Genomic DNA, 48,131 nt, shown 5'->3' with positions numbered 1-48,131 from the left:
TTCTGCAGCGAGTTGGGTCTATGTTTGAGAGGCGGAAAGGGGCCCCGGTCCGTCCAGGGGGGAGGTGTTGAGGGGGGGCGGATAAGCCTAGAGGGGGTGTTGAGGGGGCTGATAACGCCCCCAACACCTCAACCATGCGAGAGAAGGCGAATCAAGAATGGACTGCGTCCGAATAATCCTCTGGCTGGGTGGCATCCGAGGGTGATCGCATGCCGAGCACCTTGACGAGCGCCGTCACCAGCACAGCAACAACCAGATTGATGATGAGCGAATAAAGTGCGGCGTAGCCGGGCATCGTCAGCGAGCCGATGTGCAGGGCGAAGACTGACGATTTGAAGCCTGTGGAGGCGGCCATCCAGGTACCGACGGCGATACCGGCGAGCCAGCCGATCATCAGGCCTCGATGATCGAGCCAACGCGTGTAGAGTCCGAGCACGATCGCGGGAAGTGTCTGAATGATCCAGATACCGCCGAGCAGTTGCAGCTGAATCGCGTATTGGAGTGGCAGAAACAGCACAAAGAACAGCGCGCCGAGCTTCACCACCAGGGAAACACGTTTTGCGATCAGCGTTTCCTGGGCGGCGGACACCGACCTATTCAGGAACTCCTTATGCACATTACGCGTATAGAGATTCGCAGCGGCGATCGACATGATGGCAGCGGGCACCAAAGCGCCGATGGCGATAGCGGCGAACGCCACACCGACAAACCACGAAGGGAACGCGTAGAGGAACAGCGCTGGCACCGCGAAATTCGTCCCATATTGCGCGAAATAAGGAGCGAACTGAGGCATCGACTTCACCCCGGAGGCCAATGCCATATATCCCAGCAAGGCGATCAACCCGAGCAGTAGCGTATAGGCGGGCAACAGCGCCATATTGCGTCGAATCGTATTACCGCTCTTTGCGCTGAGCAGCGCCGTAATCGAGTGTGGGTAAAGGAACAGCGCGAACGCTGAGCCCAATGCCAACGTCGCATAAGCGCTGTAGCCTGCGAGCGACCCGCCTGAAGGCGGCTTCAACAGCAGGTTTGCCGCGGGGACTGCTGCGAACACATGCGACATTCCGCCCAGGCGAATCGGAATCACGATCAACGCCGCGATAATCGTCAGATAAATCAGCGTGTCCTTCACGATCGCGATCAACGCCGGTGCACGCAATCCACTGGTGTACGTGTAAGCGGCGAGAATCACAAACGCGATAATCAGCGGCAAATCGCCGAGCCATCCTGTCGCGTGAAAGCCCAGTGCGCCGATCACCACCTCGATCCCCACCAGTTGCAGGGCAATGTACGGCATCGTTGCCACGATCCCCGTGAGCGCGATGGCCAGCCCCAGCCAGCCGCTGCCGTAGCGAGCGCTCACAAAATCCGCAGCCGTCACATAGCCGTGCTTTCGCGACACCTGCCAGAGCTTCGGAAACACCACAAACGCAAACGGAAACACCAGAATCGTATACGGCAGCGCGAAAAACCCTATCGCCCCGGCGCCAAACACCAACGCCGGCACAGCAATAAACGTATAAGCCGTATACAAATCGCCGCCGAGCAGAAACCAACTGACAATCGTGCCGAAGCGCCGCCCTGCCAGCCCCCACTCATCCAGTTGCGCGAGATCCCCGCGTCGCCAGTGCGCCGCCACAAACCCCACAATCGTGACAAACACAAAAAGCGCGACAAACACCGCCGTGGCCGTCCAGTTCATGATCGACCTCCCGTCACCGACTCAGCCGGCGCCGTGCGCCGATGCACCCACGCCGTGAGCAGCGCGGTGACCAGCACCCACGCAAACTGATACCAGTAGAAAAACGGGAAACCGAAGAGAGTCGGCTCGAGCCGGTTGTAGAACGGCACCCACAGAACGCCGGCAAAAGGCAACAACAACAGCCACAGCCAAACCCTGCCGCGCGATAGCGACGCATTTTCATTCATGATTGCGTACCTCCCGGCGGGATCACCACCGATTGCTCACGCAACGTGTGCCTATAACGACTATATGTCGCGAAAAACAAAACGGCCTACGGACAAACCCCAATCTCGCCGGATTCGCCATAAGCCGCATTTCAAGAAGAAAAACCAGCATTGTCACCCCATGCCAGCCATCCTCAAGCCACCGATCGCATGCCCAACCTCACCACGGCTCACGCCGCCGGCACGACCGCCGTCACCTCGATCTCCACCTTCGCTTCGTCCTCCACCAGATCGGCCACTTCCACCGCCGTCATCGCCGGGAAGTGACGACCGATCACCGCGCGGTAATGCTCCCCAATCGCACGATAACTCTCCACGTACTCGCGCTTGTTCTTCACATACCAAGTCATGCGAACAATATGCTCCGGCTTCGCATTGCCCTGCGCCAGAATCGCCACGATATTCTCCAGCGTCTGACGCACCTGCAGCGCGAAATCATCCGTCTCGAAACGTTGCTGCCCATTCCAGCCGATCTGACCGCCGACAAACACGATGCGGCTGCCGGCCGTCATCTCAAAAGCCATGCCATTCGCATAGCCGCGCGGTTTCGCCCACTCAGGGGGTTGCAGAACTTGCAGCATCAGGACACTCCTTCAATAACAGAATCAGGTGCGGCATAGCGCACAATCGCCGCGCGCTGGGCGTCGGGTACCGCGATCGGGGCGGGCCTGCCGCCCTCGCCCTTCGCGACCCAGACCAATACCAGCGTGGCTTGCAAACGCGTCTCGTCGTTCGCCCCGGAAAACCGGATGCGCAACGTCATCGACGAACGGCCCAGACGCGAGACCTCCAGCGAACGCTGAAGCGTCTCGCCCAAAAAACTCGGTGCACTGAAGCGACACTCAATGTTCGCCGTCGGCACACCCATCGCGTTGCGCAAATGCATCTCGCCGAACGACAGACCGAGCCCTTCGGCGCACCAGTCCTCGACCAGATCATTCATCATCTCGAAATAGCGCGGATAAAACACAATCCCCGCCGGATCGCAATGCTTGAAACGTACCAACAACGGTTTCACGAACGCGTGCGCCGCCACCTCAGCCTCCGACATATCCTCTCCCCCGCATGCCTCATCGTCACACCGCATCGACGTGAGTGGGCGCCCACTGGAGCGCCCCACCCTCGCCCTAATGTGCCTCAATGCGCCATTTGCCGAAGCTTGAAGCGCTGCAACTTGCCCGTCTCCGTGCGCGGCAGCGCATCGACAAATTCAATCGCCCGCGGATACTTGTACGGCGCGATGTTAGCCTTCACATACTCCTGAAGCGCCTTCACCATCGCGTCGTCACGCGGCTCGCCGGCCTTGAGCACCACATACGCCTTCACAATCTGACCGCGCGCCTCGTCGCTCGCGCCCACCACCCCGCACTCCGCCACCGCCGGATGCTGCAGCAATGTCGACTCCACCTCCGGGCCCGCGATGTTGTACCCCGCCGAGACAATCATGTCGTCCGAGCGCGCCTGATAGTAATAATTGCCGGCGTCATCGCAACTGAACGTATCGCCCGGCAAATTCCAGCCGTTCTTCACATAATTCGTCTGACGCGAGTCCGCGAGATATCGACACCCCGTCGGTCCCTTCACCGCCAGCTTGCCCACCTTGCCCGGCGGCAACGGCTGCATGTTCTCGTCCACGATCATCGCGATATACCCCGGCACCGGCTTGCCGATCGCGCCCGGCACCACATCGCCATTGGCCGCCGAGATGAAAATATGAATCATCTCCGTGCCGCCAATCCCGTCGATCATCTCGATACCCGACGCCTGCTTCCAGAGCTGACGCGTCGCGTCCGGCAACGCCTCACCCGCCGACACCGTCTTCTTCAGACTCGACAGATCGTACTTGCCCACCAGCGCCGCCATCTGACGATAAAACGTCGGCGCCGTGAAACAGATCGTCGCGCGATACTGCGCGATCGCCTGCAACAGACTGTCCGGCGTGAGCTTCTCCAGCAGCACCGTCGCCGCCCCGACACGCAACGGGAACGTCAACAGACCGCCCGTACCGAAAGTGAACGCTAACGGGGGCGTGCCGCAAAAAATGTCCTCCGGCCCCGGCTTGAGCACGTGACGAGGAAACAGATCGCACATGGCCAGCACATCACGATGGAAATGCATCGTGCCCTTCGGCTGACCCGTCGTGCCGCTCGTGAAGGCGATCAGACAGACGTCGTCCGCCGCCGTGTCGCAAGCCTCGAAGCTCGCCGGCTGGCGAGCCATGCGCGCCTCCAGTGAGTCCTCACCCTCGTCGTGGAAATACACCACCTGCTTCATCGCGGGACAGAAATACTCATGGTCCGCCCGACGGTTGAACTCCAGCTCATCCTTCAGACGTCCATCGCACAGCGCCGCCCCGATTTCCGCCTTGTCGACGATCTGCTTGAGTTCCTTCGCACGCAACAACGGCATCGTCGGCACGGCGACCAGACCCGCCTTGATCACCGCCAGCCAAGCGGCCGCCATGAACAGATTATTGGGCCCGCGCAACAGCACGCGATTGCCCGGCACCAACGCCATGTCGCTGCGCAGCACGTGCGCGATGCGGTCCACCATCTCGCGCAACCCCAGATACGTCGTGACCGTCGGCTGACCGTTCTCCACCGAATAAATTGCCGGCGCCTCACCGCGACCTTGCGCAATCGCGCGATCCAGCAATTCGGCAGCGCAATTGATACGCGCCGGGTACGCCACGTCCGGGTTGTCCAGCAGAAACTCGGGCCACTGATCGACGGGCGGCAGATTGTCGCGCGCGAAAGTGTCAAGATGTCCAGATCGTTCCATGTACTTCTCCTTGCCCCCGGTAATCAAGCACGACGCCTGCGCGCCGCCACAGACCGCGCTCAGCCGTCCTTGAGCAGTTCGCGCGCGATGATCAGTTTTTGTACTTCCGTTGCCCCTTCATAGATTCGCAGCGAACGAATCTCGCGATACAGACGCTCCACGATCGCGCCCGACACCACGCCCGCGCCACCGAACATCTGCAGCGCGCGGTCAATCACCTGCTGCGCCGACTCCGTCGCGAACATCTTCGCCATCGCCGCTTCGCGTGTCGTGCGCTGCCCCTGCACATCACGCTGCCAAGCCGCGCGATACGTCAGCAACGCCGCGGCATCCACCGACGTCGCCATCTCGCCCAGAGCGGCCTGCGTGATCTGGAAATCGGCCAGCGTCTGCCCGAACATCTCACGCGACTTCGCGCGTGCCAGCCCCTCGTCGAGCGCGCGACGGGCAAAGCCCAACGCCGCCGCCGCCACCGACGCGCGGAAAATATCCAGCGTCATCATCGCCACCTTGAAGCCCTGCCCCGCCTCGCCCAGACGCGCAGACGCCGGCACACGACAGTTCTCGAACTTCAGACGCGCGAGCGGATGCGGCGCACTCACGTCGATCCGCTCCGCAATCGTCAACCCCGGCGTGTCGGCATCCACCACGAAGGCGCTGATGCCGCGTGCGCCCGGCGCCTCGCCCGTGCGCACGAAGACACAATAGAAGTCCGCGATGCCGCCATTCGAAATCCACGTCTTCTCGCCATTCAGCACATAATCGTCGCCATCGCGCGTGGCCGAACAAGCCATCGCGGCCACGTCGGATCCGGCGTTCGGCTCCGAGAGCGCAAACGCCGCAATCGCCTCGCCCGAGGCCACACGCGGCAGATAGCGCTGCTTGAGCACCTCGCTGCCCGCCAGCGTGATCGCGCCGCTGCCCAGTCCCTGCATCGCGAAGGCGAAGTCGGCCAGCCCGTCGTGACGCGCGAGCGTCTCGCGCAGCACGCACAACGCCCGCGAATCCAATTGATCCAGCGCGCCGCCATGACTCGCGCTCACGCAATACTTCAGCCAGCCCGCGCGGCCCAGTTGGCGCACCAGCGACACGCATGTCGCGTCGGTATCCGCGTGGTGATCGACCTTCAGCTCGCGCGTGCACCAGGCATCGAGTTCCGCACCCAGGCGGCGATGCGCCTCGTCGAAGAAAGGCCACGCCAGAAAGTCGCCGTTGCGCGCGTTGTGGGGAGTGATATCGCTCATCGTCTCGCTCGCGTCAGTCGCCCTTGAACACCGGTTTCTGCTTGGCGACGAAAGCGTCGTAAGCACGGCGGAAGTCCTTCGTCTGCATACAGATCGCCTGCGCTTCGGCTTCGGCCTCGATGGCCTCGTCCACGCCCATGTTCCACTCCTGATGCAGCAGTTTCTTGGTCACGCCGTGCGCAAACGTCGGGCCGCAGGCAATCTGATCGGCCAGCGCCTGTGCCGCCGAGAGCACCGCGCCACCGTCATGCAACGCGTTGAAGAAACCCCATTGCAGCCCTTCCTCGGCCGTCATCACGCGACCGGTGTACAGCAACTCCGACGCGCGGCCTTGTCCGATCATGCGCGGCAGCAGCGTGCACGCGCCCATGTCGGCACCCGCCAGCCCCACGCGCACGAACAGGAACGCCGTCTTCGCCTGCGGCGTACCCAGACGCATGTCGGAGGCCAGCGCCATCATCGCCCCGGCGCCGGCACAAATCCCGTCGATGGCGCTGACGATCGGCTGCGGACAGGCACGCATCGCCTTGACCAGATCGCCCGTCATGCGTGTGAAATCGAGCAGCTCCGGCATGCTCATCTGCGTGAGCGGGCCGATGATTTCGTGGACGTCGCCGCCCGAGCAGAAATTGCCGCCCGCACCGGTCACGACGACTGTCTTGATATCCGTCGCGTAGACCAGAGCGCGAAACAGATCGCGCAGCTCGGCATACGAGTCGAACGTCAGCGGATTCTTCTTGTCCGGACGATTCAGCGTGATCGTGCCCACGCTCGGACGCCCTTGTGCGTCGTTCGACACCGACCACAGAAAGTGCCTGGCTTCATAGTTCGCGAACGGGCGCTTGTGATGCGCCATCGTCAGTTTCACGTCACTCATTGGCCGATCTCCTCAAATAGGTTGTGCATTCGCGCTTAGCCGACGGTCACTTCGCCGCCCGCCACCGCGACCGACTGTCCGGTCACCGCACCCGCGCCCGGCTGGCAGAGCCACAGCACGGCGTCGGCCACCTCTTGCGGTTGCACGAGGCGCCCCTGCGGATTGCGCTTTGCCAGCTCGGCGCGCGCGTCGTCTTCGCTGCGTCCCGTCTTGGCGACGATGTTCGCCACGGCGTCGCGCACGATATCCGTTTCCGTGTAGCCCGGGCAGACGGCATTGACCGTCACCCCTTTCTTCGCCACTTCGAGCGCCAGCGCGCGCGTGAGTCCGACCACGCCGTGCTTGGCCGCGCAATACGCGGTGACATACGGATAACCGATCAGCCCGGCGGTGCTCGCCACGTTCACGATGCGGCCCCACCCGGCCGACAGCATCGCGGGCAGCGCGGCGGAAATACAGTGAAACGTCCCCGTCAGGTTGACGTCGATCATTTGCTGCCAGAGCGCACTGTCCGTCTTGCCGAACGGCGCGCTGATCGCCTGCCCCGCGTTGTTGACGAGCACCTGCACCGGGCCAAAGCGCTCGGCGGCGCGCGCAAAGGCCGCAGCGACGGCGGCGGCGTCAGAGATATCCGCGCTGACCCAGGCCACCTCGCCATGCACGGCCAACGCCTGAGCGCCGCTCGCGAGCGCGGCTTCGTTGCGTCCGAGCAGCGTCACGCGCGCGCCCTGCGCCAGCAGCGAGCGGGCCACGGCCTCGCCGATGCCGCGCGCGCCGCCCGTCACCAGCGCATGCACCCCTTCGAGCGAGGCGGGCGAGGCGCTGGCCGAGTTTGTCGTTGACGTCATGAACTGTCCTTATTTACCGATCTGTTGAGCGTAGGCGGCCGCACGCTCCAGATTGGTCTCGTACTGCCGCTTGCCCGCATAGTACTGCGACGGCCACGGCAGATCCTTGTAGCCGATCTTCGCGGCTTCGTGCAGCGTCCAGAACGGATCGGCGAGGTGCGGTCGCGCCAGCGCGCACAGATCGGCACGGCCCGACGCGATGATGCTGTTCACGTGATCCGCCTCGAAAATCGCGCCGACGGCCATCGTCGGAATGCCGGCCTCGTTGCGCACACGGTCGGCAAACGGCGTCTGGAACATGCGGCCGTACACCGGCTTCTCGTCCTTGCTGACCTGGCCCGACGAGCAGTCGATCAGATCCGCCCCGGCGTCCTTGAAGGCGCGCGCGATCGTCACGGCGTCGTCCGGCGTAATGCCGCCTTCGACCCAGTCGTGCGCCGAAATCCGCACCGACATCGGCTTGGCCGCCGGCCAGACATCGCGCACCGCGTGGAAGACTTCCAGCGGATAACGCAACCGGTTCTCCAGCGAGCCGCCATACTCGTCCTGACGCTGGTTCGTGAGCGGGGAGATGAAGCTCGAGAGCAGATAGCCGTGAGCGCAGTGCAATTCGAGCCAGTCGAACCCCGCCTCGGCAGCGCGGCGGGCGGCGTGCACGAAGTCGTCCTTGACGCGGTCCATATCGGCGCGGGTCATCTCGCGCGGCGTCTGCGACACGCCTTCGATGTAAGGCAGCGGCGAGGCCGAGATCAGCGGCCAGTTGCCGTCGTCGAGCGGCTGGTCGATACCGTCCCAGGCCAGGCGCGTCGAGCCTTTGCGACCGGCGTGGCCGATCTGCATGGCGATCTTCGCGTCGCTGCCCGAATGCACGAAGTCGACGATGCGCTTCCACGCATCGCGTTGGGTATCGTTCCACAAGCCGGGGCATCCCGGCGTGATGCGTGCGTCGGGCGACACGCAGGTCATCTCCGCGACGATCATGCCCGCGCCGCCAAGCGCACGGCTGCCCAGGTGCACCATGTGGAAGTCGCCCGGTACGCCGTCGACCGACGAGTACATGGCCATCGGCGACATCACGATACGGTTCTTGAGCGTGAGTTCGCGCGCTCTGTACGGCGTGAACATCGGCGGAATCGCCTGCTGGCCGTCGGCGCGCTTCACACCGGCGCGCGTGGCGAGCCAGTCTTCGAAGCCCTCGACGTAGGCGGCGTCTCGCACGCGCAGGTTCTCGTGAGAGATCCGTTGCGAGCGCGTCAGCAGCGAGTAGGCGAATTGTTCCGGGGCGAAGCGGGCATAGCGATCGACGGTTTCGAACCACTCCGTCGAATTCCGGGCGGCGTTCTGAATCTTGAGCACTTCGACGCCACGCGTGGCTTCGTAGTCGGCCAGCACGCGCGGCAGGGCATCGATGCCCTGGGTGCGCAGACCGTCGGCAAGGGCGATGGCGTCTTCCAGCGCGAGCTTGGTGCCCGAGCCGATCGAGAAGTGCGCGGTGTGGGCGGCGTCGCCCATGAGGACGATGGGCACGCGCTTGCCGTCGATATCGCGCCAGTGCACCCAGTGTTCGCAGATCACGCGCGGAAAGCGGATCCAGATGGCCGAGCCGCGAAGGTGCTTGGCGTTGCTCATGAGTTCATGGCCGCCGAGGTACTTCGCGAAGAGGTTTTCGCAGAACTTCACCCCGTCTTCCTGGCTCATCTGATCGATGCCGTGCGCCTGCCAGACCTCCTCGGGTGTCTCGACGATGAACGTCGACGTGTCGGCATCGAACTGGTAGGCGTGCGCCTGGAACCAGCCGTGCTCGGTCTTCTCGAAGGCGAACGTGAAGGCGTCGAAACGTTGATGTGTTCCGAGCCAGACGAAACGGTTCTGACGCGTGTCGATGTCCGGGCGGTAGGTGTCGGCGTAACGCGTGCGGATGCGGCTGTTCAGGCCGTCGGACGCGATCACCAGATCGGCCTGATAGCGGCGGGCGATCGCTTCATCGTCGGCCACGTCGGTCTCGAAGACCAGTTCGACGCCGAGCGCTTCGCAGCGCGCCTGAAGAATGTTGAGCAGCTTCTTGCGGCCAATGCCGATGAAGCCGTGACCGCCCGAGGTGATCGTGCGACCTTCGAAGTGGATGTCGATGTCATCCCACCGGTTGAAGGCGGCGTTGATCTGCGCGGCGCTCTCGGGATCGGCTTCCTGAAGATTGTCCATGGTGGCGTCGGAAAATACGACGCCCCAGCCGAACGTGTCGTACGGCCGATTTCGCTCAACCACCACCACACGATGCGAAGGGTCGCGCAGCTTCATCAACAAGCCGAAATACAGGCCCGCGGGACCGCCACCGATACAGACGATATTCATCTCCAGCCTCCGGATTCACAGATCGCGTCGCGTTTGCCGATCTTTGTTAAATCATAAATAGTTTATGCCTAAAATACTAGCGAAAAAAATTACGGCAGACAAGGCCGCCAGACCCTGACGAGCGACGGGATCGGGAAAGCCCTTAGAAGAGGAAGAGGAGTTGTCCGAGGCTGCCATCGGACGATTCCGAAAATTCGCCGATGTGTCCAAAACCGAAATACGTGGCGCGGCGCGTCTGCCAGACTTTTCGCCGTCGTGTCACTCACGGTTCTCTCCAACCTCTGGCCTGACGCCAGGGTGTAAGCCCCCCCGGCTGCTGCATGTTCACCGTGCTCACTGTTGCGCCCTTTTTGCGCATTCGCGTCTTCGCGCGCGCCGATCCCCGCCATGGCGGTGTCCGGCGCGCGCGTGATGTCGCGATGCACCGTTTCGACTCAAAAAAAGGGCAACGTCATCCGTGGCACATCGCGACCGTCCGGGCTTCATCGCATTTCTCCAGCGCCGCCTTGGCGCCGTAGTTCCCTACCTCTGCGCTGTAGTCCCTTACCGCGCTTACGTCTCTTACGTCCCTTGCGTCCCGCGCGTCCCGTACACGCAGGCCGTCCTGCGCACCAGCCTGCTGGCGTGCGGACTCGCGCTCCAGTGCCCGGCCGGCATCGCTCAAGGCCACCCGTCCGCGATGCGCGACGCAGCACGCCAAGGGGTGCAGGACGAACAGTTGGAGCGCCAACGCCGGGAGGCCGACGAGCGCGATCAACGCGCCGGCGCGCCCGACATTCGCCTGCCGGCGCCAGCCGACGGCGCACGCATCGCGCGAGACATCCTACAGCTTCCCGTCGAATCGCCCTGCGTGGTGCTGCGCAGCGTCACGCTCTCGGGACTGGACGGCGCCCCGCTGCCAGCGCCCTTCGCGTCGGTCGAAGCGGTGCTCGCCCCGTTCGTCGGCCAGTGCGCCGGCACGAACGGGGTGGCCCGGGTTGCCGCCGTGGCCACCGAAGCGATCCTGGCCGAGGGCTGGATCACCACACGCCTGATCGTTCCCGAGCAAGACATGGCCGACGGGCATCTGACGCTCCAGGTCATCCCCGGCCGCGTCTCGGCGATCCGCTTCGCCGATCCGGACGTGTGGGGTACCTGGCGCTCCGCAGTCCCCTTGCGGGACGGCGACCTCCTCTCGCTGAGCGCGCTCGAGCAAGGACTCGAACAACTCAAACGCCCGCCGAGCCAGGATGCCGACATCCGCATCGAGCCCGGCGCCTCGCCCGGCGCGAGCGAAGTGTTGATCGACATACAACGGCAACGGCCATGGCGTCTGCTGGCCTCCATCGATAACGGCGGTACGCGCGACACCGGGCGCCTGCAAGGCCAACTGGCGATCGGTCTCGACAATCCGCTCGGCTTGAACGACCTGCTGGACGTCGCCGTCCAGCACGACCTCTCGACCGGCGACGACCGGTTCGGCACGCGGGGGGCGAGCGTCAGCTACTCGGTGCCCTGGGGCTACCACACCGTCTCGATTTTCGGCAGCACGCGCGCGTACTTCCAGCGCATTGCGGGCGCCAACGAATCGTTCGTGTCGAGCGGGCGCAACCAGACGGTTGAACTGCGCCTGGAGCGCGTCGTCCATCGCGACAGCAGCGGCAAGACAGCGCTCGACGCTCGCCTGGGACGCCGTTTCGGCAAGAGCTTCATCGAAGACTTCGAGATTTCCCAGCAGTACCGGAACAACACCTATCTGCAGATCGGGGCAACGCACCGGCAATACCTCGGCACGGCGCAGGCGGACCTTGCCCTGAACTACCGGCAGGGCGTGCCGTGGTTTGGCGCGCAGGAAGACCTGCGCGACCCCGTCACCCGCCAGCCGACAAAGCAAACGTATCGATATCGCATGCTCACCCTGGATGTGCAGTGGTCCGTGCCGCTCCCTGTAGGGCGTTTGCCCATTCAGTATGTCGGCACGCTCCACGGACAAACCACGGCCGACGCCTTGTGGGCCGTCGACCAGATAGCCATCGGCGGGCGCTACAGCGTACGCGGCTTCACCGGCGACCAGACCCTGAGCGCCGAGCGCGGCTTTTTCCTTCGCAACGAGTTGCACGTGCCAATCGCGGCGAGCGCGCATGCCGTTTATGCGGGCGTCGATTACGGCCGTGTGTTCGGCCCGAGCGCCCGCTACCTCCCCGGCACCCGGCTGGCCGGCGCAGTCATCGGCCTGCGCGGACAAGTCGGTACGTACGGCGGCCCGTGGGGCAACGCCAGCTACGACGTCTTCCTCGCCAAACCCCTCCTCCATCCCGCCAGGTTTCCCGTCAATGCCGCCGTTGCCGGCGTGTCGATTGCCCTTCGCTACTGAGTCCCGACCATGAACACACGTTGCTTTCATCTGATCTTCAGTCATGTCCAACGCCAGTGGGTGGCCGTCGGGGAAAACGTCCGTCGCGGCCAAACGCCGGGAGGCAGTCGCAGCGCGCGTCGTCGCCAACCGGGCAGCACGAACGCCGTGGCGCGGCGAGCGCGCGTTCTGCGCCCGCTTGGGGCAGCGCTTGGGTCAGCCGTCCTGCCGGCGCTGCTCGCCTTCGGCTTCCCGACGACTGCGGCGTCGCAGATCGTCGCCGCCCCAGGCCCGCACGCCCCCGGCGTCGGTACGACACCGAACGGCTTGCCGCTCGTCAACATCACGGCGCCCAGCGCGGCGGGCGTGTCGCAGAACCAGTACCAACAGTTCGACGTTCCCACGCAGGGGGCGATTCTCAACAATTCGCGCGCCATCGTGCAGACGCAAATCGGCGGGCTGGTGCCGGGCAACCCCAACCTCGCGGGCGCGCCGGCACGCATCATCGTCAATCAGGTGACCGGGACGCTGCCCTCGCACCTGGCCGGCTATCTCGAAGTGGCCGGGCAGCGGGCCGAAGTCATCGTCAGCAACCCCAACGGGCTGACCTGCGACGGCTGTGGCTTCATCAACACCCCTCGCGGGGTGCTCACGACCGGCCTGCCCGTGTTTGGCGGCAGCGGTTCGCTCGACGCCTTTCGCGTGACCGGCGGACGCCTGCAAATCACGGGTCACGGTCTGAACGCCAGCAACCTGACGCACGCCGCCCTCCTTGCGCGCGCCGTCGAGGTGAACGCTGCCGTTCACGCGCAACAACTGGACGTCATCGCGGGCCTGAACGAGATCGACGCCGCCACCTTCGGCATCCACCGCAGCGCTACCGCCGCGAGCGGCGCGCCGCCCTTCGCGCTCGACGTCTCCCGTCTGGGCGGGATGTATGCCGGGAAAATCCGGCTCATCGGCACCGAAGCCGGCGTGGGCGTGAACGTGGACGGGCACATCACCGCCAACCAGGGTTCGCTGGTGTTGAACAGCGCCGGGCAGCTTCAGATTGGCGGACGGCTGCACGCGCGCGAGGACGTGCGTGCCACCGCCGCCGGTGACTTGTCGATTCGAGGCGAGACGCTGGCCGACGGCGCGCTGGTGCTGCGAAGCGCGCACGACCTCGTCAGTTCAGGCACCCTGCGCGGCGCGCGTGACGTGACGCTCGAAGCCGGCGGCATTTGGCGCCATAGCGGCACGGTGTCCGCAGGACGGCATCTGGTCGCCGATGCGGCGGCGGTGGCGTCCTCCGGCGCGATGGCCGCCGGCGCCAAGGCCGACGGCACGCGCGGGGAGACAGGGAATCTGTCGCTCTCCACCGCGGGGCTGATGCAAGCCAGTGGCACCCAGTCGGCCACCGGCGACATCGCCTACATCGGCGATGCCCTCGATTTCACCGGCGCAACGTCGACCACCTTGCGCGCACTGCGGATGCAAGCGCGCAGCGGCGCCGTCACGATGACGCGCGCAACGACGCAAGTGGGGGGCGCGACGCAGATTACGGGAAAGCACGACGTGATCCACGACGGGGCAACGCTCAGGACGTCCAGCCTCGTCGTCGAGGCCGCCGGACTGAGCAATCGCGGCGGACGCCTCTCACAATGGGGCGTATCGCCGTTCCGACTCTCGCTGTCCGGCCTGCTGAACAATCGCGAGGGGCAGATACATGCCAACGGCAGCAACTTCTCGCTGACCTCCGGGCACATCGACAACACGTCGGGCAAGATCGAGCACGCCGGCACGGGCGACTTCCGCCTTGTCGGCGGGCGTGTCGACAACACGTGGGGGACGTTCGCCACCAACGGCGCCCTGTCCATCGACGCGAGCACCTGGCGCAACGAGGACGGCACCGTCTCCGCGAAACGTTCCCTGACGGCCGGCATTCGCGGCCTGACGACGAACACCGGCGGGCTGATGCAATCCGGCGGCGTGTTTTCATTGCGGGCGGACGCCATCGAGAACCGCGGTGGACGATTGCTGGCACTGGGCAACGCCGAGCTTCGTCTGCATGCCGAGACGCACATCGACAACGCACGGCTGGGCGATACCCAAGGGGAAATTGCCGGGCGCGGCGACGTCACGCTCTCGGCGGCGTCGCTGTCCAATCGCGGGACATGGACCGCGCAAGGGTCGCTCGTCGCCAATGCCGCAGGCCCCTTGCTGAACGCGGGTGGGCGTATCGTCGCGCAGCATCACGTCAACCTTGCCGTGCAGGGCCTGTTCGACAACGCCAACGCCATCTTGAGCGCGGGCGAAACGTTGATCCTGCGGGCCGACACGATCCGCAACACACGCGGGGTGATGCAGTCGAGCGCGCTTGCCGTGCACGCCAAGCGTCTGGACAACGGCTTTGGGGCAATTCGCCAGACGGGCACGGGCGTCGATCACTCCGCGTTATTCAGCATCGGCGGGCGTCTGCAGAATCGCGCGGGCGAGATCCATTTCGCCGCCCGTGACGCCACTCTCGACGCCACCGAACTCGACAACGCGGGCGGTACCGTGGCGCATGCCGGGCGCGGCGCGTTGTCCATCAAGGGGCAGTCGCTCGACAATCGCGAGGGAAGTGTTGGCACGAACGGCGACTTGCTGTTGCGCGTGAAGTGGCTGACGAATGCACTCGGTCGCATGACGGCATTGCGACACTTGCGCGCGAACGTCGACGCGAGTCTGAACAACGCGTCGGGAAGACTGGCGGGAAAGTCCGTCACGTTGGAGGTGGGCGAGACGCTCAATAACCGCGCGGGTTCGGTCGAAGCCAGCGACGCGCTGCTGGTGAAGGCTCGGAATGTCGACAACGCGGCAGGAGCGCTGCTCAACAGCGGCCAAACGCCAACGACCGTTGCCGTTCAGGACACGCTGACCAACACCGAAGGCGGCCGCATCGCGGCCAATGCGGACGTCACCGTCACGGCAGCCAACTTCGACAACACTGGGGGCCGACTGCATGCCGGCAAATCCCTTGCGCTGACGGTTGCCTCGGACCTGCGCAACACGGCCGGCTACCTCACGGCGGGCGAGCGCCTCGACATCGTCACCGGTGGCAGCATCGTCAACCGCGCCGGCCACGTAAGCGCCCGCGACGCCCTGCGCATCGCGGCCGCCGGCAACCTCGACAACGGGTTGGGGTCGTTCGACGTCAGCGCGCCCTATGGCTACCTGCGCTTGTCCGGGCGACAACTGGACAACGCCGGTGGCCGCGTCGCGAACGCCGGCACCGGTGCCATCGACATCCTCCTGCGCGAACGGCTACGCAATCGCGCCGCGCCCGGGAACGCGGCGAAGTCCGTGGGCAGCATTGCCGGCAATGGCGCCGTCAACCTGTCGGCGAACGGCATCGACAACCTCGACGGCGCATGGATCGCCGCCGGCGGATCGCTCAAGCTCACCTCGACGCGCGACATCGACAATCGCTTCGGGCGGCTACAAGCGCGAGGCCCGTTGACCGCCGCAGCAAACCAGCACATCACGAATGTGGACGGCGTGATGCATGCCGGCCAGGCGCTGTACGTCGCGGCGGGTGGCAAGCTCGACAACACGCGCGGCAGCATGGAAACCGCGGGCAATCCGTCGACCGGCGGCCACGAAGCCGTCACCCTGTCGTCCGGAACGCTCGACAACACCGACGGCCGGATCGTCAACGGCACGCGCGGCGACCTGAGCATCACGGCGAACGCGATCACGAATGCGCTGACGCGCCCTTCGGCATCGAATCGTCCGGTCGGACTGATGGGCGGCAACGGTCGCGTATCCATCACGACATTTGCGTTGATGAATGGCCCGAACGCGCTGATCAGCGCCGGTGCGGATTTGTCGCTGGCGGTACGAGACGCCCTCGGCAATGCCGGGACCCTATTCTCGGGCACCGACCTCGGCGTGACGTGGCGGGATGCGCAACGAACACGGGCGTTCGAGAACACCGGGACCGTTCAGGCGCGTCGCGATGCGTCCCTTGCCGTGGCCGAACTGGATCACCGCGCGGGCGAAATCGCCGTCAATCAGAATCTGACCCTGCGCACCGAACGCCTGCTCGGCACCGCGCGATTACGGGCGGGCAACGCGCTGCACGTCTCGTTGCCGGGTGACTTTACCTATGGCGCCGACCACGCGTGGCAAGCCAACGGCAGTCTCAAGCTTGACGTCGGTGGCTTGTTGCGCGTTCACGGCGCGCTTGGGGCGATCAAGCAACTGACGGTGAACGCCGCTCGCGTTGTCAACACGGGGCAAGGTCGCCTGCGAGCCCACTCGGTTCTCGTGAACGCGTTGGACGACATCACCAACGACACGCGCATCGATGGCGACGACGTCAGACTGATCGGCACCCGCTTCACGAACACCGGCGCTGTCATCGGCGGCCGCCTCCGATTCGATGGCGCGAGCTTCGTCAACACGGGCGAGCGCGCCGTGCTGGCGGCGACGCAGCAATTGGATCTCTTCGTCTCGGGCAATGTCCTCAACGAGAACGGCGCGACGCTCTACAGCCTGGGTACCCTGCGCGTGGCCGCGGGCGAGACGCGCGATGCGCAGGGCTATCTGACGCAGCAAATGGGGAGCTTCATCAACCGCTCCGCCGTGCTCGAAGCCGGTGGCGACGTCGACATCGCGACGCGCGAATTCGTGAACGACCGCAGCTACATCAACATTGTGCGAGGCGGCGACACGAGCGAGACCCAGACGGTGCGCGACGTCTGGATCGCTGGCTACGTGGCGCTGCCGAACGAATCGGGCAGCCGGGCACGCTGCGCTGCCAGCACGGCATCCGCCTGCGAAGAATTGCCGACCGAGCATACGAGCCACAGCCTGAGCGTGAACGGCGAACCGGCGATGATCGAAGAGACGTACGAAGAGACCAACCAGTTCGGCAAAGTCGTGCGACAAACACGTCTGATCCCGAATCCGCGCAACCAAGCCTTTGCGCAGTGGCGTTGGGGACGTGAAGCGCGCGCGGCACTCTCTGCAGAGAAGCTCCACGTGGTGAACAGCCCCATCAGCGTCACGATCGCCAAGCGCGGGGTGACGGCGCTCGACACCGACAAGAAGACGTTCTCGCTGGAGCACCCCATCATCGAGTTGTACAAGCGGAATTTCTTCTCGAAAGATTTCAGCACCCGCAACATCACCCAACGGGCCGTTCAGCATTTCGAGTCGATCACGGACGATGGCCAGGGAAATTGGGTCATCCAGTTCTGGCCCGACTACGAGCCCGATGCGCACCTCCGGCCAACGTTCGTCGATCAGTCCCGCCACACCATTACCGGGGATGCCGACGAAGGCGTGCGGATCTTCCGCCGTGGACACGGCATCGAGGACGGCCGCGACACCAACGAATACCGTCGCCGCATTACCGTTCGCAGCGCGACCGACGTGCTGGGCGACGTCGCGGCGCCGGGCGTCATCACGTCGCAAGGCACGATCCGCCTGAACGTCGATAACGGCACCGCGTTGAATCATGCGTCGACGATCAGCGCCGGCGGCGACCTGCAGGTTCGCGGCAACGACGGTCACATCACGAGTCGTAGCGTGGCGCTCGAGCGCGTGGATCGCATCGCGCAATCGTCCGATCTCTATTGGCACGAGAAGCGCGGCAACAGCGATAGCTGGTTCACGACGGTCGATCTCGACGTGACGGAACGGCGCGCCATCGTCGAGGGGCTACCCAGCCTGATCACGTCGAACCAGACGACAAGCCTTCGCGGTCGCGACATCACCATCGAGACCAGCACCGTCGACGGCACGATCATCGGCAGCCGGCAAACGGACAGTGCGGTCGGCACATCGGCACGCGTTGCCGTCGACACGGACGCGACGACGGTCGCGACCGGTACGCCGGCCGGCGTCGATCCCTTGACCGCGACGCCGGCGACGTCCGAGATCTCGGGGGCGATTCAGACCCTGGATAGCGTCTCCGGCGGCATCCCCGATCTCAAGCTTCCACGCAGCGCCCTGTTCAAGGTCGTGACCGCCCCCGACCAACCGTATCTCGTCGAGACGGATTCGCGATTCACCGATTACGGCACGTTCGTCTCCAGCAACTACCTGCTCGAGTTGCTCGGCGTCGACCCGGCCGGCATCGAGCGTCGTATCGGGGATGGCTTCTATGAGGCGAAGCTGGTGCGCGAACAGGTGCTGACCCTGACGGGACGCGCGTCGCTGGGTATCCAGGACGGTGGCGCCACGGCAGCAGCCGACGCCGAGTTCCGCACGCTGCTGGCGCAAGGCGCCCGCGCGGGCCGGGATCTCGAACTGCGTGTGGGCATTCGACTCTCGCCCGAGCAAATGCGGGCCCTCACCGACGACATCGTCTGGCTGGTCCGCCAAACGGTGACCTTGCCGGACGGCAGCACGACGACCGTGCTGGTGCCCACGGTGTACCTGGCGCATGGCAAACGCGTCGCAATGCAACCGGGCGGCGCATTGGTCACTGGCCGCGACGTCATTGTCGAGGCAACGAACGACCTCATCAACAGCGGCCAGATCGTCGGCGACGCGAGTACTCGGGTCCATGCAAGCGACATCGACAATCGCGGTGTGATCGGCGGCACGAGCGGCTTGGGCAGTGTTGGCGCGGTGGAAGTCGTTGCCGAGCGCGATGTGCGCAACATCGGCGGCGAAATCGCGGGCAAGCAGGTCAATGTCACCGCTGGACGAGACGTCGTCGTCGCCAGTCAGACCCATACCACCGAGTGGGTGAGCGGATCGGAATCGGGCTCGGCAACCACCGTCGAATCCCAAGGTCGTATCGGTGCGCAGGATTCGCTGGCGATCACTGCCGGGCGCGACCTTACGGTCAACGGGGCGGAAATTGATGCTGGCGGCGACGCCGACCTCGCTGCGGGGCGCGACGTCACGCTGGGCACGGTGGCGTTGAACCGCGAATTCGGCGGCGGATCGAGTGATAACCACAATTACACGCAGGTCACGGACCAACTGACGGCCACCGTCAACACGGGCGGCAACGTTTCCGTCCTGGCGGGACGCGACGCGTCCACTGCGGGCACCGGTATCGACGCGGGCAAGACGGTCGTCATTGCGGCGGCCCGCGACGTGGAGATTGGCGCGGCTCTCGGCAGCATCACGGACTCGGGTCGCGTGGACACCGACACCTACGCCGCGTCGGTGGACTCGTATGAAGAAACCGTGCGAGGTAGTCAGGTCCAGGCTGGCGGCGGGATCACCGTCGCCGCCGGGCAAGCCGCGGCTGTCGAGCGGCTGCTCAACGAGCGAGGCGTCACCGCGTATGTGACGTCGGGGGACGCGACGACCGGTGACGTGAAGATACTGGGCTCGTATCTGAGCGGTGGTTCCGGCGATGGCAATCGATCTGGGGCGGCATCGACATCAGCTTCGACATCGACATCGGCTTCGGCTTCGGCTTCGGTGTCAGCATCGGTGTCAGCATCGGCGTCGACATCGCCATCGGCAAAGGCGGGCAAGTCCGACGTCACCGTCATCGCGACGGGGGATGTGACCATCGGCGGCGTTTCGGCCCGTTACGACGACACCCGTTGGTCACGAACCACTCAGCAGGGCTTGCTCTCCTCGACGACAGAAGAAAATCTCCGCGAATCGCACGGCACGCGCACGACGGGCAGCACGCTGTCGGGCGATGGCGTCACGGTTGCGTCGGGGCGGGACGTCACGATTACCGGGTCGCAGGTCGTGGCCGATGACGACATGACGATCGGCGCAAGACGGGATGTGACGATCACGTCCGCGGAAGACCGCAGTAACTCACTGAGCGTTACGGAGAAGCAGACTAGTGGCGTCTTCGGCAGTGGTATGGGCTTCACCATCGGCAGCCGCTCGGAGAAGGAAAAACAACGGCGCGAGCAGGTTACGCAAACCGGGAGTGTGGTCGGTTCGGTGACCGGAGACGTCAGCGTTCAGGCAGGCAACGACTACCGGCAGGAAGGCAGCACGGTCGTTGCCCGCGATGGTGACGTGACGATTGCCGGCAAACGCGTCGCCATTGTCGAGAGTGAAGACAGCGAACAGAGCGTTCATGAACGGGAAGTCAAGCAGGCGGGATTGACCGTTGCCGTCTCCAGCCCACTGCTGAATGCCGCAGAGACCGTCGGTCAGATGGGCAAGGCGGTCGGCAAGGTCAAGGACCCGCGCATGAAGGCGCTCGGTGTCGCCGCCGGTGGACTCGCGGTGAAAAATGCCGCCGACACCGTCAAGAATCTCAAGGATGCGGCCAACGTCAATATCTCGGTCACGGTCGGCGGATCTAAGCAGGAAAGCCGCGAGACCAACGAAAGCACAACGGCCAATGGCTCTAGCGTACGTGCTGGTGGCAACGTCACCGTTGCGGCCACCGGCGATGGCGATCAGTCGTCGCTGCTCATTCGCGGCAGCGAGATCGACGCCGGGCAGGACGCCAAGGTCACGTCCGACGGCACGCTCGACATCCTCGCGGCAGCGGACACCTCGGAGCACCACCGCCGATCCACCGGCGTGTCGGGCGGTATCGGGTTGGGCATTTCCATGGGCGCCAATGGCACGTCGATGGGGGTGACGGCCAACGCCAGCGCGTCGCGCGGCAAGGCGGACGGCAAGGACGTGACGAACCGGTCCAGCCATATCACGGCGGGCGGCGTGGCCGAGATCGTCTCTGGCGGCGACACGAACATTCGGGGCGGCACGGTGGTCGGCGAGCGAGTCGTGGCCAATGTCGGCGGCGATTTGAACATCGAAAGCCTGCAGGACACGAGTGCCTATGCATCGAAGGATCAGTCGATCAGCGGCAGTGTCACCGTTGGGTTTGGTGGTGCGTCCGGCAGCATCAACGTCAGCCATCAGCAGATCAATAGCGATTTCGCAAGCGTGACGGAGCAGTCGGGGATCAAGGCGGGCGATGGCGGCTTCGATGTCACCGTCAAAGGCAACACCGATCTGACGGGTGCCGTTATCGCCTCGACCGATAAGGCGGCCGACAAGGATAGGAACCGTCTGAAAACCGGTTCGTTGACGACGCGCGACATAGAAAACCACGCAGAGTATGACGCCTTCGGCATCAGCCTGGGTGGCGGTATCAGCACGGGCGGCGGGGAGAACGCCAAGGTCGGCACGGACCAGAAGGGGGATGCGCAAACCGGTGCGAACGCCACACCCGGCAGCGAGCTGCCGAAGACGGGAGCGGTGAGCGTGGCGCCGCCGGTGGTGGTGGCGGCAGGCGATAGCGCGTCGAGCACGACGCGCAGCGGTATCAGCGCGGGGGTGATCGAGATCACCGACGAGGCCAGCCAACTGGAACGAACCGGCAAGACAGCCGAGGAAACCGTAGCCGCTGTCAATCGCGACGTGTCATCGGACAAGGACGGCAGCAGCGCACTCGCCAACAAATTCGACAAGGAGCAAATCGAAACCAGCTTCGAGATCATGCAGACGTTGCAGCGCGAGGTGGGGACGTTTGTGGGGAATCGGGCTAAGGAAGCTGACGCTATTGAAGCCCAGTTGAAGAAAACCACCGATCCCGAACAACGCGCGGTGCTAAATCAGCAACTGGCCGACGCAAAGAAGTGGGGACCCGGTGGCGACTACCGTCTGATCGTCAGCGCCATCACAGCGGGCATCAGCGGCAATGTCACAGGCGCGGCCGGAGAGATGGCAACGCGTGCCACGGTGAACTACCTGCAAGGTCTTGCAGCGAAGGAGATCAAGGCGCTCGGCGAAAACCTCGATCCCGCATCGAAAGCCGCGTTGCATGCAGTGACGGGTTGCGCGGGTGGTGCGGCCTCCAGTGGGAACTGCGATGCGGGTGCGATGGGCGCTGCCGCCGGATCGCTGTTGGGCAGCCTGCTCGCGGCGGGCGACAAATCCGGGCAGGACCTCTCCCAATCCGAGCGTGAGGCAAGGGTCAATCTCATCACGTCCATCGTGGCTGGGGTGACGGCTGGCGTCGGAGGGGACGTTGCCACTGCGTCGATCAGTGCAAAGACAGAGGCAGAGAACAACACCTTGGGGGTCAGGGTCGTCCCTCCTCCGCCTCGCCACACGGGCGGCGCGCCTGGCCCCCAAGGCAGTAAGCGCGGCGGGCGTGACGGCGATGACATCGATCCGACGTCTGCGGGCCGCGCCACCACAGCCTCCGCAAGCGGAAACGTCGCTGAACGGTTGAAGGACGCGCTGACCAAGGCCGCGTGCGCGATCTCAGGACTGGCTTGCTCGAATCAGTTGATCGTTGACGGTGTCGTCGCACGAGTCATCGGCGACGGCGCAAACGACGATAACGTGATGGGAACGCCCAACGAAGGCCCGCGCGGCGTCAATGTCACGGGGACGCCGGACACTGGGGAGAAAGGGCCAACGATCATTGGTACGCCGGATCTGGGGGAGCGCGGCGCTACAATCATTTCAACTCCGGACCAAGACGTGAAGGGCCCGATCATTACAGCGACGCCGAATGAAGGGCCGCTGGTATTTGATCCATTGCTGATGGCCGACCGGGACGATGTGGCCCCGTTGCCCGGCAAGACCACCGTCTACATCTCGACTTCGGAGGACGGCACTACTCAATATGTCGGAATTACCGATAACTTCAAATCGCGATACGCCGCTCATTTGCGACAAAAAGAAATTGAAATCACCCCGATAACAGGATTACGCAACATCGCCCGCGAAGACGCACGCGCAATCGAACAGGTTTTAATTGAATTCAACGGACTTGGAAAAGACAAGGGAACCTTACTTAACAAGATAAACAGCATCGCAAGAAAAAACCCAGAATATGCGACCTCCCTTGCAAGGGGAGCATCAATTCTCAAAACAATCGGTTACGAAGGATTTGAATAATGGCCAAATTAGGTGATGTATTTAGAATAAAAACCAAATTCGGATTCGCGTACTTCCAATTCACAAAGAGAGACAAACTTATGGGGTCACTCATAAGAGTATTTCCAAACAGATTCAATCTCCAAGAAGATGAAATCAAAGATCTCATAAATTCCCAAACAAATTTTTGGATATTCTTTCCCGTTTCCGCCGCAGAGAAGCAGGGAATTATCGAAAAAATTCTGCACGCACCCATTCCGGATCACTCATCGACCTTCCCCCTATTTAGGAATGGCATTGCAAATAGCGCCACTGGCAAGGTCACTAATTGGTGGTTCTGGGACGGAGAAAAAGAATGGAAGGTTGGCGTTATCAGCAATGAGCAACGAAAATTACCGATCCTCGCAGCATGGAATGACACGCTGCTGATAAAGCGCATCGAAGATGGGTGGCTACCCGAGAAAGACCCTCGCTAACGCAAGCGCATTTCGATTGCGGAGAGAAATGCATAAGAAATGAGTAGGAAGGCAAGCAGGCGGGGTTGACCGCTGTCGTCGCTAGCCCGCCGTTGACAGCCGCCGATACCGTCAAGAACCTCAAGGATGCGGCCAACGTCAGTGTCTCGGTCACAGTCGGCGGGTCGAAGCAGGAAAGCCGCGAGACCAACGACAGCACAACGGCCAATGGCTCCAGCGTGCGTGCCGGTGGCAACGTCACCGTTGCGGCCACCGGCGATGGCGATCAGTCGTCGCTGCTCATTCGCAGCAGCGAGATCAACGCCGGGCAGGACGCCAAGGTCACGTCCGACGGCACGCTCGACATCCTCGCGGCAGCGGACACCTCGGAGCATCACCGCCGATCCACCGGCGTGTCGGGCGGTATCGGGTTGGGCATTTCCATGGGCGCCAATGGCACGTCGATGGGGGTGACGGCCAACGCCAGCGCGTCGCGCGGCAAGGCGGACGGCAAGGACGTGACGAACCGGTCCAGCCATATCACGGCGGGCGGCGTGGCCGAGATCGTCTCTGGCGGCGACACGAACATTCGGGGCGGCACGGTGGTCGGCGAGCGAGTCGTGGCCAATGTCGGCGGCGATTTGAACATCGAAAGCCTGCAGGACACGAGTGCCTATGCATCGAAGGATCAGTCGATCAACGGCAGTGTCACCGTTGGGTTTGGTGGTGCGTCCGGCAGCATTAACGTCAGCCATCAGCAGATCAACAGCGATTTCGCCAGCGTCACGGAGCAGTCGGGGATCAAGGCAGGCGATGGCGGCTTCGATGTCACCGTCAAAGGCAACACCGATCTGACGGGTGCCGTTATCGCCTCGACCGATAAGGCGGCCGACAAGGATAGGAACCGTCTGAAAACCGGTTCGTTGACGACGCACGACATAGAAAACCACGCAGAGTACGAGGCCTTCGGCATCAGCCTGGGTGGCGGTATCAGCACGGGCGGCGGGGAGAACGCCAAAGTCGGCACGGACCAGAAGGGCAACGCGCAAACCGGCGCGAACGCGACACCGGGCAGCGAGTTGCCGAAGACGGGAGCGGTGAGCGTGGCGCCGCCGGTGGTGGTGGCGGCCGGTGATAGCGCATCGAGCACGACGCGCAGCGGTATCAGCGCGGGCGTGATCGAGATCACCGACGAAGCCAGCCAACTGGAACGAACCGGCAAGACGGCCGAGGAAACCGTAGCCGCTGTCAATCGCGACGTGTCATCGGACAAGGATGGCAGCGGCGCACTCGCCAATAAATTCGACAAGGAGCAGATCGAAACCAGCTTCGAAATCATGCGGACGCTCCAGCGCGAGGTGGGGACGTTTGTGGGGAATCGGGCTAAGGAGGCTGATGAGCTGAAAAGGGCGCGCGATAAGGAGACAGATCCGACCAAGCGGGCCGAGCTGGACTCACAACTGGCCGACGCCCAAAAATGGGGCCCGGGTGGCGATTACCGGCGTATCGCGACGGCCATTGTTGCCGCTGCTGCGGGGAACGTAACGGCCGGCATGGGCGACATGATCACGCGCGGCGCGGCGAATTACTTGCAGAGCTTGGGCGCAGAGAAGGTCAAGGCGATTGCCGATGAGCTGAATAGCGAGACGGCGCGCGCGGCCTTGCAGGGCATCGTGGGTTGTGCGGGAGCGGCGGCCTCCGGCGGCAACTGTGGCGCAGGGGCGATGGGTGCGTCGGCGAGCGTCGTGCTTAACAACCTGCTGGACAACGCGGGCGGGAAGTCAGGTAAAGACCTGAGTTCGGAGGCGAAGGAAGCGCACGCGAATCTGGTGACAAGCGTGGTGGCGGGGATTGCTGGTGCGACCGGCGCAAACGTCGCCACGGCAAGCACGAGCGCAAAAATAGAAACGGAAAACAATGCGCTAAATGTCAACGAATTCAAGGCGCTGCTTGACGAGGCGAAGAACTGCGGAGCAGCGAATAGCTGTGATGCCGTAACAAAGAAATACCGCAAGCTAAGTCTGGAGAATCAGGAGAAAGTTGCTGCTGTCTGTTCCACCGATCCAGCAGTGTGCAAAGGTGCTTTCGGCGACTATGTTTATGCCCAAGATGATTTCCGTAAGGCTCTCGACGAGGCGAGCGGCCTGGATCTTCCCGCAGGTATAAAGAACGACTTGGGGGCACACTTGGCAAACTATAGCGACGCTGTAGTTGCACTGGGTAGTGCTGAATTTGCGAACCAACTTCGCCAAAGCTATGGCATTAGTGAAGAAGCGGCAGCGACAATCACTTTGCTAGTTCAGGCTAGTTTGGGGAGCAGTGGAAAGTCGTCTTCGAGTCGCCAGTCAACCAATGCTGGCGCAGGGAAAGCAGAAAGAGTTGGATCAGCACGTATCGACAATGATTCGCGTGGAATCAGCGACAACTCGACCGTGCCGAGTATTGCACCTCGACTTGCCGTCGGGACCAGAATTGACGCGAAAGTAAAGTTGGTTGAGCAAGAAAAATTGCGATCAAGCACGGCAGAAACGTTCAAGAACGGAAAGTACTTTACCGTAGAAACAACGGAAGCCGTCACTCTATATAGAAAATTTGGGGGCAGAGGCAATCAGGCAAAATTGGACGGGGGATTCGCCGCCACGAAAGAAAACGCAAGCAGGCAAGATACAGCGATATATCCAAAATGGAGTTCCACCCGATTTGAAGCTGTCATCGAGGTGCCTCAAGGGCAGAAGTTGAATGTCGGAAAAGTAGGCAAACAACCAACGGGAAGCGATAGCCCCAAGTATAGAGGAGGAGAGGATCAGGTCCTGCTGCCACGAGGCTATCCTGTGGACTGGGTAAGATCAGTGCGCGATGGTAAAACCGGGAAGATTTACACGCTCGATGAATTTAGAGATGCATTTCCAGATCAATTTAGCAGGAGGTAAAACACAATGTCTTCAAACCCAACGTTAATAGAGGTGAGGGATTTGTTGATTCTTGTTGACAGACTCATTGCAGAACTCGAAAGGGCCGGAGAGGATGCATCCAATTACAAGGAAATAAACAGATCAAAAAACATTCTAATTAATAATGACATGCGAGCAATGAAAAATGTGAGACGACATATATTTTTTGACTTCCGCACCATTGAGGATAAGATGATTTGCGACAATTTTGTAAACAAAGCCATGGACGATATTTGTGATTTTTTTGATAATCACGAGGCATTCTCGACATAAAATCACTAAAAATAACGTTTTTCGTTGGCTAACAATCATTCTTGTTGGCGATGATTTAGGTCGCGGACGTGGCGATAAATCCCTCAATCGGAATGTAATGTGCAATCGCGGCCGCCGGAGATGGCGATCAGTCGTCGTTGCTCATTCGCGGCAGCGAGATCGACGCCGGGAAGGACGCCAAGCTCACGTCCGACGGCACGCTCGACATTCTCGCGGCGGCGGACACCTCGGAGCACCACCGTACATCAAGCGGCGTCTCGGGCGGTATCGGGGTGGCTGTCTCCTTGGGAGCCAACACCCCACCGATAGGGGTGACGGCAAGCGCTAGTGCGTCTCGCGGCAAGGCGGACGGCAAGGACGTGACGAACCGGTCCAGCCATATCGTGGCGGGCGGCGACACGAACATTCGGAGCGGCACGGTGGTCGGCGAGCGAGTCGTGGCCAATGTCGGCGGCGATTTGAACATCGAAAGCCTGCAGGACACGAGTGTCTATGCATCGAAGGATCAGTCGATCAACGGCAGTGTCACCGTTGGGTTTGGTGGTGCGTCCGGCAGCATCAACGTCAGTCATCAGCAAATCAACAGCGATTTCGCCAGCGTCACGGAGCAGTCGGGGATCAAGGCGGGCGATGGCGGCTTCGATGTCACCGTCAAAGGCAACACCGATCTGACGGGTGCCGTTATCGCGTCGACCGACAAGGCGGCTGACGAGAATAGGAACCGTCTGAAAACCGGTTCGTTGACGACGCGCGATGTGGAAAACCACGCAGAGTACGACGCCTTCGGCGTCAGCCTGGGTGGCGGCATTAGCGCGGGCTTCGGGCAGAACGCCAAAGTCGGGACGGATCAAAAGGGGGATGCGCAGACTGGCGCAACCGCGACACCGGGCAGCGAGTTGCCGAAGACGGGAGCGGTGAGCGTGGCGCCGCCGGTCGTGGTGGCGGCCGGTGATAGCGCATCGAGCTCGACGCGCAGCGGTATCAGCGCGGGCGTGATCGAGATCACCGATGAAGCCGGCCAACTGGAACGAACCGGCAAGACAGCCGAAGAAACCGTAGCCGCCGTCAACCGCGACGTGTCATCGGACAAGGATGGCAGCGGCGCACTCGCCAATAAATTCGACAAGGAGCAGATCGAAACCAGCTTCGAAATCATGCAGACGCTGCAGCGCGAGGTGGGGACGTTTGTGGGGAATCGGGCTAAGGAGGCTGATGAGCTGAAAAAGGCGCGCGATAAGGAGACAGATCCGAACAAGCGGGCCGAGCTGGACTCACAACTGGCCGACGCAACGAAATGGGGACCCGGTGGCGACTACCGTCTGATCGTCAGCGCCATCACAGCGGGCATCAGCGGCAATGTCACAGGCGCGGCCGGAGAGATGGCAACTCGTGCCACGGTGAACTACCTGCAAGGTCTCGCGGCGAAGGAGATCAAGACGCTCGGCGAAAACCTCGATCCCGCATCGAAAGCCGCGTTGCATGCAGTGACCGGTTGCGCGGGTGGCGCGGCCTCCAGTGGGAACTGCGATGCGGGTGCGATGGGTGCCGCCGCCGGATCGCTGTTAGGTAGCCTGCTCGCAACGGGTGACAAATCCAGGCAAGACCTCTCCCAATCCGAGCGTGAGGCGCGGGTCAATCTCATCACGTCCATCGTGGCTGGAGTGACGGCTGGCGTCGGAGGGGACGTTGCCACTGCGTCGATCAGTGCAAAGACAGAGGCAGAGAACAATACCTTGGGGGTCAGGGTCGTCCCGCCGCCACCTCGTCATACCGGCGGGCCACTAGGCCCAGAGGGAGGCACGCGCGGCGGGCGCGATAGCGACGACATCGATCCAACGTCTGCGGGCCGCGCCACCACACCCTCCGCAAGCGGAAACGTCGCTGAACGGCTGAAGGACGCGCTGACCAAAGCCGCGTGCGCGATCTCAGGACTGGCTTGCTCGAATCAATTGATCGTTGACGGTGTTGTCGCACGAGTCATCGGCGACGGCGCAAACGACGATAACGTCATGGGAACGCCCAACGAAGGCCCGCGCGGCGTCACCGTCACAGGGACGCCAGACACGGGAGCGAAAGGGCCAACGATCATTGGTACGCCGGATCAAGGCGAGCGCGGGGCTACGATTACCGGGACGCCGGATCAGGGGGAGAAAGAACTAACCGTCATTGCCACTCCAATTAGCGGCCCTATCATTTTCGACCCAATGTTGAGTGATGATGGTTCGCCCCCACCACAATCGTTAAGCGATGAAGACACACGCCGCTGGTACCACGCACAATTGGAAGAAATTCCGAGTAAATTAGATCCGAATGCGTCACTACGTGAACGCGCGCTGGAGGCATTTCGACTAAGAAACGAAGCAAAGATGAGAGCTCGTACATTAATGATCGATCAAGAAAAAGCGAACTCATTAGATGCACCCAAAACCTTATCTGAAGTAATTCATCGAGCTCGCGAACTCGGCTTCACTGGCGATGACATTTGGTCATACATTCTCGGAAGTTCCGGGCGATCAAATGCTTCTGTAGATCAATTACTTGGAATAAAAAGGAAAAATCAATGAAAAAACAACCCGCAATTCTTTATCGAGAATTCGACGAAAAACTGGAAATCGACGTAATAGCCGCCCCAAACTGGGATCATTTCGACTCACTACGATTATTTCTTGAACAATACTTTCAAGCAGAAATAATTAATCAGTTTGACGGACCAGGCTCTCGTGTTTGCAGTCTACGTATCGATGGCCAAGCGTTCAAGCTGGCACATGATGACGGTTATGGGAATTACATATCAACAACAAAAAGTGGTGAGCACATCGCACAGAAAATTGCGCAGGAGTTGCAGATTCGACTCGATCCCCCGTCCTTAAACAATCCAACATAACCAATGATGATTTAGTCCATCACGGTGATTGCGACGTCGTCTGCAGGAAACTGATATGTCAATAGTCGGCCATCTGGAACAGTATCGCGGGAGTATCCAATATGGATGGGGGGGGAGCGCTCCGAGAGTCAGGCAAATGTCAGCCGTGCACGTATTCAAGTGGCAAGGTCTGGTAACTCGCCTTGGGACGGGGTAGTCACGTACGCCACAATTGGTTTGAGTGACTGCGCAAAGTCAATGGATGACGGTCGTGAGGTCCGTCAGGAGTTGTTGTTCGCGGCTCATATGAAGGGCGGTCTCAAGAGTCAAGTGCAACGTTGAGCTAATCCAGCCTTTTCCAATTCCTTGGCCATTGCTTCCTCGGGCGTGTTCCAGTCGAGTGTCTGGCGCGGCCGTCCATTGAGCAATTTGGCAATGTCGTTGAGTTGTGTCTGGCTGACGCTCGAGAGATCTATGCCCTTTGGCAAGAACTGGCGCAGCAAGCCGTTGCTGTTCTCGTTGCTGCCACGCTGCCAGGGCGCGTGCGGATCGGCAAACCAGATATCGAGATTCAATCGCTTGGACAGTTCGACATGACAAGTCATTTCCGTGCCCCGATCGTACGTGAGACTCTCGCGCAGAAACGCCGGCAGCTTCTTCATCTGGCGCGTGAAACCCTCCAATGCGTCCAGGGCCGTACAGCCGTCCATACGGCACAGCACCACGAAGCGCGTCTTGCGCTCCACCAGCGTGCCCACGCAAGAACGATTGAAAGCGCCTTTGATGAGATCGCCCTCCCAATGCCCAGGCCACTGCCGCAGTTCGATCTGTTCGGGCCGATGCACGATACGCAGTTCCTCTGGCACAAAACTACGTTGAGCATTGCTCGTGCGTCGGCGCCCGCGCGCAGGCTTTTCCTGACGCAGGGCCTCGATCATTGCCTGCTTGAGCCCGCCACGTGGATGAGCATAGATCGCGGCGTAAATCGTTTCATGGCTGATACGTTGGTCGAGGTCATCGGGGTACATCCGACGAAGTCTGGCAGCAATCTGCTGCGGCGACCAGCGCCAGTACACAAGCCGGTTATGCACGTGTTGATACAGCGCATGCCCCGCCACCAGTTTGCGCCGACGCACGCTGCCTTGGCGACGGACGCGGTACGCCGTTGCAGGGCGCGTCGCGTCGTAGCACGGCGTGCTCGCGTCAATGTTGCGCGCCAGTTCACGCGAAACGCTCGACGCGTTGCGTCCAAGCAATCGGGCAATAGCTCTTGTGCTGCTGCCTTTGCCATGCTCGATCATGATGATCGCCCGTTCTTCCGCGCTCAGATGCTTGTACTTCTTCATCACAACACCCTACCTCATTCGTGGTGTTGCACTTGAAACTGGAGACTAGGCTACCTCATTCGGGGTGTTGCACTTGAAACTGGAGACTAGGGTGTCATAGGTGCGTCCATTGGCGCCGCCGTTGGGGTACGGGCCGGCACGGCTTTCGGCGGATCGGTACGAAGTACGAAGCGTGGCGACACCCGCCGTATCAGACGCCTTCGGAGCAATAGCTGGATCGCTCATTTCTGAGGTAACAACTACCACTATCCAGAAAAAAATGGATGACAGCCGAGGAAAGAAATGAAGAAAAGTAACGCAAGTCAAATAACGATTTTCATTGCAGGATCCTGCTCAATTCTAGCAGCAATGGTACTAGCCATTCGATTCATTATTTCAATATACGTATTCATAAAAAATGGAGAATTTACTTTTGGAATTGAAGACTTCACTTACTCAGCAAAGGCTGGCTTAGCCGCGGGAATACCACTCGGAATTGGATCCTGGATTTTAACAAAAATAGAAGAACACAGTAGAAACAAATAATTCAATCAATAGGAAAGATGATTCAACAGATACATCGTCACTAGTTCGCATGCGGTGGGATATTCATAAAACCAAGGAAATTAGCGAAGAAGTCGTGCCCCCTTTTCAATGAACTAGTTGACTGAGCAAGAAAAATTGACATCAACTATCTTGCCCCCTCCAAGACAGACTTTTCGGCACGCTCGACATTCTCGCGGCGGCGGACACCTCGGAGCATCACCGTACATCAAGCGGCGTCTCGGGCGGTATCGGGTTGGGCATTTCCATGGGCGCCAATGGCACGTCGATGGGGGTGACGGCCAACGCCAGCGCGTCGCGCGGCAAGGCGGACGGCAAGGACGTGACGAACCGGTCCAGCCATATCACGGCGGGCGGCGTGGCCGAGATCGTCTCTGGCGGCGACACGAACATTCGGGGCGGCACGGTGGTCGGCGAGCGAGTCGTGGCCAATGTCGGCGGCGATTTGAACATCGAAAGCCTGCAGGACACGAGTGCCTATGCATCGAAGGATCAGTCGATCAACGGCAGTGTCACCGTTGGGTTTGGTGGTGCGTCCGGCAGCATTAACGTCAGCCATCAGCAGATCAACAGCGATTTCGCCAGCGTCACGGAGCAGTCGGGGATCAAGGCGGGCGATGGCGGCTTCGATGTCACCGTCAAAGGCAACACCGATCTGACGGGTGCCGTTATCACGTCGACCGACAAGGCTGCTGACGAGAATAGGAACCGTCTGAAAACCGGCTCGTTGACGACGCGCGACATAGAAAACCACGCAGAGTATGACGCCTTCGGCATCAGCCTGGGCGGCGGTATCAGCACGGGCGGCGGGGAGAACGCCAAAGTCGGCACGGACCAGAAGGGGGATGCGCAGACTGGCGCGAACGCCACACCCGGCAGCGAGTTGCCGAAGACGGGAGCGGTGAGCGTGGCGCCGCCGGTGGTGGTGGCAGCCGGTGATAGCGCATCGAGCACGACGCGCAGCGGTATCAGCGCGGGCGTGATCGAAATTACCAACGAGGCCAGCCAACTGGAACGAACCGGCAAGACGGCCGAGGAAACCGTAGCCGCTGTCAATCGCGACGTGTCATCGGACAAGGACGGAAGCGGCGCACTCGCCAACAAATTCGACAAGGAGCAAATCGAAACCAGCTTCGAAATCATGCGGACGCTGCAGCGCGAGGTGGGGACGTTTGTGGGGAATCGGGCTAAGGAATACGAGGCGCTAAAAGCGGCCCGCAAGAACGAGACCGATCCGACAAGGATTGCGGAGTTGGACCGGCAACTTGACGACGCAGCGAGGTGGGCGCCGGGCGGACGATATCGCCAGATCGTCACCGTGATCGCAGCGGCTGCCGGAGGAAACGTCACCGCTGGCACAGGCGAATTCCTGCAGCGCGCCGCCGTGAGCTATCTGCAGACGCTCGCGGTGGAAAAGGTCAAGGAGATCGCCGACGACCTCAAGAGCGAAACGGCACGCACTGCCTTGCATGGAATCGTTGGCTGTGCCGGTGCGGCAGCCGTCGGGAGCAACTGTGGCGCAGGGGCAATGGGCGGGGCGGCGAGTGTGGTTCTCGGCAATTTGCTTAACGCCGTCGCAGATACGAGCAATGACGGGCTCTCGCAGCCCGAAAAGGAAGCCCGAATGAACCTGATTGAATCGCTCGTCGCCGGCATCACAGCCGGAACGGGTGGAAATGCCACCGCAGCGAGCATCGCGTCACGGCTGGAGCTGGAGAACAATCAGTTCGAGCTTCCGCAGGGGATCGTGAGAGCCGGAGCCGCCTCAACGTCGCTGGGCGAATTCATGGCGAAGAATGGCGCATCCGCTGAAGAAATTCAGCAAGCTCAGACAGACCTGCTCCGCGGATTGGGAACGGATGCGGCTCAGCCTGCTACGGCGTTGCTGAAAAATTGGGCAATTCTTATGGGTTCTGCCCCGTCAATAGCCGGTGGCACTACAGCGACATTGGCAAGCATCGCGGTTGGCGGCTCCATTGGCGGAACGTCAAACGCCCTAGTTCAACTAGCACTCAACGGCGAAAAAGATATGAATACGGTCGATGTACTGGTGGCAATCGCTACGGGAGCGGCTACTCAAGGCAAAGGCATCGTGGCAACCGTCTCAACAAGTGCCAGTGGCGCGGCGATAGGGGCAATCATAAAGCAGGAGGAAATCGCGGCCCCCGTCATCGGCGCAACGATTGGCGCAGGAGTTGGTAATCGCGCAGGTGCTGTCATTACCGAATCTATAAAGCGGGGAGCAGTGTCAGATGCCGTTGGAGCGGCAGGTGGTTCGTTCGTGGCCGAAGGAGTTACGACGACAATTCAAGAAATTATAAATAAAAAATAAAATGATAAAAAACACAATTAATTTAACAATACTAATAATATATTTTATGGTTGTTTTTTTCACAATCATGCTAACAACAAAGACCCTAGTTTACGCCTATTTTTTTATAAAAACTGGAACATTCTACCTTTCTTTCGACGACGTCACTTCTTCGGCGAAAGCAGGAATAGCAGCAGGCATTCCAATTGGAATTGGAACATGGTTTTTGAAGAAAATTAAGACTTCAGAAGATGATACCGAGTAGCAACCAGATCGTCAGAGTGATCGCAGCGGCTGCGGGAGGAAACGTCACCGCTGGCACAGGCGAATTCCTGCAGCGCGCCGCCGTGAGCTATCTGCAGACGCTTGCGGTGGAAAAGGTCAAGGAGATCGCCGGCGACCTCAAGAGCGAGACGGCACGCACTGCGTTGCATGGGATCGTTGGCTGTGCCGGTGCAGCAGCCGTCGGGAGCAACTGTGGCGCAGGGGCAATGGGCGGGGCGGCGAGTGTGGTTCTCGGCAATTTGCTTAACGCCGTCGCGGATACCAGCAATGACGGGCTCCCACAGCCCGAGAAGGAAGCTCGAATGAACCTGATCGAATCGCTCGTCGCCGGCATTACAGCCGGAACGGGTGGAAATGCCACCGCAGCGAGCATCGCGTCAAGGCTAGAGCTGGAGAACAATCAGTTCGAGCTTCCGCAGGGGATCGTAAGGGCCGGAGCTGCCTCGACGTCGCTGGGCGAATTCATGGCGAAGAACGGTGCATCCGCTGAAGACATTCAGCAAGCTCAGACAGACTTGCTCCGCGGATTGGGGACGGTTGCGGCTCAGCCTGCGACAGCGTTGTTGAAAAATTAGGCAACGCTCATGGCCGCAGCACCGTCCATCGCTGGTGGAGCCACAGCGACCTTGGCCGGCGTGGCGGCGGGTGCGGCTATTGGTGGAACAACTAACGTCATAGTCCAGCGAACACTCGATGGAAAGCAAGAAATGAGCACCGTCGATGTCCTTGTTGCAATTGCAACCGGAGCGGCAACTCAAGGTCGGGGCATTGTCGCGACCACGGCCACGACTGCGAGTGGTGCGGCCCTTGGCGCGACCATTAAGGGGACAAATCCAATCGAAGCGGCAACTTCCGCTGGTGCGGGAAGCGTTGTTGGCACTGGAGTCGCAAATATGATCTCCAAAAGTACTGCACCATTAATAAACAACGTTCTCACATCCGAAATCGCCGGATCAATCGGCGCTGCACTTACCACGGAAGTTGTAACCAATCGAATCGACAAGAACCTTGCAACGGAAAAAGATGAAACCACAACTAGCAACAATTAAAATGCTTTTCATTCTAGCACTTCTTTATACAACACTATTTACCTGCATGACAGCCGCCATCAGCCTGCTAATCGCAGCAACATTCATCAACAAAATTGGTTACCTTAACATAGATATGGAGGATGTCTTTTTCTCATTGAAAGCTGGAATCGCCGCCGGCATCCCAACAGGAGCTGGAATTTGGATTTCAGCAAAAATAAATGAATCATCAAAAAACAATAAACGCCCAGAATGACAAAAAACTCAAGAAAAATTTAAAAATTATCTCAAACGAATTGACGAGACGTCGAAAAAAAGCTGCAGCCGCCGCGACCGTTGCTTATCTTCCGTCGCACTCACAACGGAGTTTATCTTCAACACAGATGACATAATCTACTCATTGAAATCCGCCTGCTGCATAAGTCTATTCGGAAGCATGAGCACATGGATTTCATGGAAACTAGCGGAATTCAAGCCAAGAAAATTGGCATCTCTCCCCGCACCACGAAACCAAAAAGGCGCCACGACCGCCTCGCATGCATCCCTCACACGCGACGCCGCCGGGCGCCTCTTCATTCCACAGTCAATCGTCCCGCCTCAGCGCACTCCCATCCGCGTTTTGGCGATCAGCAGCGTCGTCAGACTCACCACCGCCCCCACCATCAGATACATCCCCGGCGCGAGCTTGTTGTCCGTCGACGCAATCAACCACGCCACCGCCAGCGGGGTAAAGCCGCCAAAGATCGTCGTACCCAGGTTGTACCCGACCGCCATGCCCGTCGCCCGCGTTCGTGTCGGGAACAACGACGAAATCAACGCCGGAATCGGTGCGAAGTACACCGCCTTCAACGTGCCCACCCACAGCATCACCACCATCATCGTCAGCAGCGACGCATGTGCATTCATGTACGCAAACGCCGGATACACCGTGAAGAAGAACAGTGTCCCCGCCGCCAGCATAATGCGAATACGCCCCACCTTGTCCGACCAATGACCGACGAACGGCGTCAGCGTCATGATGACGAAGCCCGTCACCAGCGTCGCAATGTAGCCCTGCGCCGGCGGCAATCCCAACTGTTTCGTCGCGTATGTCGGCATGTACAAGATCATGTAGTTGGCCGTCGTCGTCAGCACCAGCGCCCCAATCGACACCAACAGGCGCGACTTCTGCGTGCGCAACACCTCCCGCACCGGCGATGTGCCCGCATCGTCGCCCACCGCCTGCGCCTGGCGCTTGCGCGCCACGTCATGCTCAAACGCCGGCGTCTCGTCCACGTATTTCCGGATGTAAAGCCCGATCGGCCCGACCAGCATCCCGAACAGGAACGGAATCCGCCATCCCCACGATTCCAGTTGCGGCTGGGTCAACGCCCCGGTCAGCACCGCCCCGAACGCCGACGCCAGCAACGTGCTCGCCCCCTGACTCGCAAACTGCCAGCTCGACATGAAGCCCGGCCGGTTCGGTACGTGCTCGACGAGAAATGCCGTCGAGCTACCAAACTCGCCACCCGCCGAGAACCCCTGCAGCAAGCGCGACAAGAAAATACCCATCGGCGCCCAAACCCCAATCGCCGCGTACGTCGGCATGAAGGCGATCAGCCCCGTGCCCAAGGTCATCATCGCAATCGACAACATCAACGACGCACGACGCCCACAGCGGTCCGCATACGCGCCGAGCACAAATGCCCCCAGCGGACGCGCAAGATACGACAACGCGAACGTCCCCAGCGCCATGAGCAGCGACACCGTCGCATCGTGCGCCGGAAAGAACAACTTGGAAATCGTCACGGCAAAGTAACCGTAGACGATCAGGTCATACCACTCGAGCGCATTGCCGATCGACGTCGCGACAATCAGCTTGTACACGGGCACGTCCGCACGCGCCCCCTCGTTGCCGGCACTCAACGCACCGTTCGTTTGATCCGCCCCAGCGGCGGTCACCGAGCTGTTCATCGCGGCTTCCCCTCTTTCAGATCGACTTCCCCCAGATCCCAGAACAGACCCGCCATGATCTGCAACGCCTCGCGCGCCACCGATCCCAGCAGATGCTCGTCCGGCGCATGCTGCGAACAGGCCGGGTACGAGTGCGGTACCCACAGCGTCGGCAACCCCAGGACGTCCGCGAACACGTCGTTCGGCAGCGTGCCCCCCAGATTCGGCAGCAGCACCGGCGGCTTGCCGGTCGTCTCGCGCATCGACGCCAACGCCCACAGCACCCACGGATCTTCCGGATCGAGACGCGTCGCCATTACGCCGCGCTCGACCTCCACCTCGACCATCGGGAACCCGTGCGCGTCGAGATGCGCACGCAAGATCTCGCCCAGCCGCTCCCAGTCAGTGCCGACGACGAAGCGAATCTGCATGTGCGCATAGGCATACGGCGGAATCGCGTTGACGGGCTTTTCCGGATTGCCGGTCTTGAACGCCAGCACTTCAATGTTGTTCCAGCCGATCACGCGCTCCGTCGGCGTCAATCCCGGCTCGCCATAATCGACGTCGACCTCGGGATCGTTCGGCCCGCCCCCCACTTCCAGCCCAGCAAGCGCGCGACGCACCGACGCCGGCACCGCCGGCGGACGCAAGCCGTCGACAAGAATCTTGCCGTTGCCGTCGACAATTGACGCAATCGCGTTCGCGAGCACGACGCCAGGATTGCGCAACAGCCCACCCCAGTTCCCCGAGTGATGCCCACCGTCGCGCAAATTCAGACTGAGCTTGAAGTTGACCAGGCCGCGCGAGCCGAGAAACACCGTCGGATGTTCGGCGGCCAGTCGCGGCCCGTCGGAGGCGATCAGCACATCGGCCCGCAGTTCGTCACGCAGTTGCTCGCAAATCGCATGCAGCCCCGGCGAGCCCATCTCCTCGCCCATCTCCACGATCATCTTCACGTTGTAGCCAAGCTTGCCGCCACGTAACGCCAGCACCTCGGCCAACGCCGAGAGGTTGATCGTGTGCTGCCCCTTGTTGTCGGCGGTGCCACGCCCGTACCAGCGATCGCCCTCAACGACGATCTCCCACGGCTTCAGTCCGTCGCGCCACTGCGCGTCGTAGCCTCGCACCACGTCGCCGTGACCGTAAGTGAGGACCGTGGGCGCATCGTCGCTCTCGTGACGTTGCGCAATCAGAAACGGGCCGCCGCCCGGCACCGGGTTGGGCACGATACGCGACGTAAAGCCGAGCGCCGCCAGCGCGGGCGTCATCTCGTCGGCGAGATAAGCGTTAAGGACGTCGCCGCTGTTCGCCTCCTGACTCTCGGTCTTGTAGGCGACGCGGCGGTTGAGCGTATCGAGGAACGCGCCCGAATCGTATTGGGCGGTGGCTTGGGAAATTGCTGCGCTACGTGTCACTGCTTGTCTCCAGATGGCTTTTGAGGGCACGGCTGCCTGTCTCGCACACACTGCGACGCGTGTCGGTAGCACGCTGCAGTACAACCGGTGAGGCCATTCTAGGAGGGGGTAATTTTGACAACAATGATAATATTTCGAAGGTTTCTTTGCCATTTCGGCAAAGCAGAAAGCAGCGCCAATTCCCACGCAACAGGCGGCACCGCCCGCCCATCCGCCCATGCAAACACACGCGCTACGCTACTTTCTCGAAGTCGCTCGTACCGGCTCGCTCAGCCGCGCCTCCGAGCGCCTGCATGTGGCCGTCTCCGCCTTGAGCCGTCAGATCGCGAAGCTCGAGGAAGATCTCGGTACGCCGTTGTTCGAACGTCGTCCACGCGGCATGGTGTTGAGTGAGGCGGGCGAGTTGCTTGCCGATCATGCGCGTCGCATGCTGCTCGATGCGGAGCGCGTCACGTCGGAAATCCGGGGATTGTCGGAAGCGGGGCGCGCGACGATTCGCATCGCCAGTGCGGAAGGTGTCGCGCGGGACTTCCTGCCACAGGTCTTCGCACGCTTTCGCGAAACATACCCTGGCGCGCACTTTCTGCTCGATGTTGTCTCGCCGTTCGTCGCCACGGAGCGCGTGCGCGACGGCGAAGCGGATATCGCCGTGTGCTTCAGCGTCGCCCCGGAAAAAGGGGTGCAGGTCGTTCACACGCAGCCGGCACCGATCTATGCCTTGATGGCCAGGCAGCACCCGCTGGCCAAACGACGCGACATCGCACTGGCCGACTTGCTGCCCTACCCGATGGCGCTATCGAATGCCGGCGTGACCATCCGCCAGATGTTCGACCTGTGCTGCATTCTCGAAGGCCTGCTGTTCGAACCGGTGTTCGTGAGCAACTATCACGCCTCGCTGCACAGCTTCGTGCGCTCGGGCAACGCCGTCACACTGACCGGCCTGCTCACCGTGCGCAGCCGGCTCGCCCCGGAAGGACTCGTCGCGATCCCGATTCGAAATCCGGCGCTGCACCAACGCTCTCTGCAAGTGCAGACGATGGCCGGACGCACCCTGCCCGCCCCTGTCGAAGCGTTTCTCGGCCTGCTGATCGACGCCATTCGCGCGCCCGAAATTCTCGACAAACCCTTCGGCTAACGCAGCTGAATCGGGTTAATTGGCCGAATTGGGTGCAGCGGGTGCAGCCGCCGCATCGGGTGGATTGGGTAAGTCGGGTAGGTCGTCCTAATAGGCTGATGTCATGCCGGGGGGCGAGACACCGCCATGGGCACGCGCGTGCGCCGTGCCCATGGCGGTGCGAACTACACGCCCTTCACCGCATCGCGCACCTGATCAAGCGCGGCCGGATCTTCCAGCGTGATCAGATCGCCCGTTTCGCGGCCTTCGCAGATGGCCTGGATGGCACGACGCAACAGCTTGCCGGAACGCGTCTTCGGCAGCATCGCGACGAAGAACACGCGCGCCGGGCGCGCCACCGCCCCCAACTGCTTGTCCACCGTCTTCATGACATCGCCCTCCAGTGCCAGACGCGCCTCCGGCGTAGCCACCAACTCGGGTTGACGCAACACCGCGAACGCCATCGCCACCTGTCCCTTCAACGCATCCTGCGCGCCGATGACCGCCACTTCCGCCACGGCCGCGTGACTCGCGATGCTCTCCTCGATCTCACGCGAACCGAGCCGGTGACCAGCCACGTTGATCACATCGTCGGTGCGTCCAAGAATGAAGTAATAGCCGTCCGCATCGCGCACGCCCCAGTCGAAGCTCGAATACAGCGTGCGGCCCGGCACCGTCTGCCAGTAGGTCTTGACGAAGCGAGCATCGTCTCCCCAGACGGTGCTCATGCATCCCGGCGGCAGCGGCCCTTCGATGGCCAGCACGCCCTTCTGGTTCGGTCCGCAGTCCTCACCGGTCACCTCGTCGACGAGCTTCACGTCGTAGCCATACACCGGCTTGCCCGGCGACCCGAGCTTGCCCGGCAAGACCTCCACGCCGCGCGCCATGCCGAGAATCGGCCAGCCGGTCTCCGTTTGCCAGTAGTTGTCGACGACGGGCTTGCCCACGCCGTCGGTGAGCCACCGCGCCGTGGGCTCGTCGAGTGGTTCGCCCGCGAGAAAGATCAGCCGGAGCGACGAGAGGTCGTATTTGGTCAGATAGGCCGGGTCTTGCTTCTTGAGCACGCGAATGGCCGTCGGTGCGGTGAATAGCTGCGTGACCTTGTATTTCTCGACGATGCGCCACCAGATCCCGCCATCGGGTCGGATGGGCGTGCCCTCATACATCACGGTCGCAATGCCGGCGAGCAACGGCGCATACACGATATAGCTGTGCCCCACCACCCAGCCGATGTCCGACGCGCAGAACATCGTGTCGCCCGGTTTCGCGCAGAAGATGTGCTGCATCGACGCCGCCAGCGCGACCGCATACCCCCCGGTGTCGCGCTGCACGCCCTTCGGCTTGCCCGTCGTGCCCGAGGTATAGAGCACGTAGGACGGCTCGCTCGACTCGAGCCATTCGCAGGGAATGGCGGCGTCGAGATACTGCTCGCGCAACGGCGCGTAGTCGACATCGCGGCCGGCCACGCGCGTCATCGGCGCCAGCCCCCGGTCGATCAGCAACACCTTCGACGGCTTGTGCTGCGCGAGCGCGATGCCTTCATCGAGCAGCGGCTTGTAGGGCACGACCTTGCCGTTGCGCGAGCCGGCATCGGCCGAAACGATGACGGTCGGTTGCGCGTCATCGATGCGCGCCGCCAGATTGACCGAGGCGAAGCCGCCGAACACCACCGAGTGAATCGCACCGAGCCGCGTGCACGCGAGCATGGCGAACAGGGCCTCGGGCACCATCGGCATGTAGATCAGCACCCGCTTGCCGCGCGCAGCGCCCAGCGACTGCAGCGACGCCGCCATGCGATTGACTTCTGCCGCCAATTCGTCGTACGTGTAGACGCGCTCCTGCTCGGTCTCCGTCGACACCCAGATCAGCGCATTCTGCGAGCCACGCGACGGCAAATGGCGATCGACGGCGTTATGGCACAGATTGGTTCGGCCGCCGACGAACCATCGCGCGAACGGAGGTTTGTCGTAGTCGAGCACCTGGGTGAAAGGTGTCTCCCAGTCGATCAGACGGGCCTGCTCCTCCCAGAAGGCTGCCCGCGAATCCGGGGCAATCGAGCGGGCATGAAACGATGCATACGACGTCATGGTGTCTCCTTGCATATAGGGATTGGCTCGCGCGCCCGGCATACCCAATCGACGGTGCCGGTGGGGTACGGGGATGTCGCGGCGCCGGATCGGGCCGGCAGGGTCGAACGGCGAGTTGCCATCGACCATCAATGCGTTTCGGTGCAATGAAATCGTCGGACACGGGTGCCGTGCCTCGCGCTCAGTGTGCGCGTTGACGCTTACGGAAGGCTTACCGGACGGGCACGCCTACGCGCGCAAATGCTAGGGGAATACGCGGAGTCAGACCGGATCGGGGATGCCGCGGACGCCCGTTGCCGGGACGTTGGTGTGCCGTGCGCTACCAACGCACCGACATGCCGCTTGGGCAAAGCGGCGCAATGTGACGTTGGCGACCACAAAGACAAACGCCCACGAGGTGGGAATCCTCACAGGCGTTGGGTGGTACGGTGCTTCGGTACTTCGGCGACTGGCCGATCGCCGCGCGAAGTCGATGTTATGGCTCAGCGCTGTGCCGTACGGGTGACCTTCGAGGTTACCTTGGCTGCAGGCTTCGCGGCCGTTTTGACCACCCGCTTGGCCGGCGCCTTCGCGGCCACCTTGGTCCGGGCCGCCTTGGTCGTCTTGGCCTGACTGAGCGCCGGACGACGCTCCACCACGCGAATCATCTTGCCGTGCTTGCCCCGCACCAGACGCGTACGCGGGGCTTCAGTGCCATCCTTGGCCGCCGGCCCGTCGACCGCGGCGATCACGCGCGAAGCCTCCTTGACCGGTACGTGGAGCACCAGCAGTTGGCCCGACGTCAGCGTATCGCGACGCAGACGATTCCAGCTCTTGATCTGCGCAACGCTCACGCCACTGCGTGCGGCCACGCGAGCCAGTGTGTCGTGCTTGCGAGCCCGCACCATCACCTTGCGCGTATCGGGAATGTCCGGCTCCAGCGCAAGCACGGCATTACGTGCTACCGATGCGCTGATGTCCTGATCAATGTCGTCCGAGCGAGGCACCAGCAACGTCGAGCCCGCCTTGAGGCGCATGCGCGGCGCAATGTTGTTGACCGAACGGATGATGGCGGCGTCGACACCGAGCTTGCGCGCCACATCTTCCGGGCGCTCGCGCGATGCCGACGTGTACGTCGTCCAGCTCGAGAGCGGCTTGTCATAGCCCTTCAGACGGCGCTGGAACACTTCGGCGCTATCGAACGGCAGGAGAATCTTCGGCTGCGCCGCACCCAGAATCACGGGCTTGCGGAACGACGGATTGAGCGCACGGAATTCGTCGAGCGGCAGGTCGGCCAGCTTCGCGGCCAATGCCACGTCGATGTCGCGCTTGGTGGTCACGCTGACGAAGTACGGGTGATTCGGAATCTCCGGCAGCGTCACGTTGTAGATTTCCGGGTGCGCAATGATGTTCTTGATCGCCTGCAGCTTTGGCACGTAGTAACGCGTCTCGGTCGGCATGCGCAGGCTCAGGTAATCGGTCGGCAACCCTTGCGCCTGATTGCGGTCGATGGCGCGCTGCACGTTGCCCTCGCCCCAGTTATAGGCCGCGAGCGCCAGTTGCCAGTCGCCGAACATCTCGTAGAGCTTGGAGAGGTAGTCAAGGGCTGCGGTCGTCGAGGCGAGCACGTCGCGGCGCTCGTCCTGGAACATGTTCTGCTTGAGGTTGTAAGTCTTGCCGGTGCTTGGAATGAACTGCCACATCCCCGCGGCCTTGGCCGTCGAAAGCGCCTGCGGGTTGTACGCGCTCTCCACAAACGGCAACAGCGCGAGTTCCGTCGGCATGTGGCGCCGCTCGAGTTCTTCAACGATGTGGAACAGGTACTTGCTCGAGCGCTCGATCATGCGCTCGACATATTCGGGACGCTGCGCGTACCACTGTGTGCGGTCCTGCGCGAGGTCGGTGTCCAGATCGGGGATGGCGAAACCGTGACGGATGCGTGACCAGAGATCGGCGTCGTCGCTGCCGTAGGCCAGGTCGTTGATCGAGTCGTTGTCGAGGTCAATGGTCTGATCGCTTGAGACGCGCTGCTTGCCTTTGGCGGACGTGACGAGAGGCGAGTTGCCTTGCGCCGTCGGCGTGGAACTCGACACACCGTTGGTCGGTGCTGTGCCGGCACACGCCGCCAGAAGCAGCGTCAGTAGCAAGCTAACGATAAGTCGCATTGATCGGGCTCGAATTGGGTTGCATCTTCATGAAATTGGCAAGGATGGTAAGGAAACCCTTCAGATGCGTCAACCATTCTGCCTATTTTTTTCGCAAAATTTACGCAAAAACACCCCAATTTCGAGGGTTATCCCTGATCTTGATGCATCGCGATGTGGCTGAAACGAGACGTCCTGACGACGTACCCGATGCGATCGACGCGCAACCAAAACATCTCAGCGCGAGGATGCTGTAAGGCTGAGCAGGTGTGAGTGAACCTGTCAACGTCTGCTTTGTGACAATGTCATGCCACGCCATGCTGTTGACAGCATGGCAGAGTCACGTTCAACGGAAGCTGTCCTTCCAGCTGCGCACGGTAGCGAATACCGCCTCGCGGGACAGCTGCGCGCGCCCCGCATGGCGCTCCGCCGCCGCGATGACCGCGGGTGCGTCGCTACGCAGGAAGGGGTTCGTCGCACGCTCCTGGGCCAGCGTCGTGGGCAATGTGGGACGGCCGCCAGCGCGAAGCGCCGTGGCGTCCCGATGCCACGCGACAAGTGCCGCGTTATCGGGGTCGACCACCAGCGCGAAGCGAAGGTTCGACAGCGTGTATTCGTGCGCGCAATGCACGAGCGTGGCGGGAGGCAGCGCGGCGAGCGTATCCAGCGAGGCGAGCATCTGTGCGGGCGTGCCCTCGAACAGGCGTCCGCAACCGCACGAGAACAGCGTGTCGCCACAAAACAGATGCGGTGCGCCTGCGGTGCCTGCCCCAAGAAAATAAGCGATGTGTCCCGCGGTATGGCCGGGCACGTCGATCACCTCCAGCGTCAAGGCCGGGGCGGCGATGTGAACCGTCTCGCCGCCGACATGCGGATGATTGACACAGGCGATCGCTTCGCCGGCCGGACCGTGCACAGGAACGTCGAACCGATCGAGCAGCGCCTCGACACCGCCGATGTGATCGGCATGCTTGTGCGTGATGAGAATGGCGCGCAGCGTGAGGCCGCGCGCGTCGAGATAGGCGAGCACCGGTGCGGCGTCGCCCGGGTCGACCACCACGGCATCTTTGCCGTTGTCGATGACCCAGAGATAATTGTCCTGGAACGCGGGGACGGGGAAGACGGTCAATGTTCCGGCCGACGCCTCGCTTACCGCATCTGCGTGCGCATCCATATATACTCGCCACCATGTCAGAACGTCCGATTATAGACTGGCCCCTTTGGCTCGTCTCACCGCCAGGCCGCTACGCGCTCGCATGGGAACAGACCCTTTTCGACCAGTGGGTCGGGGATCTGTTCGGCTATCACGCGCTGCAGCTCGGCCGTCCAGAACTGGATACGCTGCGCGAGAACCGCATGCCTTATCGCGGTCTCGTCCTGACGGCGGCGCGCAGCCCCGACGCCCCGCCGCTCGTGACCAAGGCGGCCAGCGACACGACTGGCGGCACGCCATCGTGCCACGCGGGCGCGCCAGACATGGTCGCGCGCGATATTCTCGTGAGCCGCTTCGACGAGTTGCCCATCGCCACGGCGAGCACCGATCTCGTGGTGCTGCCGCACGTGCTCGAGTTTGCCGAGAATCCGCACGATATCCTGCGTGAAGTCGAGCGCATTCTCGTGCCCGAGGGACAGGTCATCATCACCGGCTTCAACAATCTGAGCCTGTGGGGTGCGCGCGAGGAGCTGGGCCGACTGGCCGGCGCGCCGTTCCTGCCGCCCGGCGCCGATCTCATCGCCTTCACGCGACTGAAAGACTGGCTCAAGCTGCTGTCCTTCGACATCGATCGCGGTCGTTTCGGCTGCTATCGCCCGCCCCTGCGCGGTGAGCATTGGCTGCAGCGCTTCGAGTTCATGGAACCGGCCGGCGACCGTTGGTGGCCGATCTTTGGCGCGCTCTATGCGGTGCGTGCGGTCAAGCGTGTGCGCGGCATGCGCTTGGTCGGCAAAGTGCGCAAGCGTATACTCGGCCTCCAGCCGGCGGCGGCACCGGTGGCCACCCCCAACACCACGCATCGCCAGATGGCGGAAGCGGCCGACACGCCCGATTGATTGTTTGAGAGATGACCTTGCCGCAAGTTGAGATCTACACCGACGGTGCCTGCAAAGGCAATCCCGGCCCCGGCGGCTGGGGTGCCCTGCTCGTCGCGGGCAAACACCGCAAGGAAATGTTCGGCGGCGAAGCCAACACGACCAACAACCGCATGGAGCTTCTGGCCGTCATTCGCGCGCTCGAAGCCCTGAACAAGCCCTGCCGCGTGGTGCTGCACACCGACTCGCAGTACGTGCAGAAAGGCATCAGCGAGTGGATTCACGGCTGGAAGGCCCGCGGTTGGAAAACCACCGCCAAGGAGCCGGTAAAAAACGCCGACCTGTGGCAGACGCTCGACGCCGTCTCGCAAAAGCACGAGATCGACTGGCGCTGGGTGAAGGGTCACGCCGGGCACGACGGCAACGAGGCCGCCGACCAGTTGGCCAATCGTGGCGTGGAAAGTCTGCGTCGCGGCCAGTGAGGCGGCGGCGAACGGCCCCGCTTGAGCATCATCCGCGCATTGCGTGAGGCGTCACGGCCCGCAGCGCGTCAATTCCGAAAGCACACGAGATTCATCGAACAGCATGCGACAACTGATCCTCGATACCGAAACCACCGGCCTGAATGCCAAAACGGGCGACCGTCTGCTGGAAATCGGTTGCGTCGAACTGGTCAATCGCCGCCTGACCGGCAACAACCTGCACTTCTACATCAACCCCGAGCGCGACAGCGATCCGGGCGCATTGGCGGTGCACGGACTGACGACCGAATTCCTCTCCGACAAGCCCAAGTTCGCCGAGATTGCGGAAGAGTTACGCGAGTATTGCCGCGACGCCGAGATCATCATCCACAACGCGGCGTTCGACCTGGGCTTTCTGGACATGGAGTTCGGCCGCCTTGGCTGGCCGCCTTTCATGCAGCACTGCTCGGGCCTGATCGACACGCTGCTGCGTGCCCGGGAGATGTTCCCCGGTCGGCGCAATTCGCTGGACGCGCTTTGCGAGCGTCTCGGCGTCAACAATGCACACCGCACGTTGCACGGCGCATTGCTCGACGCGGAGTTGCTTGCCGACGTGTATCTCGCCATGACGCGCGGTCAGGAGAGTCTCGTCATCGAAATGGGCGACGGCGACAACAGCGACACGGGCGCGCATCGCGAAAAGATCTCACTGCGTCAGTTCGACCTGCCCGTGATTGCGGCGGCGGACGACGAGGTGGCGCAACATGCCGGTGTACTCAACGACATCGACAAGGGGATGAAAGGGACGTGCGTGTGGCGCACCGAACCGGCCGCCCCGGAAGGCGACGCGGCACCGGCGGCGTGAGTTTGCGCAGGGCGCCACGGGAAATTCGCACAATGGTCTTCCCAAGCGAAGAAAACATCCCTATAATTGCGGTCTTTGCTGCTTGCGAGTCATCGCAAGAACGGCGTGAAGTGATCGAGAGATATCGTCACGGCGGCAGCAAAAAAGAACAAAAGAAAGGTTGCAGACTTCTGCGAAAACAGTTAAAGTTCTGCTCCTGATTGCGAAACAAAAACTTCAGCAATCAGCACTAAATCATTGATTTAGTTAATGATTTGGGTGGTTAGCTCAGCGGTAGAGCACTGCCTTCACACGGCAGGGGTCACAGGTTCAATCCCTGTACCACCCACCAGATTCGAAGGGCCGACGATTCGTCGGCCCTTTTTGCATTCGGCGTCCGAATCGAAGGCATGCGCGTCACTGTCTTCCCGTTGCTGGAAAAGCGCGCGTGAAGCCCCATCGCTGCCTCGTTACCACTGCCATCCCCCCTCGCGTCAGCGCCATCCCCACTATCTTCTGACACGGACAAGCAGCGTCCATGCACGTGCCTCCGGCCATGAAAGGCTGAGCACCACACCCTCGGTGTCGGAGGCTAACTCCACGTCTGCCTCGGTGTCTGCCTCGGTGTCTGCCTCGGTGTCTGCCTTAGTGTCTGCCTCGGCGTCCGTCGCGGCATCGGCATCGGCATCGGCATCGGCATCGGCATCGGCATCGGCATCGGCATCGGAGAATAAACGCGGATAACGTTTGCGTGTTTTTCTCGGAATTTCCGGCCACCGAGCCGACTTTCGGCTGCTTTTTAATAGATTATTTCTATCAATTGAAAAATCCAATGCAAATTGCAGTCATTCTTAGTCG

The 48,131-nt window shown here is 61.9% G+C and carries 32 protein-coding genes and 1 tRNA gene; 17 read left to right on the top strand and 16 right to left on the bottom strand.

What is annotated here, in order from left to right:
* Positions 1-151 precede the first annotated feature (151 nt).
* From mctP to PEP31012_RS19320, 9 genes are all read right to left on the bottom strand, one after another.
* The gene (mctP, locus tag PEP31012_RS19360) at positions 152-1,702 is read right to left on the bottom strand and encodes a monocarboxylate uptake permease MctP (protein ID WP_150590924.1); all 1,551 of its coding nucleotides are present in this window, start codon (positions 1,700-1,702) and stop codon (positions 152-154) included.
* Complete coding sequence (locus PEP31012_RS19355; RefSeq protein ID WP_150590923.1) at positions 1,699-1,929, bottom strand: DUF3311 domain-containing protein; 231 nt, start codon at positions 1,927-1,929, stop codon at positions 1,699-1,701. The genes mctP and PEP31012_RS19355 overlap by 4 nt, the downstream gene beginning before the upstream one ends.
* 209 nt (positions 1,930-2,138) lie before the next feature.
* Positions 2,139-2,546, bottom strand: coding sequence for a RidA family protein (locus tag PEP31012_RS19350; protein ID WP_150590933.1), 408 nt, complete (start codon positions 2,544-2,546; stop codon positions 2,139-2,141).
* Between the two features lie 2 nt (positions 2,547-2,548).
* The gene (locus tag PEP31012_RS19345; protein ID WP_150590922.1) at positions 2,549-3,019 is read right to left on the bottom strand and encodes an acyl-CoA thioesterase; all 471 of its coding nucleotides are present in this window, start codon (positions 3,017-3,019) and stop codon (positions 2,549-2,551) included.
* A gap of 86 nt (positions 3,020-3,105) precedes the next feature.
* Positions 3,106-4,749, bottom strand: coding sequence for an AMP-binding protein (locus PEP31012_RS19340; RefSeq protein ID WP_150590921.1), 1,644 nt, complete (start codon positions 4,747-4,749; stop codon positions 3,106-3,108).
* A 59-nt stretch (positions 4,750-4,808) separates the two neighbouring features.
* A complete protein-coding gene (locus PEP31012_RS19335; protein ID WP_150590920.1) occupies positions 4,809-5,993 on the bottom strand; it encodes an acyl-CoA dehydrogenase family protein in 1,185 nt (394 codons plus the stop codon).
* A gap of 13 nt (positions 5,994-6,006) precedes the next feature.
* Positions 6,007-6,870, bottom strand: coding sequence for an enoyl-CoA hydratase family protein (locus tag PEP31012_RS19330; protein ID WP_150590919.1), 864 nt, complete (start codon positions 6,868-6,870; stop codon positions 6,007-6,009).
* 35 nt (positions 6,871-6,905) lie between these two features.
* Entirely contained in the window at positions 6,906-7,718 is an 813-nt protein-coding gene (locus PEP31012_RS19325; protein ID WP_150590918.1) for an SDR family NAD(P)-dependent oxidoreductase, read from the bottom strand.
* Between the two features lie 9 nt (positions 7,719-7,727).
* Positions 7,728-10,070, bottom strand: coding sequence for a bifunctional salicylyl-CoA 5-hydroxylase/oxidoreductase (locus PEP31012_RS19320; RefSeq protein WP_150590917.1), 2,343 nt, complete (start codon positions 10,068-10,070; stop codon positions 7,728-7,730).
* Positions 10,071-10,390: 320 nt separating this feature from the next.
* On the opposite strand from PEP31012_RS19320, the gene PEP31012_RS19315 reads away from it, so the two are divergent.
* The 7 genes from PEP31012_RS19315 (at position 10,391) to PEP31012_RS19285 (ending at position 29,777) form a co-directional block, all read left to right on the top strand.
* Positions 10,391-10,588 carry a hypothetical protein gene (locus PEP31012_RS19315; RefSeq protein ID WP_150590916.1) on the top strand — a complete coding sequence of 66 codons (198 nt, stop codon included), beginning with the start codon at positions 10,391-10,393 and terminating at the stop codon, positions 10,586-10,588.
* A gap of 161 nt (positions 10,589-10,749) precedes the next feature.
* Positions 10,750-12,423 carry a ShlB/FhaC/HecB family hemolysin secretion/activation protein gene (locus tag PEP31012_RS19310; protein ID WP_150590915.1) on the top strand — a complete coding sequence of 558 codons (1,674 nt, stop codon included), beginning with the start codon at positions 10,750-10,752 and terminating at the stop codon, positions 12,421-12,423.
* Between the two features lie 9 nt (positions 12,424-12,432).
* On the top strand, positions 12,433-23,235 hold the full coding sequence (locus PEP31012_RS19305) for a two-partner secretion domain-containing protein (RefSeq protein WP_150590914.1): 10,803 nt from the start codon (positions 12,433-12,435) through the stop codon (positions 23,233-23,235).
* The gene (locus tag PEP31012_RS19300) at positions 23,235-23,690 is read left to right on the top strand and encodes a hypothetical protein (RefSeq protein ID WP_150590913.1); all 456 of its coding nucleotides are present in this window, start codon (positions 23,235-23,237) and stop codon (positions 23,688-23,690) included. The genes PEP31012_RS19305 and PEP31012_RS19300 overlap by 1 nt, the downstream gene beginning before the upstream one ends.
* A 65-nt stretch (positions 23,691-23,755) precedes the next feature.
* A complete protein-coding gene (locus tag PEP31012_RS19295; protein WP_150590912.1) occupies positions 23,756-26,599 on the top strand; it encodes a hemagglutinin repeat-containing protein in 2,844 nt (947 codons plus the stop codon).
* A gap of 431 nt (positions 26,600-27,030) precedes the next feature.
* Positions 27,031-29,457, top strand: a complete 2,427-nt coding sequence (locus tag PEP31012_RS19290; protein WP_174978314.1) for a hemagglutinin repeat-containing protein — start codon at positions 27,031-27,033, stop codon at positions 29,455-29,457.
* The gene (locus tag PEP31012_RS19285; protein WP_150590910.1) at positions 29,454-29,777 is read left to right on the top strand and encodes a hypothetical protein; all 324 of its coding nucleotides are present in this window, start codon (positions 29,454-29,456) and stop codon (positions 29,775-29,777) included. The genes PEP31012_RS19290 and PEP31012_RS19285 overlap by 4 nt, the downstream gene beginning before the upstream one ends.
* A gap of 305 nt (positions 29,778-30,082) precedes the next feature.
* Here PEP31012_RS19285 and PEP31012_RS19280 read toward each other — a convergent pair whose 3' ends face one another.
* Positions 30,083-31,102 carry an IS30 family transposase gene (locus tag PEP31012_RS19280; RefSeq protein WP_150590909.1) on the bottom strand — a complete coding sequence of 340 codons (1,020 nt, stop codon included), beginning with the start codon at positions 31,100-31,102 and terminating at the stop codon, positions 30,083-30,085.
* Between the two features lie 282 nt (positions 31,103-31,384).
* Between PEP31012_RS19280 and PEP31012_RS19275 the strand changes: the two genes are divergently transcribed.
* From PEP31012_RS19275 to PEP31012_RS19255, 5 genes are all read left to right on the top strand, one after another.
* The gene (locus PEP31012_RS19275; protein ID WP_150590908.1) at positions 31,385-31,627 is read left to right on the top strand and encodes a hypothetical protein; all 243 of its coding nucleotides are present in this window, start codon (positions 31,385-31,387) and stop codon (positions 31,625-31,627) included.
* Positions 31,628-31,814: 187 nt separating this feature from the next.
* Positions 31,815-33,977, top strand: coding sequence for a hemagglutinin repeat-containing protein (locus PEP31012_RS19270; protein WP_150590907.1), 2,163 nt, complete (start codon positions 31,815-31,817; stop codon positions 33,975-33,977).
* 230 nt (positions 33,978-34,207) lie between these two features.
* Complete coding sequence (locus PEP31012_RS19265) at positions 34,208-34,816, top strand: hypothetical protein (protein ID WP_150590906.1); 609 nt, start codon at positions 34,208-34,210, stop codon at positions 34,814-34,816.
* Between the two features lie 9 nt (positions 34,817-34,825).
* The gene (locus PEP31012_RS19260; RefSeq protein WP_150590905.1) at positions 34,826-35,290 is read left to right on the top strand and encodes a hypothetical protein; all 465 of its coding nucleotides are present in this window, start codon (positions 34,826-34,828) and stop codon (positions 35,288-35,290) included.
* Entirely contained in the window at positions 35,265-35,525 is a 261-nt protein-coding gene (locus PEP31012_RS19255) for an immunity protein (RefSeq protein ID WP_150590904.1), read from the top strand. The genes PEP31012_RS19260 and PEP31012_RS19255 overlap by 26 nt, the downstream gene beginning before the upstream one ends.
* 341 nt (positions 35,526-35,866) lie before the next feature.
* On the opposite strand, the gene PEP31012_RS19250 is transcribed toward PEP31012_RS19255, so the two are convergent.
* Positions 35,867-37,222, bottom strand: coding sequence for an MFS transporter (locus tag PEP31012_RS19250; protein ID WP_246171384.1), 1,356 nt, complete (start codon positions 37,220-37,222; stop codon positions 35,867-35,869).
* Positions 37,219-38,616 (bottom strand): M20 family metallopeptidase, encoded by a 1,398-nt coding sequence (locus PEP31012_RS19245; protein ID WP_150590903.1) that lies wholly within the window; start codon positions 38,614-38,616, stop codon positions 37,219-37,221. Before PEP31012_RS19245 ends, PEP31012_RS19250 begins: the two co-directional genes overlap by 4 nt.
* A gap of 217 nt (positions 38,617-38,833) precedes the next feature.
* Between PEP31012_RS19245 and PEP31012_RS19240 the strand changes: the two genes are divergently transcribed.
* The gene (locus PEP31012_RS19240) at positions 38,834-39,751 is read left to right on the top strand and encodes a LysR family transcriptional regulator (RefSeq protein ID WP_150590902.1); all 918 of its coding nucleotides are present in this window, start codon (positions 38,834-38,836) and stop codon (positions 39,749-39,751) included.
* A gap of 164 nt (positions 39,752-39,915) precedes the next feature.
* On the opposite strand, the gene PEP31012_RS19235 is transcribed toward PEP31012_RS19240, so the two are convergent.
* The 3 genes from PEP31012_RS19235 to gloB form a co-directional block, all read right to left on the bottom strand.
* Positions 39,916-41,817 carry a propionate--CoA ligase gene (locus tag PEP31012_RS19235; protein WP_150590901.1) on the bottom strand — a complete coding sequence of 634 codons (1,902 nt, stop codon included), beginning with the start codon at positions 41,815-41,817 and terminating at the stop codon, positions 39,916-39,918.
* Positions 41,818-42,299: 482 nt separating this feature from the next.
* Complete coding sequence (locus PEP31012_RS19230) at positions 42,300-43,961, bottom strand: transglycosylase SLT domain-containing protein (protein WP_150590900.1); 1,662 nt, start codon at positions 43,959-43,961, stop codon at positions 42,300-42,302.
* Positions 43,962-44,286: 325 nt separating this feature from the next.
* Entirely contained in the window at positions 44,287-45,114 is an 828-nt protein-coding gene (gloB, locus tag PEP31012_RS19225; protein WP_150590899.1) for a hydroxyacylglutathione hydrolase, read from the bottom strand.
* Positions 45,115-45,128: 14 nt separating this feature from the next.
* Here gloB and PEP31012_RS19220 point away from each other — a divergent pair, with 14 nt between their 5' ends.
* The 4 genes from PEP31012_RS19220 to PEP31012_RS19205 all read left to right on the top strand — a co-directional run bounded on the left by PEP31012_RS19220 (position 45,129) and on the right by PEP31012_RS19205 (position 47,625).
* Positions 45,129-45,989 (top strand): methyltransferase domain-containing protein, encoded by an 861-nt coding sequence (locus PEP31012_RS19220; RefSeq protein ID WP_150590898.1) that lies wholly within the window; start codon positions 45,129-45,131, stop codon positions 45,987-45,989.
* A gap of 11 nt (positions 45,990-46,000) precedes the next feature.
* Positions 46,001-46,450: a ribonuclease HI gene (gene rnhA, locus PEP31012_RS19215; protein ID WP_150590897.1), complete on the top strand. Its 450-nt coding sequence runs from the start codon at positions 46,001-46,003 to the stop codon at positions 46,448-46,450.
* 103 nt (positions 46,451-46,553) lie between these two features.
* A complete protein-coding gene (gene dnaQ, locus PEP31012_RS19210) occupies positions 46,554-47,294 on the top strand; it encodes a DNA polymerase III subunit epsilon (protein WP_150590896.1) in 741 nt (246 codons plus the stop codon).
* 256 nt (positions 47,295-47,550) lie between these two features.
* Positions 47,551-47,625 (top strand) — tRNA-Val (locus PEP31012_RS19205).
* 157 nt (positions 47,626-47,782) lie between these two features.
* Here PEP31012_RS19205 and PEP31012_RS23735 read toward each other — a convergent pair.
* On the bottom strand, positions 47,783-48,106 hold the full coding sequence (locus PEP31012_RS23735; RefSeq protein WP_174978312.1) for a hypothetical protein: 324 nt from the start codon (positions 48,104-48,106) through the stop codon (positions 47,783-47,785).
* Positions 48,107-48,131 lie beyond the last annotated feature (25 nt).

Origin of the sequence: Pandoraea eparura (genome assembly GCF_902459725.1) — a bacterium.
GTDB classification, from domain to species: Bacteria; Pseudomonadota; Gammaproteobacteria; order Burkholderiales; family Burkholderiaceae; genus Pandoraea; species Pandoraea eparura.
This window is presented reverse-complemented; position numbering and strand designations above follow the sequence as displayed.

Coding starts and splice junctions, on each gene's coding strand:
- PEP31012_RS19315 (WP_150590916.1), top strand. CDS start 10,391: ATGTTCACCGTGCTCACTGTTGCGCCCTTTTTGCGCATTCGCGTCTTC.
- gloB (WP_150590899.1), bottom strand. CDS start 45,114: ATGGATGCGCACGCAGATGCGGTAAGCGAGGCGTCGGCCGGAACATTG.
- rnhA (WP_150590897.1), top strand. CDS start 46,001: ATGACCTTGCCGCAAGTTGAGATCTACACCGACGGTGCCTGCAAAGGC.
- PEP31012_RS19235 (WP_150590901.1), bottom strand. CDS start 41,817: ATGACGTCGTATGCATCGTTTCATGCCCGCTCGATTGCCCCGGATTCG.
- PEP31012_RS19355 (WP_150590923.1), bottom strand. CDS start 1,929: ATGAATGAAAATGCGTCGCTATCGCGCGGCAGGGTTTGGCTGTGGCTG.
- PEP31012_RS19305 (WP_150590914.1), top strand. CDS start 12,433: ATGAACACACGTTGCTTTCATCTGATCTTCAGTCATGTCCAACGCCAG.
- PEP31012_RS19340 (WP_150590921.1), bottom strand. CDS start 4,749: ATGGAACGATCTGGACATCTTGACACTTTCGCGCGCGACAATCTGCCG.
- mctP (WP_150590924.1), bottom strand. CDS start 1,702: ATGAACTGGACGGCCACGGCGGTGTTTGTCGCGCTTTTTGTGTTTGTC.
- PEP31012_RS19300 (WP_150590913.1), top strand. CDS start 23,235: ATGGCCAAATTAGGTGATGTATTTAGAATAAAAACCAAATTCGGATTC.
- PEP31012_RS19325 (WP_150590918.1), bottom strand. CDS start 7,718: ATGACGTCAACGACAAACTCGGCCAGCGCCTCGCCCGCCTCGCTCGAA.
- PEP31012_RS19330 (WP_150590919.1), bottom strand. CDS start 6,870: ATGAGTGACGTGAAACTGACGATGGCGCATCACAAGCGCCCGTTCGCG.
- PEP31012_RS19335 (WP_150590920.1), bottom strand. CDS start 5,993: ATGAGCGATATCACTCCCCACAACGCGCGCAACGGCGACTTTCTGGCG.
- PEP31012_RS19285 (WP_150590910.1), top strand. CDS start 29,454: ATGAAAAAACAACCCGCAATTCTTTATCGAGAATTCGACGAAAAACTG.
- PEP31012_RS19310 (WP_150590915.1), top strand. CDS start 10,750: ATGCGCGACGCAGCACGCCAAGGGGTGCAGGACGAACAGTTGGAGCGC.
- PEP31012_RS19320 (WP_150590917.1), bottom strand. CDS start 10,070: ATGAATATCGTCTGTATCGGTGGCGGTCCCGCGGGCCTGTATTTCGGC.
- PEP31012_RS19240 (WP_150590902.1), top strand. CDS start 38,834: ATGCAAACACACGCGCTACGCTACTTTCTCGAAGTCGCTCGTACCGGC.
- PEP31012_RS19250 (WP_246171384.1), bottom strand. CDS start 37,222: ATGAACAGCTCGGTGACCGCCGCTGGGGCGGATCAAACGAACGGTGCG.
- PEP31012_RS19260 (WP_150590905.1), top strand. CDS start 34,826: ATGGCCGCAGCACCGTCCATCGCTGGTGGAGCCACAGCGACCTTGGCC.
- dnaQ (WP_150590896.1), top strand. CDS start 46,554: ATGCGACAACTGATCCTCGATACCGAAACCACCGGCCTGAATGCCAAA.
- PEP31012_RS19280 (WP_150590909.1), bottom strand. CDS start 31,102: ATGAAGAAGTACAAGCATCTGAGCGCGGAAGAACGGGCGATCATCATG.
- PEP31012_RS19345 (WP_150590922.1), bottom strand. CDS start 3,019: ATGTCGGAGGCTGAGGTGGCGGCGCACGCGTTCGTGAAACCGTTGTTG.
- PEP31012_RS19265 (WP_150590906.1), top strand. CDS start 34,208: ATGATACCGAGTAGCAACCAGATCGTCAGAGTGATCGCAGCGGCTGCG.
- PEP31012_RS19230 (WP_150590900.1), bottom strand. CDS start 43,961: ATGCGACTTATCGTTAGCTTGCTACTGACGCTGCTTCTGGCGGCGTGT.
- PEP31012_RS19275 (WP_150590908.1), top strand. CDS start 31,385: ATGAAGAAAAGTAACGCAAGTCAAATAACGATTTTCATTGCAGGATCC.
- PEP31012_RS19220 (WP_150590898.1), top strand. CDS start 45,129: ATGTCAGAACGTCCGATTATAGACTGGCCCCTTTGGCTCGTCTCACCG.
- PEP31012_RS19255 (WP_150590904.1), top strand. CDS start 35,265: ATGAAACCACAACTAGCAACAATTAAAATGCTTTTCATTCTAGCACTT.